44 protein-coding genes (2 of these 44 only partly in view) are annotated in these 57,671 nt (G+C 67.1%); 23 read left to right on the forward strand and 21 right to left on the reverse strand.

The features are described 5' to 3' along the window. Both ACM0M4_RS24145 and ACM0M4_RS24150 read left to right on the forward strand, forming a co-directional pair. On the forward strand, positions 1-926 hold the 3' portion of the coding sequence (locus ACM0M4_RS24145) for an exonuclease SbcCD subunit D C-terminal domain-containing protein (RefSeq protein ID WP_115288985.1). Its footprint begins 304 nt before the window's first position; only the last 926 of its 1,230 coding nucleotides appear in the window; the start codon falls outside the window, past its left edge; its stop codon occupies positions 924-926. Positions 927-934: 8 nt separating this feature from the next. Continuing rightward, entirely contained in the window at positions 935-4,570 is a 3,636-nt protein-coding gene (locus ACM0M4_RS24150; protein WP_115288859.1) for an AAA family ATPase, read from the forward strand. Positions 4,571-4,591: 21 nt separating this feature from the next. Here the strand turns inward: ACM0M4_RS24150 and recD are convergent, their stop codons facing one another. The 5 genes from recD to ACM0M4_RS24175 form a co-directional block, all read right to left on the reverse strand. Then, positions 4,592-6,757, reverse strand: a complete 2,166-nt coding sequence (recD, locus tag ACM0M4_RS24155; protein WP_033945560.1) for an exodeoxyribonuclease V subunit alpha — start codon at positions 6,755-6,757, stop codon at positions 4,592-4,594. Further along, positions 6,754-10,491, reverse strand: a complete 3,738-nt coding sequence (gene recB, locus ACM0M4_RS24160) for an exodeoxyribonuclease V subunit beta (RefSeq protein ID WP_115288860.1) — start codon at positions 10,489-10,491, stop codon at positions 6,754-6,756. The genes recD and recB overlap by 4 nt, the downstream gene beginning before the upstream one ends. Continuing rightward, positions 10,488-14,003, reverse strand: coding sequence for an exodeoxyribonuclease V subunit gamma (recC, locus tag ACM0M4_RS24165; protein WP_023122714.1), 3,516 nt, complete (start codon positions 14,001-14,003; stop codon positions 10,488-10,490). The genes recB and recC overlap by 4 nt, the downstream gene beginning before the upstream one ends. A 40-nt stretch (positions 14,004-14,043) precedes the next feature. Further along, positions 14,044-14,727 carry a lipoate--protein ligase family protein gene (locus ACM0M4_RS24170; RefSeq protein ID WP_004348122.1) on the reverse strand — a complete coding sequence of 228 codons (684 nt, stop codon included), beginning with the start codon at positions 14,725-14,727 and terminating at the stop codon, positions 14,044-14,046. 112 nt (positions 14,728-14,839) lie between these two features. Beyond that, positions 14,840-15,730: a DMT family transporter gene (locus ACM0M4_RS24175; RefSeq protein ID WP_088407216.1), complete on the reverse strand. Its 891-nt coding sequence runs from the start codon at positions 15,728-15,730 to the stop codon at positions 14,840-14,842. Between the two features lie 100 nt (positions 15,731-15,830). Between ACM0M4_RS24175 and ACM0M4_RS24180 the strand changes: the two genes are divergently transcribed. Continuing rightward, the gene (locus ACM0M4_RS24180) at positions 15,831-16,634 is read left to right on the forward strand and encodes an AraC family transcriptional regulator (RefSeq protein WP_003103975.1); all 804 of its coding nucleotides are present in this window, start codon (positions 15,831-15,833) and stop codon (positions 16,632-16,634) included. Positions 16,635-16,688: 54 nt separating this feature from the next. Next, positions 16,689-17,894: a chromate efflux transporter gene (gene chrA / locus ACM0M4_RS24185; protein WP_019681644.1), complete on the forward strand. Its 1,206-nt coding sequence runs from the start codon at positions 16,689-16,691 to the stop codon at positions 17,892-17,894. Here chrA and ACM0M4_RS24190 read toward each other — a convergent pair. Beyond that, positions 17,891-19,507 (reverse strand): methyl-accepting chemotaxis protein, encoded by a 1,617-nt coding sequence (locus tag ACM0M4_RS24190; protein ID WP_003093807.1) that lies wholly within the window; start codon positions 19,505-19,507, stop codon positions 17,891-17,893. The genes chrA and ACM0M4_RS24190 overlap by 4 nt on opposite strands. A 433-nt stretch (positions 19,508-19,940) precedes the next feature. Between ACM0M4_RS24190 and ACM0M4_RS24195 the strand changes: the two genes are divergently transcribed. Both ACM0M4_RS24195 and ACM0M4_RS24200 read left to right on the forward strand, forming a co-directional pair. Next, positions 19,941-20,192: a hypothetical protein gene (locus tag ACM0M4_RS24195; protein ID WP_003117142.1), complete on the forward strand. Its 252-nt coding sequence runs from the start codon at positions 19,941-19,943 to the stop codon at positions 20,190-20,192. Between the two features lie 143 nt (positions 20,193-20,335). Continuing rightward, positions 20,336-21,805, forward strand: a complete 1,470-nt coding sequence (locus ACM0M4_RS24200; protein WP_003093821.1) for an inorganic phosphate transporter — start codon at positions 20,336-20,338, stop codon at positions 21,803-21,805. A gap of 67 nt (positions 21,806-21,872) precedes the next feature. Here the strand turns inward: ACM0M4_RS24200 and pprA are convergent, their stop codons facing one another. Together pprA and ACM0M4_RS24210 are read right to left on the reverse strand one after the other, a co-directional pair. Further along, on the reverse strand, positions 21,873-24,641 hold the full coding sequence (gene pprA / locus ACM0M4_RS24205) for a two-component system sensor histidine kinase PprA (protein ID WP_115288861.1): 2,769 nt from the start codon (positions 24,639-24,641) through the stop codon (positions 21,873-21,875). Positions 24,642-24,650: 9 nt separating this feature from the next. Next, complete coding sequence (locus tag ACM0M4_RS24210) at positions 24,651-25,157, reverse strand: TadE/TadG family type IV pilus assembly protein (RefSeq protein WP_003120840.1); 507 nt, start codon at positions 25,155-25,157, stop codon at positions 24,651-24,653. Between the two features lie 63 nt (positions 25,158-25,220). Here ACM0M4_RS24210 and fppA point away from each other — a divergent pair, with 63 nt between their 5' ends. Next, a complete protein-coding gene (gene fppA / locus ACM0M4_RS24215) occupies positions 25,221-25,703 on the forward strand; it encodes a type 4b pilus Flp prepilin peptidase (protein WP_003103961.1) in 483 nt (160 codons plus the stop codon). Positions 25,704-25,823: 120 nt separating this feature from the next. Next, positions 25,824-26,651, forward strand: coding sequence for a two-component response regulator PprB (gene pprB / locus ACM0M4_RS24220; protein ID WP_033948626.1), 828 nt, complete (start codon positions 25,824-25,826; stop codon positions 26,649-26,651). Positions 26,652-26,676: 25 nt separating this feature from the next. Here the strand turns inward: pprB and tadG are convergent, their stop codons facing one another. Genes tadG through rcpC form a run of 9 tightly spaced genes read right to left on the reverse strand, consistent with a single transcriptional unit; the run spans position 26,677 to position 35,846 of the window. Then, positions 26,677-28,347: a type 4b pilus Flp biogenesis protein TadG gene (gene tadG, locus ACM0M4_RS24225; RefSeq protein ID WP_003123262.1), complete on the reverse strand. Its 1,671-nt coding sequence runs from the start codon at positions 28,345-28,347 to the stop codon at positions 26,677-26,679. A gap of 24 nt (positions 28,348-28,371) precedes the next feature. Beyond that, positions 28,372-28,656: a DUF3613 domain-containing protein gene (locus ACM0M4_RS24230; RefSeq protein ID WP_003114983.1), complete on the reverse strand. Its 285-nt coding sequence runs from the start codon at positions 28,654-28,656 to the stop codon at positions 28,372-28,374. Positions 28,657-28,678: 22 nt separating this feature from the next. Then, on the reverse strand, positions 28,679-29,416 hold the full coding sequence (gene tadD / locus ACM0M4_RS24235) for a type 4b pilus Flp biogenesis protein TadD (protein WP_003114982.1): 738 nt from the start codon (positions 29,414-29,416) through the stop codon (positions 28,679-28,681). After that, positions 29,413-30,324, reverse strand: a complete 912-nt coding sequence (gene tadC / locus ACM0M4_RS24240) for a type 4b pilus Flp biogenesis protein TadC (RefSeq protein ID WP_003103955.1) — start codon at positions 30,322-30,324, stop codon at positions 29,413-29,415. The genes tadD and tadC overlap by 4 nt, the downstream gene beginning before the upstream one ends. A gap of 9 nt (positions 30,325-30,333) precedes the next feature. Beyond that, on the reverse strand, positions 30,334-31,218 hold the full coding sequence (gene tadB, locus ACM0M4_RS24245; protein ID WP_003114981.1) for a type 4b pilus Flp biogenesis protein TadB: 885 nt from the start codon (positions 31,216-31,218) through the stop codon (positions 30,334-30,336). Next, positions 31,215-32,480 carry a type 4b pilus Flp biogenesis ATPase TadA gene (gene tadA / locus ACM0M4_RS24250; RefSeq protein WP_003093851.1) on the reverse strand — a complete coding sequence of 422 codons (1,266 nt, stop codon included), beginning with the start codon at positions 32,478-32,480 and terminating at the stop codon, positions 31,215-31,217. The genes tadB and tadA overlap by 4 nt, the downstream gene beginning before the upstream one ends. Next, positions 32,477-33,661 carry a type 4b pilus Flp biogenesis protein TadZ gene (gene tadZ, locus ACM0M4_RS24255; protein ID WP_003093855.1) on the reverse strand — a complete coding sequence of 395 codons (1,185 nt, stop codon included), beginning with the start codon at positions 33,659-33,661 and terminating at the stop codon, positions 32,477-32,479. The genes tadA and tadZ overlap by 4 nt, the downstream gene beginning before the upstream one ends. A 9-nt stretch (positions 33,662-33,670) precedes the next feature. Beyond that, positions 33,671-34,921, reverse strand: a complete 1,251-nt coding sequence (gene rcpA / locus ACM0M4_RS24260) for a type 4b pilus Flp secretin RcpA (RefSeq protein WP_003107384.1) — start codon at positions 34,919-34,921, stop codon at positions 33,671-33,673. Between the two features lie 13 nt (positions 34,922-34,934). Further along, entirely contained in the window at positions 34,935-35,846 is a 912-nt protein-coding gene (gene rcpC, locus ACM0M4_RS24265) for a type 4b pilus Flp biogenesis protein RcpC (protein WP_003107382.1), read from the reverse strand. Between the two features lie 408 nt (positions 35,847-36,254). On the opposite strand from rcpC, the gene flp reads away from it, so the two are divergent. Both flp and pctC read left to right on the forward strand, forming a co-directional pair. After that, positions 36,255-36,473 (forward strand): type 4b pilus Flp major pilin, encoded by a 219-nt coding sequence (flp, locus tag ACM0M4_RS24270; protein ID WP_003107380.1) that lies wholly within the window; start codon positions 36,255-36,257, stop codon positions 36,471-36,473. A gap of 189 nt (positions 36,474-36,662) precedes the next feature. Then, the gene (gene pctC, locus ACM0M4_RS24275; protein WP_034007927.1) at positions 36,663-38,561 is read left to right on the forward strand and encodes a methyl-accepting chemotaxis protein PctC; all 1,899 of its coding nucleotides are present in this window, start codon (positions 36,663-36,665) and stop codon (positions 38,559-38,561) included. A gap of 103 nt (positions 38,562-38,664) precedes the next feature. Here pctC and ACM0M4_RS24280 read toward each other — a convergent pair whose 3' ends face one another. Next, complete coding sequence (locus ACM0M4_RS24280; RefSeq protein ID WP_115288862.1) at positions 38,665-40,155, reverse strand: helicase HerA-like C-terminal domain-containing protein; 1,491 nt, start codon at positions 40,153-40,155, stop codon at positions 38,665-38,667. 399 nt (positions 40,156-40,554) lie between these two features. On the opposite strand from ACM0M4_RS24280, the gene pctA reads away from it, so the two are divergent. From pctA to ACM0M4_RS24305, 5 genes are all read left to right on the forward strand, one after another. Beyond that, on the forward strand, positions 40,555-42,444 hold the full coding sequence (pctA, locus tag ACM0M4_RS24285) for a methyl-accepting chemotaxis protein PctA (RefSeq protein ID WP_003148125.1): 1,890 nt from the start codon (positions 40,555-40,557) through the stop codon (positions 42,442-42,444). 236 nt (positions 42,445-42,680) lie between these two features. Further along, positions 42,681-44,570, forward strand: a complete 1,890-nt coding sequence (gene pctB / locus ACM0M4_RS24290; RefSeq protein ID WP_003148126.1) for a methyl-accepting chemotaxis protein PctB — start codon at positions 42,681-42,683, stop codon at positions 44,568-44,570. Between the two features lie 317 nt (positions 44,571-44,887). Further along, entirely contained in the window at positions 44,888-46,003 is a 1,116-nt protein-coding gene (locus ACM0M4_RS24295) for a glycosyltransferase family 4 protein (RefSeq protein ID WP_003101181.1), read from the forward strand. Then, on the forward strand, positions 45,996-46,757 hold the full coding sequence (locus ACM0M4_RS24300; RefSeq protein ID WP_003101179.1) for a DUF2334 domain-containing protein: 762 nt from the start codon (positions 45,996-45,998) through the stop codon (positions 46,755-46,757). The genes ACM0M4_RS24295 and ACM0M4_RS24300 overlap by 8 nt, the downstream gene beginning before the upstream one ends. Then, the gene (locus ACM0M4_RS24305; RefSeq protein ID WP_221345441.1) at positions 46,754-47,755 is read left to right on the forward strand and encodes a lysylphosphatidylglycerol synthase transmembrane domain-containing protein; all 1,002 of its coding nucleotides are present in this window, start codon (positions 46,754-46,756) and stop codon (positions 47,753-47,755) included. Before ACM0M4_RS24300 ends, ACM0M4_RS24305 begins: the two co-directional genes overlap by 4 nt. Here ACM0M4_RS24305 and ACM0M4_RS24310 read toward each other — a convergent pair. Both ACM0M4_RS24310 and purU read right to left on the reverse strand, forming a co-directional pair. Then, positions 47,730-47,942, reverse strand: a complete 213-nt coding sequence (locus ACM0M4_RS24310; RefSeq protein WP_003101176.1) for a hypothetical protein — start codon at positions 47,940-47,942, stop codon at positions 47,730-47,732. The two genes, ACM0M4_RS24305 and ACM0M4_RS24310, sit on opposite strands and share 26 nt — an antisense overlap. Before the next feature lie 49 nt (positions 47,943-47,991). Next, positions 47,992-48,843, reverse strand: a complete 852-nt coding sequence (gene purU / locus ACM0M4_RS24315) for a formyltetrahydrofolate deformylase (RefSeq protein WP_003101174.1) — start codon at positions 48,841-48,843, stop codon at positions 47,992-47,994. Between the two features lie 259 nt (positions 48,844-49,102). On the opposite strand from purU, the gene mvaT reads away from it, so the two are divergent. Continuing rightward, on the forward strand, positions 49,103-49,477 hold the full coding sequence (gene mvaT, locus ACM0M4_RS24320; protein ID WP_003093888.1) for a histone-like nucleoid-structuring protein MvaT: 375 nt from the start codon (positions 49,103-49,105) through the stop codon (positions 49,475-49,477). 84 nt (positions 49,478-49,561) lie between these two features. Here mvaT and sbcB read toward each other — a convergent pair whose 3' ends face one another. Beyond that, complete coding sequence (sbcB, locus tag ACM0M4_RS24325) at positions 49,562-51,004, reverse strand: exodeoxyribonuclease I (protein ID WP_010793818.1); 1,443 nt, start codon at positions 51,002-51,004, stop codon at positions 49,562-49,564. Between the two features lie 224 nt (positions 51,005-51,228). Between sbcB and ACM0M4_RS24330 the strand changes: the two genes are divergently transcribed. The 7 genes in view from ACM0M4_RS24330 to ACM0M4_RS24360 are tightly spaced (at most 37 nt apart) and all read left to right on the forward strand, a layout consistent with a single transcriptional unit that may run on beyond the window. Continuing rightward, entirely contained in the window at positions 51,229-51,966 is a 738-nt protein-coding gene (locus ACM0M4_RS24330) for a hypothetical protein (protein ID WP_003101171.1), read from the forward strand. A 37-nt stretch (positions 51,967-52,003) separates the two neighbouring features. Beyond that, positions 52,004-52,801 (forward strand): RDD family protein, encoded by a 798-nt coding sequence (locus ACM0M4_RS24335; protein ID WP_003123273.1) that lies wholly within the window; start codon positions 52,004-52,006, stop codon positions 52,799-52,801. Next, on the forward strand, positions 52,798-53,778 hold the full coding sequence (locus ACM0M4_RS24340; protein ID WP_003093893.1) for a stage II sporulation protein M: 981 nt from the start codon (positions 52,798-52,800) through the stop codon (positions 53,776-53,778). Before ACM0M4_RS24335 ends, ACM0M4_RS24340 begins: the two co-directional genes overlap by 4 nt. Continuing rightward, positions 53,765-55,336, forward strand: a complete 1,572-nt coding sequence (locus tag ACM0M4_RS24345) for a DUF4129 domain-containing protein (RefSeq protein ID WP_003120854.1) — start codon at positions 53,765-53,767, stop codon at positions 55,334-55,336. Before ACM0M4_RS24340 ends, ACM0M4_RS24345 begins: the two co-directional genes overlap by 14 nt. Beyond that, positions 55,333-56,604, forward strand: coding sequence for a DUF4350 domain-containing protein (locus tag ACM0M4_RS24350; RefSeq protein ID WP_003101165.1), 1,272 nt, complete (start codon positions 55,333-55,335; stop codon positions 56,602-56,604). The genes ACM0M4_RS24345 and ACM0M4_RS24350 overlap by 4 nt, the downstream gene beginning before the upstream one ends. Then, complete coding sequence (locus ACM0M4_RS24355) at positions 56,601-57,608, forward strand: AAA family ATPase (protein ID WP_003093896.1); 1,008 nt, start codon at positions 56,601-56,603, stop codon at positions 57,606-57,608. Before ACM0M4_RS24350 ends, ACM0M4_RS24355 begins: the two co-directional genes overlap by 4 nt. Further along, positions 57,605-57,671, forward strand: partial view of a DUF58 domain-containing protein gene (locus tag ACM0M4_RS24360; protein WP_031755326.1) — the 5' portion only. It continues 1,265 nt past the right edge of the window; the window shows 67 of its 1,332 coding nt (coding positions 1-67); its start codon is at positions 57,605-57,607; the stop codon falls past the right edge of the window. Before ACM0M4_RS24355 ends, ACM0M4_RS24360 begins: the two co-directional genes overlap by 4 nt.

Genomic DNA, 57,671 nt, shown 5'->3' on the forward strand with positions numbered 1-57,671 from the left:
TGAACGCCCATGCCATCGGCCGAATCGGCTGGATAGACGAAAGCCTCGATAGCGATCGCCTGCTGCTGCCCCTGCACGACGCGGATGGCCAGGTCGCCGCCTGGTGCCTGGCCCTGCCCTTCCTGCGTCCCGCCGAAGTCACCGGAGGCGGGCTCGGCGACGATTACATGGCCGGTATCCGCCAGGTGCACGAACGCCTGGTTGCCGCCGCGCACGCCCGTCGCACGCCGGGACAGGCACTGGTCGCCGTCAGCCACGCACACATGGCCGGCGGCTCGGTTTCCGAAGACTCCGAGCGAAACCTGATCATCGGCAACGTCGAAGCGCTGCCCGCCAGCCTGTTTCCGGAGCAGATCGCCTACGTAGCCCTCGGTCATCTGCACAAGCCACAGAAAGTCGCCGGACAGGAGCGCATTCGCTATAGCGGGTCGCCGCTGCCGCTGTCCTTCGCCGAAGTGAACTATCGCCACCAGATCCTCCTCGTCACCCTGGAAGGTGAGCGCCTGAAGGATGTACAGAGTCTCCCGGTGCCACGCGCGGTGGAACTGTTGCGCATCGGCCCCGCGCCTCTTGGCGAGGTGCTCGATCGAATCGGCGAACTGGCCGAGGCCGACCTGCTGAACGAACAGCGGCCCTGGCTGGAGGTCCACGTCATGCTGGATCAGCCGCAACCGGACCTGCGCCAGCAGGTCGAGAGCGCCCTGCTGGGCAAGGCTTGCCGTCTGGTGCGCATCGCCAGCGAGTACCAGCGCCGCGACGAAGAGCAGGCGCCGCTGCTCGGGCTCGACCAACTCAACCCCCAGGAACTGTTCAGCCGCGCCTGGGAAAGCGCCTATGGCTCCGGCCCGGATGCGCAGGCGCTGGATGACTTCGCCAGCCTGCTGCAAAGCGTCGAACTGGCCACCGAAGAGCCCCCGGGGAAATAAGCCGTTCCATGAAGATTCTCGCCATCCGCCTGAAGAACCTCGCCTCCCTCGCTGGCGAGCAGGAAATCGACTTCACCCGCGAACCGCTGTCCAGCGCCGGCCTGTTCGCCATCACCGGTCCGACCGGCGCCGGCAAGAGCACCGTGCTGGACGCCCTGTGCCTGGCCCTGTTCGGCAGCACGCCGCGGCTGGAAAGCACTTCGGCCAGCAGCAAGGTTCCCGATGGCCGGAACGAGCTGTCCAGCAACGACGAACGCAACCTGCTGCGCCGCGGTTGCGCCAGCGGCTACGCCGAAGTGGATTTCGTCGGCATCGACGGCCACCGCTATCGCGCCCGCTGGGAAACCCGGCGCTCCCGGGACAAGGCGGACGGCGCCTTGCAAAAGAGCCAGCAGAGCCTCCAGGACCTGGAGACCCAGCAAATGCTGGCAGCGAACAAGAAAAGCGAGTTCCGCGAACAGCTGGAGCAGAAGCTCGGCCTCAATTTCGCCCAGTTCACTCGCGCCGTGCTGCTGGCCCAGAGCGAATTCAGCGCCTTCCTCAAGGCCAGCGACAACGACCGCGGCGCATTGCTGGAGAAACTCACCGACACCGGCCTGTACAGCCAATTGAGCAAAGCCGCCTATCAGCGCGCCAGCCAGGCCGACGAGCAGCGCAAGCAACTCGAGCAACGCCTGGAAGGCAGCCTGCCCCTGGCCGAGCAGGCCCGGGCCGGGCTCGAGGCGGCGCTGGAATCCCACGCCCAGGTGCGTCTCCAGGAGCAACAGGCACTGCAACGTCTGGAAGGCCAGCAACAATGGTTCACCGAGGAGCAGCGGCTGCTGCAATCCTGCGAGCACGCACAAGGCCAACTGGCCGAGGCCAGGCAGGCCTGGGACGCCCTGGCGACGGAGCGGGAAACCCTGCAATGGCTGGAGCGCCTGGCTCCGGTTCGCGGACTGATCGAACGCCTGAAGCAACTCGAGCAGGAACTCCGGCACTCCGAGCAGCAGCAGCGGCAGCGCACCGAGCAGCAAGCCGCGGGCGCCGAGCGCTTGCAAGGATTGCAGGCCCGCTTGCAGGAGGCGCGCGAGCGCCAGGCCCAGGCCGACAACCATCTGCGTCAGGCCCAGGCGCCGTTGCGCGAGGCTTTCCAGCTGGAGAGCGAGGTCAGGCGCCTGGAGCGAACGCTGGCCGAGCGACAGGAACTCCATCGGCAATCGAACCAGCGCCACGCCCAGCAAAGCGACGCCGCTCGGCAACTGGATATGGAGCAGCAGCGCCATGTCGCGGAACAGGCGCAACTGCAGGCGGCATTGCGCGACAGCCAGGCTCTCGCCGCGCTCGGCGACGCCTGGGCGACCCACCAGGGTCAGCTCGCCGCCTTCGTGCAACGTCGCCAGCGCGCGCTCGAAAGCCAGGCGCAGCTCCCCGAGCTGGAAAAATCCCTGGCCCACGCCGGGGAACCGCTCGAACGCTTGCAGGCGCAATGGACCGCCCTCCATGGCAGCGAGCCGGACGACCTGGCGGCACGCCTGGACGAATTGCGCCGGCAGACCGATAGCCTGGAACGACAACAAGCGCTCCACAAGGAATGGCAACAGGTCCTCGACCAACGCGCCGGTCTGGCTCGACGCCTGGGCGAACTCGACCAGCGTATGGTCGAGCAGGAGCAGGCATTGCTCGACCTGAAACGACAAGGCAGCCAATGCGCCGAGGAGGTGAAGGCGGCGGAGCAGGCCCTGCAGGTCACCCGCGAGTTGCTCCAGCGCCAACGTCTGGCCCGCAGCGCCAGCGTCGAGCAACTGCGCGCCGGCCTGGTGGACGGCGAGGCCTGCCCGGTCTGCGGCAGCCAGGAGCATCCCTATCACCATTCCGAGCAACTGCTCGCCGCCCTCGGTGAACACGACGACCAGGAACAGGTCCGCGCCGAGCAGTCCCTCGAGCGGCTGCGACAGACCCTGGTCGGTCTGCGCGAGGGCTATTCCAGCCAGCGGGAAAGACTCAACCAGAGTCGCCAGGAGCAGCAGGAACTGACTGGCCAACTGGCCGCGCTCGATCGGCAACTGGACCAATGGACGCTGCCGGAAGAACTGCGACTCCTGCAGCCGTCCGCGCAGTTGGAGTGGCTGGCACAACGCCTGGACGACCTGGCAGGTCAGCGCCAGCAGTGCCAACGAGACTTCGACCGGCTGATCGCCCGCCAGCGCCAGACCCAGCAATTGCAGCAGGAACTGCGGGCCGCCGAGACGATCCTGCAACAGCGCCAGCAGGCGCTGACGGAACAACGGCAGCGCTACGAACATTTGCAGCAGCAGGTCGAGGAGGACAGCCAGCAATTGCGTCCATTGCTCTCCGACGAGCACTGGCAGCGCTGGCAGACAGATCCGCTGCGGACTTTCCAGGCCCTCGGCGAGTCCATCGAGCAACGCCGGCAGCAACAGGCGCGGCTTCAGCAGGTCGAACAGCGTCTGCAGGAGCTCAAGCAGCGCTGCGATGAAACGAGCTGGCAACTGAAGCAAAGCGACGAGCAACGCAACGAAGCCCGCCAGGCAGAGGAAAGGGCCCAGGCGGAACTCGCCGAGCTGAACGGACGCCTCGGCGCTCACCTGGGCCAGCACGCCTGCGCCCAGGACTGGCAGCTATCGCTGGAGCACGCCGCGCAAGCGGCGCAGAGTGCCGTCGAGACGCTCCAGGCGCCCCTGGATTCGCTGCGCGAGGAACAACTGCGACTCGCCGAAGCCCTGGAACACCTGCAGCAGCAACGGCAGCGTCAACAGAATGAGTTCCAGCGCCTTCAGGCCGACTGGCAGGCCTGGCGCGAACGCCAGGACAACCTCGACGACAGCCGCCTCGACGCCCTGCTCGGCCTTTCCGAGGAACAGGCGACGCAATGGCGGGAGCAATTGCAGCGACTGCAAGAGGAGATCACCCGCCAGCAGACGCTGGAAGCGGAGCGCCAGGCGCAACTGCTCCAGCATCGCCGGCAGCGGCCGGAAACCGACCGCGAGGCGCTGGAAGACAACCTGCGGCAACAGCGCGAACGCCTGGCCGCCAGCGAACAGGCCTACCTGGATACCTACAGCCAGTTGCAGGCCGACAACCAGCGCCGCGAGCAGAGCCAGGCGCTGCTTGCCGAACTGGAGCGAGCCCGCGCCGAGTTCCGCAGATGGGGCCGCCTGAACGAACTGATCGGTTCGTCCAGCGGCGACAAGTTCCGCCGCATCGCCCAGGGCTACAACCTCGACCTGCTGGTGCAGCACAGCAACGTGCAGTTGCGCCAGTTGGCGCGGCGCTACCGCCTGCAGCGCGGCGGCAGCGAACTGGGCCTGCTGGTGGTGGACACCGAGATGGGCGACGAACTGCGCTCGGTGTATTCGCTCTCCGGCGGCGAGACCTTCCTGATTTCCCTGGCCCTGGCGCTCGGCCTGGCCTCGATGGCATCGAGCAAGCTGCGCATCGAGTCGCTGTTCATCGACGAAGGCTTCGGCAGCCTCGACCCGGAATCCCTGCAACTGGCGATGGATGCCCTGGACAACCTGCAGGCCCAGGGACGCAAGGTGGCGGTGATTTCCCACGTCCAGGAAATGCACGAACGGATCCCGGTCCAGGTGCGGGTCCAGCGCGAGGGCAACGGCATGAGCAGCCTGAAGGTGGTCGGCTGAGCCGACCGCCCAGGCGGCACGTCAGAACGGCAGCTCGGTCTGTTCACCCGGAGCATGCGGCGGCTGCTCTTCCCTTTCCGGCCGCAGATGCAGCATCAGCCCGCTGAGCCGGCGCACCTTGCGCCGCACTGCTTCCTCGAACACCCCGGGCAGGCTTTCCACCAGGCTGAACCAGTCGCGGGCGCGGGTGATACCGGTGTACACCAGCTCCTTGGTCAGCACCGGGTTCAGCGCGTCCGGCAGGACCAGCGCGGTATGGGCGAACTCCGAACCCTGCGACTTGTGCACGGTCATGGCGAACACGGTGTCCACCTCGACCAGGCGGCTCGGCAGGACGAAGCGCACGCCGCCGCTACCGTCGTTGCGCGGGAAGGCCACGCGCAGCGCGAAGCGCAGGCTGCCGTCGTCGTTGCGCTCGGGCAGGCGCAGGGCGATGCCGATATCGCCGTTCATCAGCCCCAGGCTGTAGTCGTTGCGCGTCACCAGTACCGGCCGCCCCTCGTACCAGCCGTGATCGGCCTCGATCAGGCCAAGGCGCAGCAGTTCTGCCGCTACCCGCTGGTTCAGTCCTTCCACGCCCCATGGGCCGCGGCGCAGCGCGCAGAGCAGGCGGAAGGCGTCGAAAGCCGTCAGTACCGACTGCGCCCAGCGCTCCCAGGCGCCATCCTCCAGCGCCAGTCCGGCGGCCGGGCGGCCCTCGGCCAGGCGTTGCAGGTAGTGCCGGTAGCCGTACGGCGTGCCCGGCGCCTGCGGATGACCGTCGACGAACAGCCGGGCGAAGGCTGCATCGCGCTCCCCGCGCAGGCGCAGGTCGAAGAGGTCGGCGGGCGGACTGTCCAGCAGCGCGCGCGCGTCGCCGGCCTGTTGCCGGTTGACCAACCGCGCCAGGCGCCCGATCCCGCTGCTCGCGCCGAAGCGCCGGGAATGCCGCAGCATGACGGTCTGTTGCGCCAGCGGATGCGCCTGCGCCGAACCTTCGCGCAAGCCCTGCCAGGTTTCGCCGCTGACCCGCTGTAACCAGGCGCGGGTCTCGGTGCTGTACCAGCCCTCCTCGGCATCCCGGCAGAGATCGCCGAGCACCGCGCCGGCCTCTACCGAGGCCAACTGGTCCTTGTCGCCGAGCAGGATCAGGCGCGCCTGCGGCGGTAGCGCATCGAGCAGGCTGGCCATCATTTCCAGGTCGATCATCGAGGCCTCGTCCACCACCAGCACGTCCAGCGCCAAAGGGTTGTCCCGGTGGTGGCGGAAGTGCCGGGTATCCGGACGGCTGCCAAGCAGACGGTGCAGGGTAGTGACCTCGGCGGGGATCGCCTGCAACACGTCTTCCGCCAGCGGCAGGGCCCGGACCTGCTGGCCGATGGATTCGGAGAGACGCGCCGCGGCCTTGCCGGTGGGCGCCGCGAGGCGGATGCGCAGCGGCTGGCCGGCGGCTACCGCCGGTGCCTGGAGCAGACCGAGCAGGCGCACCACGGTGGTGGTCTTGCCGGTACCGGGACCGCCGGTGATCAGGCTGAAATAGCCGCGGGCCGCCAGGGCGCAGGCCAGCTTCTGCCAGTCGGTGACGCGCTGGCCGTCTTCCGTCGGCGCCTGCGCGAACAGCGCGGCCAGGCGCGGCGCCAGGTCGGCGGCCAGGGGCGCCTGCCGACCCAGGCGCTCGCGCAGGGCCAGGGCGATCTCCAGTTCGTGCCGCCAATAACGACGCAGGTAGAGACGCTGGGCGCAAAGCACCAGCGGCGAGGTCGCCGTCTCGCTCGGCTCGGGATCGCCTGGGCGCTCGTCGACCACCTCCACCAACGGTGACGCCGCCAGGGCCTCGCGCCAGGCGTCGAGGCGCACGCCGTGCAGCAGTTGCGACGGCAACAGCACATCGCGGCCTTCGTCGCCTTCCGGCGGCAGCGACAGTGCCGCGTCGGGCGCGCCGAGGGTCGCCTCCAGGTCCAGGCAGACGTGACCGTGGCCCAGTTGGTGGCTGGTCAGCGCCGCCGCCAGCAGCACCCGGGGATCGGCCTGCGGCTGCAACTCGACGAGGAAGGCGACGAACGCCCGGTCCAGCGCCCGTAGCCAGCCGCGCGCCACCCACAGGTCGAGCTGGCGCAGCAGGTCGTGGCGTGCCGCCAGCGGTTGCGCTACCTGGTCGTCGCGGCCATCGCGGACTTCGCCGGCCAGTTGCTTGAGGGTCGGATTCATCGCTCGGCTCCCGGCTGGCCGCTGAACAGCGCGTCCAGGCGTTCGATCAGTTCCCGCAGCGGGCGCTCGAAGTGCAGGCCCTGGGTCGCCGCGCGGGCGCCGCGGAGGAACAGGTACACGGCGCCGCCCATGTGGCGGTCGTAGTCGTAGTCGGGCAGGCGCGCCTTCAACTGCCGGTGCAGGGCCAGCAGGTACAACACGTACTGCAGGTCATAACGGTTCTCCAGCACCGCGGCGGTCATCGCTTCCGGGCTGTAGGCGCCATCGTCGGCGCCCAGCCAGTTGGACTTGTAGTCGGCCACGTAGAAACGCCCCTGGTGCTCGAAGACCAGGTCGACGAAGCCCTTGAACATGCCGTTCAGCAGGGTCGGCGCCAGCGCCGGACGCGCCGCGCCGCCGAGGGTATGGCGCCGGACCAGGGCGTCGATCGCCTCGGCCTGGACCTGGTGGGTGGCGAACCAGAACTCCATTTCCACCTGGTAGGCGACGAGCCCGGCCAGGCTGGTTTCGCCACCGGGCCAGCGCAGCGGTTCGGCGAGATACTGTTCCAGCCACAGGTCGAGCGGTTCGGCCCAGTCCTTCCAGCCACGCAGATCGCAGCGTCGCGCGACCAGTTCGCGGCGCCGCTGGGCATCGGCGCGCGCCACATCGAAGCCTTCGCGGCCGGCCCATTCGAGCAGCCCGTGGAGGAAGGTGCCGGGAGCCGGTCCGCGCGGGAAGCGATGCAGGTCGTCGCGCATCTCGCTGGCGTGCGCGACCGGCGGCTGTTCGGCGGAACGGCCTTCTTCGTGGAAGGTGGCTTCCTCGGCGCTGATCGGCTCCTGCGATTCGTCGCTCTCCAACGCCTCGTCATCGTCCAGCCCGGCGGAGGCCTGCAATTGCAGGCCGGAATAGCTGGCGACCCACCACTTCTCGCGGCTGCTGCGGCGGGTTTCGCGGGCCTGCCCAAGGCCCTGGCCGCGCCCTGCGACATAGCGTTCGGCGTCCGCCTCGGGGGCCGGCTCGACGACAATCTCCCGGCACTCGCCGCGCAACGCGGCGAGGCATTGTCCGAGGCCATCGCTGCCGATGGTTGCGCCGCCGGCAAGCAGGTAGCCCAGGGCCCCCTTGTGCAACTCCGGCGACTTGCTGTTGCTCGCCACCAGCGGCGCGATGCCCAGCCACACCGAATGGCGGGCGCGGGTCAGGGCCACGTAGAGCAGGCGCATGTCTTCGCCGAGGCGCTCGTCGTTGGCCTGCTCGTAGGCCCGCGCAGCCTGCTCCTTGCGCCGCGCCAGCTCGATGACCCGCCCTGCAGCGCCATCCTCGTGGAAACTCGCCGGCGCGCCGCTGTTGCCGTCCAGCTCCCTCCAGCTGCAGATGAAGGGCAGCAGCACCAAGGGGTATTCCAGCCCCTTGGACTTGTGGATGGTCACCACCTTGATCAGGTCGGCGTCGCTTTCCAGGCGGAGGATCTCTTCGCTCCCCGGACTCTGCACCTGCTCGGCCAGATGGCGGATCAGCGCGTGCTCACCGTCCAGCTCCACCGCCGCGCGCTGCAGCCACTCGGCCAGGTGCAGCAGGTTGGTCAGGCTGCGCTCGCCATCGGCATGCCGCAGCAGGCGCGCCGGCAGTTCGAAGTCGGCGAGCAGGCGCCGCAGCATCGGCAATACGCCCTGGGCCTGCCAGGACCGGCGATAGTCGCGGAAGCGCAGGACCATCCGTTCCCAGAACAGTTCGTCCTGGTTCAATCGTTCCAGGGTCGCCCAGTCCAGGTGCAGGCTGCGGGTAGCCAGGGCGACCCGCAGCAGCGCATCGGCGCCGGGGTCGGCGCAGGCACGCAGCCAATGCAGCAGGTCGGCGGCTTCCTGGCTGTCGAACACCGAGTCGCGGTCGGACAGGTAGACGCTGGCCAGTCGTCGCGCCGCCAACGCGCTGCGGATCGCCTCGGCCTCGGCGCGACCGCGGACGAGGATGGCAATATCCGCCGGGCGCAACGCCCGCCAGCCGCCCTGCTCGTCGGCGAAGCCGGCGCGGCCCAGGTCGGCCAGGCTCAGCCAGCGGCGGATGGCGCTGGCGCTGCGCTCGGCCATTTCCTGGCGATACGCCGCGGAGCCGAGCACGCCGGCTTCGACATCAAGGTTCCAGAACGTCATCGCTGGCGCCTCGGCACCGTCGATCAACAAACGTTCGGCGCGCCCCTGGGCGTCCACCGCATGGAACGGCACCGGGTTTTCCAGCCCCTCGCGGGCGAAACGGAAGGCGCCGCGCGGATGCTCTTCGGCGAAGGCGAAGCAGCGGTTGGCGGCCGCCACCATGGCGGCGGTCGAGCGGAAGTTCTTGCCAAGGGTGTAATGCCGCCCGCGAGTGGCCTCGCGGGCGCGCAGGTAGGTATGGATGTCGGCACCGCGGAAGGCGTAGATCGCCTGCTTGGGGTCGCCGATCATGAACAGGCCGGTTTCCCGCGCCTGGGGCTCGTCGGGATCGGCGGCGATCCGGTAGATGCGCTCGAAGATCCGGTACTGCACCGGGTCGGTATCCTGGAACTCGTCGATCAGCGCCACCGGGAACTGCTCGCGGATCAATTGCGCCAGGCGCTCGCCACCAGGCCCCTGCAAGGCGCGGTCGAGGCGGCTGAGCAGGTCGTCGAAGCCGATCTCGGCACGCCGCTGCTTCTCGATCTCCAGTTCGTGCCCGACTTCGCCCAACGCGTGCAACAACAGGTGGGGAGCGAGATCGGGACGCTCTTCCTGATGCGCGGCCCAGGCGTCGATGGCCCTTAGCGCGGCATGCTCGGGCGCCACGCGCTTGGCGGTGAGCTTGATCCGGGTCTGGCCGAACTTGCCCAGGTTGGCCGGCTGCTCGCCGCCCTCGCTCCAGTCCGCCAACGCTTGCAGCCAGGCGTCGAAGGTCTCGTCGCTGTCCTTGCCGCGATAGCTGTTGCCGTTCAGGTAGGGACGCAGGTCGCGCAGCAGCGCTTCCAGTTCGACGCGCGTTGCGCGCCAGGCGGCGCGGGCCTGCGCGTCCAGTTGGTCGAGCTGGCGATACCAGTCGCCGCCCTGCTCCAGCAAGGCTGTCAGTGACTCGGGCGCACTCAGCGCCTGGTCGGCGTAGCGGAAGTCGGCGTCCTGCCGCGCCAGCAGCGGCTGCAAGGCCTTGCCCAGCGTCTCCGGCCCGCTGTAGCAACTGGCCACGGCTTGCGCCGCCGGAGCCGTCAGGCCGTAGAAGTTACGCCGCCAGTAGTCCCGTACCACTTCGGCGAGCAATTCGCTCTGGTCGGTTTCCAGGTTCTGGGTGAACAGGCTGCCGCTGTCGAAGGCGTGCTCGCGCAGCATCCGGTAGCACCAACTGTGGATGGTCGATACCGCGGCCTCGTCCATCCACTCCGCGGCCAGGCGCAGCAGGCGCGCGCAGCCCGGCCAGCGCTCGGCGGGATACTGCTGGCGCAACGCGACCAGCAGGCCGTCGTGGCGCTCCTGCGGCTCGGCGAAACAACGCGCCGCTTCGCCCAGGCGGCTGCGGATACGCTCGCGGAGTTCCTGGGTCGCCGCATCGGTGAAGGTCACCACGAGGATTTCCGGCGGGCTCAGCGGCCGGCCGAAAGCGTTCTCGCCGCCATGGTCGAGGACCAGGCGTACGTATAGCAGGGCGATGGTGAACGTCTTGCCGGTACCGGCGCTGGCCTCGATCAGGCGGCTGCCGTGCAACGGGAAGTCCAGCGGATCGAGGGCCACGGGCATCTGCTGCTGGCTCATGCCTGCTCCTCCGCGCCACGTCCCAGGGCAGCCAGCAGCGGCGCGTAGAGCTGCTCGGCCCAGTGCGCGAACTCACCGCTGGCGAGCAGCCGGTCGAAGTCCGGATAGACCCGAGCCAGCGCCGGCGAGGCGTCCACCTCGCCCCCCATGCCGAACCCTCCCTCGTAGCGCTTGCGCGCCTCGCGCATGGCTTTCTCGGGCTCTGCGGCGCCACCACTGGCGAGCCAGGCGAAAGCGGTCCGGCAGGCCACCGGCAACGGCTGGCGCATGCCCTGGCGCCAGGCGTCGATCAACTGGTCGAGGTACTCGCTGGCACGCTCGCTCGGCAACGGCGGAATCTCCAGGGTGCCGGTCTGGCTCACCAGCACGCTGCTCACCGGCTGGCCTAGACGTTGCAGGGCGAGGTGCTGCAACCAGTGGCGTACCAGGCTGTGCCACTTGAAGCTGCGCCCCTCATGGAGCTTGCCGCTGAGCAATTGCAGGCGCGCCAGGCGCCCGGAAGCGTCGCGACGCAAGCCGCCGAGCCAGTCCTCCAGCTCCAGCCCGGACGGATGGCGATGGCGCAACTCCTGCTGCTGCTCGACCGCCTCCGGCCAGCGCTCGATTTCCTGGCGGTAGCGCCAGAGCAGGTCGGGCAGCGGTTGCAGCAAATGGCGCGCGGAGAACTCGCCGAACGCCGCCAGCGGCAGGCGACCCTGTCGCCGCAGTCGCTCGACCTGGGCCTGCAACTGCACCGGCAGGCCCTCGGCATCCCAGTCCCGCTCGACCCAGCGCTTCATGCGTTCGGTCAGCTCGAATTGCAGCTTCCAGTTGTCCAGCGCGTCCAGCTCGAAAGGCTCTTCGTCGTTGCCGGTCAATTGCTCGTCGTCGAAACGCACCTTGAGCCGCTGCTGGAAGAACGCATTCACCGGGTTGGCGAGGAACTCCGCCAGCGCTCGCAGCCCCAGCGCGCCCTCCAGCTCCAGCGGCGGCAGGGGCGCTTCGGCGTCGGGAACGCCGATCTCGTCCTCGCGATGGACCTCGCGCCACTCGCGGGCGTAAGTGAACAGGCCATCGACGCCCTGCTCCGGCGCATCGTGAAAATACCGGCGGCTGAACGGCTGCAGCGGATGCTCCTGGGTCAGGGCACGCAGCAGCGCCTCGCCGTCGCCGTCCGGATCCAGGCGCCAGCCGGCCGCCAGGTGATCGCGCAACTGGCCGATCAGCACCGAGGGCGGCCGCTCGCCATTGTCGCGGATACTCCGCCCCACCCAGCTCACGTAGAGTTGCTCGCGCGCCGAGAGCAGCGCCTCGAGCAGCAGGTAGCGGTCGTCCTCGCGCCGCGAGCGGTCGCCGGGGCGGTAGTCGTTGCGCATCAAGTCGAAATCCAGCGGCGACTGCTGGCGGGGGTAGTCGCCATCGTTCATGCCAAGCAGGCAGACCAGCCGGAACGGGATCGCGCGCATCGGCATCAACGTGCAGAAACTCACCGCGCCAGCCAGGAAGCGCTGGTTCAGGCCGCCCTGGTCCAGGCCGCCGAGCCAGGCCTCGCGTATCACGCTGATCGGTAGCGGCTCGGCGAAGGCCGCACAAGCGCAGTGTTCCTGCCAGCGCTCGAGCAATTGCAGGAGCTGGGTGAGAAGCAGTTCGTCGCGCTCGTCGTGAGCCTCGAAGAACACCGTGAGCAGGGCTTGCAGGCGCTCGCCCCACTGCGCCGGGGTGGCCGGTTCGGCCAGCTCGGCGTAGGCCACCTCGAGGCGCTCCAGCAGCACAGCCAGCGGGCCTGCCAGGGCGGCGTCCAGACCACCGACCTCATCGTAGGGCTGGATGCCTTGCAGGGCCGCGCCTTCGCCGACCGCGTAGCCGAGCAGCATGCGCCGCAGACCGAAGCGCCAACTGTTGCCCTCCAGTCCCGCTGGCAGGCCGAGACGCTCGCGCTGCGCGGCATCCAGCCCCCAGCGCACGCCGGCGCCTTCGATCCAGCGGTGCAGGGTCGCCAGGTCGGCCTCGTCGACGCCGAAACGCCGGCGCAATGCCGGGACGTCCAGCAGGTCGAGGATCTCGCTCACGGCGAAACGGCTGTCGGGCAGTTTCAGCAGGTGCTCCAGGGCGATCAGCAGCGGCTCGCGACCGCGCTGTCCCTGGTCGGCCAGGGTATAGGGAATGAAGCGCTGGTCGTCGCGCGGCACCTGGCCGAACACCGCCTCGATGTGCGGCGCGTAGGCGTTGATGTCGGGGACCATGACGATCACGTCGCGCGGCTTCAGGCTCGGATCGGCGTTGAAGCGGGCGAGCAACTGGTCGTGGAGGATCTCCACTTCGCGCTGCGCGCTGTGGGCCACATGGAAGCGGATCGAGGCGTCGCTCCGCGGCGCCACCGGCGGCCAGTGCTCGCGGGTTTCCGCCAACGGGCGCAGTTCGAGGATATCGTCCTGCAACTGGCCGAGCAGCCCGTGCGGGGCCTCCTCGCTGAACAGGTCGATGCGCCCGCCGTTGACCTCGCCGAACAGGTTCCGATAGCTGTCCGGGTCGTCGTAGCTGTCGAGCAGGTTGATGTAGTCGCGGCCCTGCTTGCCCCAGGCCGCCAGCAACGGCTGGGCATGCTGGTGCTGGCGGTCCTCGTCGAGGTCGGCGGGGACGCCGGCGCGGCGCTGCTGGCGGCGGTACTCGTGGCGCAACAGGTCCTTGTCGGCGACGATGTCGGCCCAGTGGTGGCGACAGGGGTTGTGCACGCAGAGCAGCACCTGGCTGAACCTGGCCAGGGCGGCCAGCGCCTCGAGGGTCTGCGCCGGCATCGAGGAAATCCCGAACACCACCACTCGTCGCGGCAACGCGCGCGGCGCCGCGCTGGCGGAGCGCAGCGCCTCGATGAAGCGCCGGTGCACGCCGGAGCGGCTGCGGGCCAGGCTATCGGCACCGACGTCGGCGAGCAGCGCGCGCCACAATTCGGCCTGCCAGCGCTCGTCGGCACCGAGCGGGCGCGCCTGCCCGTTCGCCGTGCGCAACTGGTCGCGGCCCTGGCTCCAGTCGTCGAGCCAGTCGCCGCGATAGACCTGGTACTGGTCGAACAGGTCGGCCAGGCGCTCGGCCAGTTGATGACGCTTGCGCAGGTCGGCATCGTCGGCGAGGAAACGTTGCAGGGTGCGGAACTCGGGACGCTCCAGCAATCCGGGAAGCAGACGCATCAGGCGCCAGGTCAGCGGCGCCTTGTCCAGTTCGGAAACCTCGGGAATGCTTTCGCGGCCCAGCACCGCGCGATAGGCCTGCCAGAGGAACTGCGCCGGCAACTGCACCTCCAGCGCCGCGGCGATGCCGCCACCGCCGCCGCCGTCCTCGCGGGGATCTTCGGCCAATGCCAGCTTCAACCATTGGGCGATGCCGTTGCTGTGCACCAGGACCCGCTCGCTTTCCAGCGGCGCCAGCGGATAGCGGCGCATCCAGGAAACGGCGAGGTCGCGCAGGTCGTCCAGGCGATTGCCGTGGACGATCATGAATCCGGGCGTGAGGGCGGTGGTTCCCAAGGGTTCTGGCATCGGTACGGCTATTCCTGGCGCAAGGCTCTGGCGAAAGAGGTCAGGATCGGGCGGCGACGAAGCGTCGTTCCAGTTCGAGGCTGTCGGCCATGCGGAAATCGCTCCAGCGCTCGCTCAGGCCGAGATGGCTGTCCGCCTGGCAATCCGGGGCACTGGCGCAACGGCGGGTGAAGGTGTTGACCACCTCGACCATCTCCTCGCGCTCGGCGCCGACCAGCAGCGCCGCGTGCGCCAGCACCACCGGCCGGCCGGCGCCGTTGCGCCGCCAGCGTTGCGCGGTCCCGGCGAGCTTGCGCCCATCCAGGGTGACATTGTAGCGGCCGTCGCAGAAGGAACCGGCCACGGCGCCCACGCCGGCGTCCAGGCCGCGCTCGCGGAGCCAGTCGCAGATCGGCTGGCACAGCCGCAGGTAGGCGGTTTCGATACGGGTCTGCTCGTTGTCGCCGGGCCCCAGCGCATAGGACAGGGCGATGTTCAGCACGCCCGGCGATTGCGGCACCGGCTCGCCGCCGGTATCGCGCAGCAGCACCGGCCAGCCGCGTTCGGCGACCGCTGCGCTGGCCGGCGCGAATCCTTCCAGGCGCTCCATCCGGCGCGGCATGACCAGCGCCCGATCGCAGGGCAGCCAGAGCAACAGGCCATGCTCGCGGGCACCGCCACACACCTCGTCGAGCAGGGCGCGCTCGGCGTCCAGCCCATCCTGCACGGAAAACACTTCGACCACGATTCTTCCTCTTCCAGGCTGGCACGGCTCGGCTCCCACGCGGGGAGCGCTGCCTATGATAGCCAGTGGCGGCGCCTCCGTGCGCCGTAATCGCGAGGAAGTTGCCGGGAAATCAGCAGGTTGCCGAGCGCAGACGGGCCGGGCGGCGCTGCCAGAACTCGGCCAGCAGGACCCCGGCCAGGGTCAGCGCGCCGCCGACCAGGTGATGGACGGTCAGGCGCTCGCCGAGCACCAGGGTGGCGATGCAGGCGGTGATGATCGGCAGCAGGTTGAAGAACAGGGCCATCCGGCTCGGCCCGAGACGGGCGACACCGTGCATCCAGGCCAGCGCGGCGACGATCGAGGCGAACAGCGCGGCGTACAGCACCAGCGGCAGGTTGGCGGCGTTCAGGCCGGTGCGCGGCGACAGCAGGTACAGCGGCAGCAGGGCGAGGATCGCCACCAGCACCTGCAGGTAGAGCAGTTGCATGGCCGGCAGCTTCAGGCTCCATTTCTTCAGCAGCACGCTGTACACCGCATAGGCCAGGGTGGCGACGATCATCATCGCGTCGCCGAGATTCACTCCATGCTCCAGCAAAGCGCCGAGATGGCCCTGAGAAATCACCAGCACCACGCCGGCCAGCGACACCAGCGCGCCGAGCAGCGCCCCGGCGTTCAGCCGGTGGGCCAGGATGCTGCTGGCCAGGCCCAGCGACATCAGGGGCATCAGCGACAGGATGATGCCCATGTTGGTGGCGCTGGTCAGCGCCGCCGCGTAGTAGGCCAGGCTCTGGTAGACGGCCATGCCGAGCAGGCCGAGGACCACGAACTTGCCGAGGTTGGCGAGGATGTAGCGGCGGTTGCGCAGCACCGGGCCGAGCATGAAGGGCGTCAGCGCCAGGCCGACCAGCAGCCAGCGGAAGAAACCGATCTCGGCGGGCTGGATGATCCCCACGGCGAGCTTGTTGACGACGGTGTTGCCGGCCCAGATGAACACGGCCAGCAGGGGAAACAGGTATCGCATGGGAGGTTCCGCACTATGAAAAAGGAATACGCGGCCATTCTGAGCCAGTCCGAATACAGACGTATAATGAATTCCAGACAAACCACCCGTAGGTTCGGACATGTCGACCACCACCTTGCTGCGCCTTCCCGATCTCCAGGGGCAGTCTTTCGACGTCTATTTCCGCTATGACGAGTTCGGCGCCGACACCCATTCGCCGCCCCACACCCACGCCTGGGGCCAGCTCAACTATGCAGCCCATGGCGTGATGCAGCTGGAGATCGACGGCCAGCGCTTCCTCTCACCTCCGCAATACGCGGTATGGATACCACCGGAGCGGGTGCACAGCTGCTACAACAGCCAGGCCATCGTCTACCGCTCGCTGTACCTTTCCGCCGAGCTGTCACGACGCCTGCCGGCGACACCCTGCACCCTGGCGATCAGCGCGATCCTCAAGGCGATCCTCTCGGACTTCGCCGAGCGCGGGGTCAACCTGCCGACCTCGGCGCAGGACCTGCGCCTGGCCCGGGTCGTCATGGACCAGCTGGAATGCGCCCAGCCCCACGACGACTACCTGCCATACGGCCGTACCCCGGCGCTGCGCGAGGTGCTCGACGCACTGCAGGCCGAGCCGGGCGACAACCGCTCGCTGGCGCAATGGGCGCAGCAGGTGCACAGCACCGAGCGAACCCTGGCCCGGCACTGCCAGCGCGAACTGGGCATGACCTTTGGCGAATGGCGCCAACGCCTGCGCTTCCTCGCGGCCATCGAGGCGCTGGAAGCCGGCAGGGGGATCCAGCAGATCGCCTTCGACCTCGGCTACAGCAGCCCCTCGGCGTTCATCTCGATGTTCCGCCGGCTGGCCGGCACCACACCGGAACAATACCGCCTGGCCAGCCGCGCCCAGGACATGCCGATGCTGTAACCCGCCGTGCATGCGTTGCGGCTATGCTCGCAGCAGCCACCATCCGGAGTTCGCATGCCAACCGCCAGCCGCCATCCCGACACCGCCCTCGCGGTGTTCCTCGCCTTCCTCAAGCTGGGCTGCAGCGCCTTCGGCGGGCCCATCGCCCACCTCGGCTATTTCCGCGACGAGTTCGTCCGCCGCCGCGGCTGGCTGAGCGAAAGCAGCTACGCCGACCTGGTCGCCCTCTGCCAGTTCCTTCCCGGCCCCGCCAGCAGCCAGGTCGGCATGGCCCTCGGCCTGGCCCGCGCCGGCTATCCCGGCGCCCTCGCCGCCTGGCTCGGTTTCACCCTGCCCTCGGCGTTGCTGCTGGTGCTCTTCGCTCTCGGCCTGGGACGCTGGGGCGCGCTGTTGCCCGAGGGCGTGCTGCATGGCCTGAAGATCGCCGCGGTGGCGGTGGTGGCCCAGGCGGTCTGGGGCATGGGTCGCAGCCTGTGCCCGGATCGCCCGCGCCTGACGCTGATGGCGCTGTCCTGCGCGAGCGTGCTGGCCTGGCCCACTGCCTGGACCCAGGTCGCGGTGATCGCCGGTGCCGGCCTGGCCGGCCGCGCCCTGTTGAAAACGGAAGCAGTGGAAGGCCACGAGCGACTGCCGATCGCCATTGGCTACCGCGGCGCGCTGCTGTTCCTCACCTTGTTCGCCGTGCTGCTGGTCTGCCTGCCGCTGGCCGCGCGCCTCTGGCCGGAACACTGGCTGCGCCTGCTCGACGCGTTCTACCGGGCTGGCTCGCTGGTATTCGGCGGTGGCCATGTGGTGCTGCCGCTGCTGCAGGCGGAAGTGGTACCCAAGGGCTGGGTCGACGGCGATACCTTCCTCGCCGGCTACGCGGCCGCCCAGGCGGTACCGGGCCCGCTCTTCACCTTCGCCGCGTTCCTCGGCGCAGCCTCGGGCCCGGCGCCGAACGGCTGGAGCGGCGCGCTGCTGTGCCTGCTGGCGATCTTCCTGCCGTCGTTCCTGCTGGTCGCCGGTGCCTTGCCATTCTGGGAACGCCTGCGCCACGAACGCCGGGTACGGGCAACGCTGGCCGGGGTCAACGCGGCGGTGGTCGGCCTGCTGCTGGCGGCGCTGTACCAGCCGCTCTGGACCGAAGGCATCCTGCGCCCGGCCGACTTCGCCCTGCTGCTCTTCGCCCTGCTGGCCCTGCTCGCCTGGAAGACGCCGCCCTGGCAAGTGGTGCTCGCCTGCGCCGTGGCCGGCGGCCTGATCGCCACAGCCGGCTAGCCGTTCAAGGCCAGGCTCAGCCCCTGCGCCGCCGGCGCGGCCGCCTTGCCCGGCTCCGCGCCCTCCGGCCGGTAGCCGAGGCGCAGGCCGCCCCAGTGCTTGCCGTGGATGAAGATCGGCACCGAAAGATCGTGCATCAGCTCGCCGGTGTCACGGGTGTAGGTCTGTAGCAACAGCGGCTGCTGGTGGCTGCCGCAGCGAATCCCGGTGCGGTCGTTGAACAGGCGCTTGCTGCGGCTGCGCAACGCGTCCGTCTGCGGGTCGCCGCTGGGCGGATGGGCGAAGGCGCGATTGTGGGTGGGCACGTAGCCTTCGGGGGTACAGGCGATGGCGAATACCAGGTTGCGGTTGCGCTCCAGCAACTGCTCCTGGATGCCCGGCAGGACCTGGTCGGTGTAGCTGTCGAAGCGGGTCCGGTACTTGGTCGGCTGGGTATTGGGCAACGGCTGGTAGCTGCGGTCGAACAGGTCGTCGAGGTCGATGCGCCCGCTGCGCACGTCCTCCTCGAAGCGAGCGGCGATAGCCGCCGCGCCCTCCCGGGCGAGGTCGTAGACCGACTGGTGGTAGGCGTCCAGGCTGACCTCGGCGAGGCGCTCGCTGATCACCTCGGCCTGGTTCTCCAACTGGCTGGCAGCTTCGCCGAGGCGCAGGGTCTGTTCCTCGCTGGCGCTGAGGTCGCCGCGCACCTGCTCGACCGCGGCGAACAGGCTGGCGAGTTGGCTGCGGTTGATCTCGGCGCCCTGGGCGATCTCGGTAATCTGGCTTTCCACCCCGGCCGCCAGTTCGGCAATGCCTTCCAGTTGCCGACCGGTCAGCTCGACCTGGCCGACCCCTTCCCCCAACTCTTCGGAAAGCTGGCGGATCTGCTCGACCACCTCGCTGGTCTGGCGCTGGATCTCGGCGACCATCTGGCCGACTTCCTCGGTGGCCTCGGCGGTACGTCCGGCCAGGCCACGCACCTCTTCGGCAACCACCGCGAAGCCGCGCCCATGCTCGCCGGCGCGGGCCGCCTCGATGGCCGCGTTGAGGGCCAGCAGGTTGGTCTGGCTGGCGATGCCCTGGATCACCAGGGTGACCCGCTGGATGTCCTCGCTGCGCTGGTTCAGCGCCTCGATCGCCTCGCGGCTGGCGCCCATCCGCTCGCTGAGCCGATGCATGCGCTCGATGGTCGAGGCCAGCAGCACCTGGCCTTCGTCGCTGCCGGCGCGCGCCCGGGTGGCGGCGTCCATGGCCTGGCGCGCCAGATTGGAGGTGGCGCGCTCGGTGTGGATCATCACTTCGGCGCTGCCGACGATCTGTTCGGCGGCGTCGAGCTGGGATTGCAGCTTCTCCGCCAGGCGCTTCACCGAGAACGCCACGCCGGCGGCCGACAAGGCGTTCTGGCTGGTGTTATGGGACAGGTCGCGAGCCAGCCGGGCGATGTCGGGCTCGCCGACGGTAGCCACCGCCGTGCGGTTGCCGGGAAGCAGCCAGGGCAACCAGAGCAGCGCCACGCCGAGCGGCAGGGCCAGGTACAGCGGCAGCCAGCCATGCCGGGCGCCGACCAGCAGGAGAACCAGGGCCAGGCTCTGCAACAGGCAGACGAAGAGGATGCGGGAACGAGCGGGCTGCATGAGTAAATCTCCGGCCTCCGGGGCGTTGCGTCATGACCCTGGGGTCGGACGGGCGACGGCGGGGCTTCTTTATTTGACTTGTAGTCCGGTTTGTAGCCCGCCCCCGGAAGCGCCGCCATCGTTCCTTAGTGGTATGGCCAATGGCTGGTATTCGACTAGCGCAGGCCGCGACGAAAGGCGGAGAACACCCCGGACGCGTCGGCCAGGCCTTGATCCATGGGGGCTTCGCCGCATTTCCAGGGGTCGCTCGAAGAATTTCCGTCCTGCCGTCCGTCGGCCGACACCGTATGACAAGCCCGGAGCCCACGTTATAATTCCGCGCCCATTTACAGCCGGTAGCGGTCGACTAGACTCCCAACCGGCGCTGGCCGGACCCCGCTTCCGCCCAGCCTGGTCGCTATCGGGCCCGCTCTTTTTGGACTCAGGACCACCCGTGACGAAAGACGAATTGCGTGCCGCGCTGGCGCGCGAGGAACAGCGTTACAAGGACGTGTACGGCGGCGAAGTGACGCTTTATGCCGCCCAGCCGGAACCCGACCGCAAGCCCTGGCGCAAACGCCCAACCGTTCAGGAGCAGGCGTTCGACAGAGAACTGCAGAAGATCGAAGAAGAGCGTCTCAAGGCCGGGCAGGAAGCAGCGAACCCCATTCCATTTACCTCCAACCGACAGGAGAGCGACGGATAACGAAGCGTTTCAATCTGTTTCGTTTTTCCCGCAAAGCCCGATGCGACGGGGCGTTGCCCGCGACAATGGCAACCTTCCGGAGTTCCAGACGGATAAAAACGCATCTGGCATAATCGCCGCCCCGTCTCTGACCGGTTTCTCACATGTTCGATCTTTTCAGCGGGCTCGATGCCTGGGTGGGTATCAGCCTGGTGCTGGCCCTGGCCTTCGTCCTCACCTTCGAGTTCATCAACGGCTTCCACGACACTGCCAACGCGGTGGCCACCGTCATCTACACCAAAGCGATGTCCCCCTACCGGGCGGTGATGCTCTCCGGTGTGTTCAACTTCCTCGGCGTGCTGCTCGGCGGTGTCGGCGTGGCCTACGCCATCGTTCACCTGCTGCCGGTGGAGCTGCTGATCAACGTGAACACCGGCCATGGCCTGGCGATGGTCTTCTCCCTGCTCGCCGCCGCCATCGCCTGGAACCTCGGCACCTGGTACTTCGGCATCCCGGCCTCCAGCTCGCACACCCTGATCGGCTCGATCCTCGGTGTCGGCCTGGCCAATGCGCTGATCACCGACGTGCCGCTGGCCGAAGGGATCAACTGGCAGAAGGCGATCGACATCGGCCTGTCGCTGATCTTCTCGCCGCTGGCCGGCTTCATGGTCGCCGCGCTGGTCCTGCTCGGACTGAAGTGGTGGCGTCCGCTGTCGAAGATGCACAAGACCCCGGAAACCCGTCGCGAACTCGACGAGAAGAAGCACCCGCCGTTCTGGAACCGCCTGGTGCTGGTGCTTTCCGCCATGGCGGTGAGCTTCGTCCATGGCTCCAACGACGGCCAGAAGGGTATCGGCCTGATCATGCTGGTACTGATCGGCATCGTCCCGGCCAAGTTCGTCCTCGACCTGAACAGCACCACCTACCAGATCGAGCGCACCCGCGACGCCGCCCTGCACCTCAGCCAGTTCTACCAGCGCCACACCGATACCCTCGGCGACATGCTGGCCCTGGGCAAGAGCAATGGCAGCGAGATGCCGCAGTTCTACCGCTGCGATCCGAAACAGACCGAGCCGACCATCAACGCGCTGCTCCGCGACCTGCGCGGCGTGCCCAGCTACAACGACCTGGACGCCGACGAGCGCGTGCAGGTGCGTCGCTACCTGCTGTGCCTGGACGACACCGCGAAGAAGGTCGGCAAGCTGTCCGACCTGCCGGCGCGGGAGAAGGCCGACCTGGAGAAGCTACGCAAGGACCTGACCGCGACCACCGAATACGCGCCGTTCTGGGTCATCATCGCGGTGGCCCTGGCTCTCGGCATCGGCACCATGGTCGGCTGGAAGCGCGTAGTGCTCACCGTCGGCGAGAAGATCGGCAAGCAGGGCATGACCTACGCCCAGGGCATGAGCGCGCAGATCACCGCCGCCGCCGCCATCGGCATGGCCAACATCTACAGCCTGCCGGTGTCCACCACCCACGTGCTGTCCTCCGGCGTGGCCGGGACCATGGTGGCGAACAAGAGCGGCCTGCACGGCGGCACCGTGCGCAACATCCTGATGGCCTGGGTACTCACCCTGCCGACTTCGATGGCGCTGTCCGCCGGCCTGTTCTGGCTGGCCTCGCAATTCATCTGAGCCGCCTCGCCGGTTGAAAAAACGCCTGCTTGTCCGCAGGCGTTTTTTTGCCGCGCTCCCACCGACGTCATCCGCCCGCCTCGGCGGGCGCCGCCAGCGGCAAGCGAACCACGAACAACGCACCCTCCCCCTGGTTGGCCGCCGTCAGGCTACCGCCCATGTTGCGCACCAGATCGTGGCTGACCGAGAGACCCAGGCCGGTACCCTTGCCCTCCGCCTTGGTGGTGAAGAAGGGTTCGAATATCCGCTCCAGCAGGAGCGGTTCGATCCCACCGCCGTTGTCGTGCACGTGCAATTCGACCCAGCCCGGTTCGCGGCAAGCCACCTGCTCCAGGCGAACGCGCCGGCTGGCCAGGCCGGGATTGCCAAGCAGGGCATCGCGGGCGTTGGCGAGCAGGTTGATGATCACCTGTTCCAACTGGTCCGCCTGCCCTCGCACCACCATCCGCTGCGTCGGCGCCGGGCACTCCACCTCGATGGCGTGCTGACGCAGCCCCTCGCCGAGCAGGCCCAGGGCGCCTTCGAAGGCGGCATAGGGGTCGAACGGCAGCGCCTCCAGCGCCGACTTGCGGCTGAACACGCCGAGGTGACTGACCAGGCGGTCGACGCGCAGGACCTGGGCATCCATGCGCTCCAGTTTCTCGCCCAGGTAGTCGCCGTCGAGGCCGACGCTGTTCATCCGCTGGCGCATGTTGAAGAGGGTCATGCGCAGCACGTGCAGCGGCTGCTTCACCTCGTGGGCGAGGCCGCTGACCATCTCCCCCAGGCTGGCCATCTTGGCGCCTTGCGCCAGTTGCTGCTGGGCCCGGCGCACCGGCGTGTTGTCACGCCCCACCGCCTGTACCTCGCACAATTCGCCACGGGCGTCGAACAACGGCCGCTCGGCCCACACCAGCCAGAGAAAACGTTGCCCCGGCAGGTTGAAGCGCAGCTCCGGCACCTCGCTGGCGCCCTCCCGCGGCGAGCCCAGCAGACGCGCGCGCAAGGCGCTGGCGTCTTCCGCCGCCAGCCACTCGTCGAGCCGGCGACCGACCAGGCGCTCCGGGCTGGTCGCGAGGCTATCGGCGAAGGTCCGGTTCACGTAGGTCAGCACCAGGTCGGCGGTATAGCGACAGATCAGCGCCGGCGAATCCTCCACCAGGACCCGGTAGCGTTCCTCGCTCTCGGCGATACGCTGTGCCGCCAGGTGCTGCTCGGTCACGTCCAGCCACAGGCCCACCGCCTCGCTGGGCAGGCCCTGGGCATCGCGCAGCAGCTTGGCTTCGTCGTAGAGCCAGTGCCAGTTGCCCTGGCCATCGGCGAGGCGATAGCGGGTCTTCACCCGGCCCTCGCGAAGCAACTCGCGGCCACGGGCGAAAAAGGCCTCCAGGTCGTCCGGATGCACCCGTTCGGCGAGCGCCTGCCAACTCTGTCCCTGCAAGTCGAGGCCGAGCAGGTTGCTCGCGCTTTCGCTGTAGAACTCCGGCACCAGGTGCCCCTGCTCGACCCGCTGGACGTAGATCACCACCGGCGCGCTGTCGATCAGGCTGCGCAGCCGCGCGTGGGCCGCCTGTACCCGTTCCTCCTGGCGCCGGCCTTCGCTGATGTCGAGCAGCACGCCGGACAACCCCAGGGCGCTGCCGCGTCCCAGCGGCCGGCCCTCGATGCGCAGCCAGCGGCGCTCGCCGCGGCTATCCGGCTGACGCAGGCAAAGGTCCTGGGCCAACGCCTGGCCGCTGCGCAGGCTGGCACGCAGGCGCAGGCCGAGTTCGTCGGCGTCCGCCGGTTGCAGCAGGCCCTGCAGGTGTTCCAGCGGCACCCGACGATACTCGCCGGTCAACCCCAGGCTGTCGTGCAAGGCCGGCGCCAGTTCGAAGAGTTCCTGCTCCGCCCAGTAACGCCACCAGCCGCCGCCGATCATCTCCTGCAACAGCCCCAGCTTGCGCGAACTGTCGTGCTGCTCGTGGAGTTCGCAGCGGTCCGCCACCTGGTTCGCCAGCAGTTCCGCGAGGTATTGCCAGTCCTGCGGCGCGGGCCCCTGGGCGAGCTGCTCCAGCGACATCGGCCGCACCAGCAACGCCCCCAGGCGGCCACCGCGCATCGCCGCCGGCACCAGGTAGAGCGCGTCCTCGCCGATCTGCCGGAGCAGCGTCGAGGCGCCTTCGCCACGGCGTAGCAAGCGCGCGCCCGCCCCTTCACGCAGATCGTCGTCGGCGAGTTGCAGGGGCGGTCGCAGCAAACTGTCGCTGCCAGGCCGCACATGACTGGCGAAGACCGTGCAGAAACCCTTGCCGTCGCCCAGCAGCAGGGCGATAGCTTGCATCTGGAACGCGCCGGAGAGCGATTCGAGAATCTCCTGGACCGCCTCCGCCAGGTGCCCGTGGGAGACATGGCGCAGACGCGAAAGGATCAGCTTGCCCAGGCTCAGGCTCTGCAACTGGTGCTGCTGGCTGTCGGACTGCCAGTTGAGGTCGGAGATGTCCATGCCCAGCAGCAGCGAGCGTCCCAGGCCGTCGAGCGGCTGCATCGGCTGGAAACGACAGGTCAATGGCGCGGCGGCATCGCTGCGCAGCGTCAGGTCGAGACGCTCGCCCCGGCGCAGGCCGGCCAGCGTCGGCGCACCGGGGGCGCGCCGCTCCAGATACTCGGCGAAAGGCCGCGGCTGTTCGCCAAGCCCATGGGCGCACTGCAGACGATACGCCTGCCGCCCGCCGACCCGGATCACGCGGTCCTGTTCGTCCATCTCGAAGCACAGGTCCCAACTCCTCAGCGAAGCGCTCCAGAGGGCGGGGCCTTCCTGCGAAAAGGGTTCCGGCCTCTCGGCCTCGGCGGACGACGAGCGGGAAAATTCGAACATGCGACCACCTCACAGCAACAGGTTGGCACTCGCCTTCAGCGTCTGCGGCAGGTTGGGAATCGCGCCGATGCCGGGGAAGCTCAGCACGGGGATGATCGCCTTGCCCGGATCGCCGTACGGGTACTGCACGCAGACCTCGATCCGCGACGTGGCGCTGACGTAGTCGGCGTACTGGCCATTACCGGCACAAGGCTGGAGGTTCGCTCGCCAAGCCGCCGGCATCCAGTCCAGGCGTGCGAGCAACTCGTCCCTGGCACGGGCTTCGGCGAGGCTCTCGTAGCCCGCATCGGAGGGATCGACAGCGATCGCCGCACGGGCCCCCACGGCAGCGGCATCGTTGAACGACTGCAACATGAGCAAAGGAATGCTGTAGCTGATCAGGCCGTAGACCAGCGCGAAAAACAGCAGGAAGATCGCTGTGAATTCGATGGCGACGGCGCCGTGCTGGCGTCGCCGGGAAGCTTTTCCGAGCATGAGCTGACATCCCCGATCCGCATCCTTAATACTAGTCGTCATTCGCTCCGCCAACGTTACTGAAAAGGTATTAATCCAGATGTCGAAAAAAGGCTGAAGAACAGGATGGAGCAATTAGCACTGGCCTTGTGGGCAAGCGTTTGCGGATATCAGGACATCAAACGTTTGCGCGTCTCCAACTGGCTTATCCTGGGCGGTTTTCTTATTTCCTTTGTTTATTTATATGTGAAAGAGTCAAGCCTGACCGGCGCTACGGTTAATATGGCAATGACCGCACTTTTTATAGGCGTCTGCCTCAGCCTTCCCGGCTACCTTCTCGGCAGGCTCGGCGCCGCCGACGTCAAGTACCTGGCCGCACTGGGGCTGGCCAGCGACCCGCTTACGGTGCTCTATAGCCTGGCCTTCGGCTGCCTGCTGTGCATCGCGCTATTCATCCTCGTAAAGTTATTCAAACGTTCGGTAGAAAAGTCCGCAATGAATGAAGAAGTTCGCCTTCGAAGGGCACCGTCAAAAAACAAGTCATTCCCTTTTATATTCGCCATGGGCGCCGGCCTTTTGGCACATCTGATTATCAGTAAAATTATCTGAGTAAACTTGCGGAAGACCTCACTTAGCGACTATATGCTTATGGCTAATACCATTCGGTATGGCTGCATTCCAATGCACGTCCCCTGTTAAAAACAAAATAAGCAAATGGAGCGTATGACCATGGACAAACCGGCCTCGCGGCATTTCAGCGTCTTGATCATCGATGATGAACCCCAGGTGACCTCGGAACTCCGCGAACTGCTGGAAAACAGTGGCTACCGTTGCGTAACCAGCACCCACCGGGAGTCGGCGATCGCCAGCTTCCAGGCCGACCCGAACATCGGCCTGGTCATCTGCGACCTCTACCTGGGGCAGGACAACGGTATCCGCCTGATCGAGAGCCTCAAGGAAGTCGCCGGCAACGGCAGGTTCTTCGAATCGATCATCCTCACCGGTCACGATGGCCGCCAGGAAGTGATCGAGGCCATGCGGGTCGGCGCCGCCGACTACTACCAGAAACCGGTGGCGCCGCAGGAACTGCTGCATGGCCTCGAACGCCTGGAGAGCCGCCTGCACGAGCGCGTCCGCAGCCAGTTGAGCCTGAGCCACGTCAACCAGCGCCTGGAATACCTCGCCGAATCGCTGAACTCGATCTACCGCGACATCCACAAGATCAAGTACGAGGTACACGGCAACAGCCAGCCGAGCGCCCTCAGGAGCGAAGACAGCCAGCCGTCCGCGCCGCCGACGCCGGTCGCGGAAAGCCAGGTGTCCCCGAGCAATCCGCTGTTCGGCAAGCTGTCGCCCCGCCAGCAGGCGGTGGCGCGGCTGGTGAGCAAGGGCCTGACCAACTACCAGATAGCCTACGAGCTGGGCATCACCGAGAACACGGTGAAGCTGTACGTCTCCCAGGTGCTGCGCCTGATGCATATGCACAACCGCACCCAGTTGGCGCTGGCCCTGTCGCCTGCGGCGATGCAGCAGGGCAGCGGAGCGGTGGTGCACTGACAGGCGCGATGGCCCGGCGGGCCTGCTAGATCAGCAGTTCCGCCCTGCCGACATCGACCTTCAGAATCTCCGCGTCGATGTATCCAAGTTGTACCCCCAGCAAGGGCAGGACCAGATTCAGGATCGGCGTCAGCAGCCCATCGACCAGAGGTGCCACCACGGAATTCACGATGAGGTCGGTGAGCGCCGTCGAGCCGCACAGCAAAGGCAAGCACAGTCCGAGCACCACGGGATTGACGTTGATGCTGGTTTTCAGGGTACTGGCGAGAAAGCCGCTTTCCGGCAACCTGCGGCTCTGGACGAGATCGGAACCGTCGGCTTTCACGTTGAATCGCGTATCGCCCGAGCTGCCGGCGATCGAGGTATCGAGCTTGAGATCCAATCGCACCAAGCCGCCAAGCACCAGAATCGAGCCGACCTGATCGATGTTGGCCGGACTGCCGATCTTTATCGTCGCTCCACTGCTTCTCCAACCGAAGTCCAACGCGGTATCCGGGCGGGTACAGGCCATGCTTTTCAGCCAGACGGCTCCCGACGCGCCTTCGATGGCCAGTTGCAGTTTCGTGGTGGCGAGAATGGACAGGAACCCGGAATCGATGTCCGCCGTAAGTCGTACCTGGGACTGGCGCACCTCCGTGCGCCAGGCACCGCTCTCATCCTGCCCTGGCGGCCCGGAGACGATCCTCTTCGGCTCTACGACCGTGAGCCGTGCATTGGCCAATCCAGGGATACCCAGGTTCACGGCGACCGCGGAATTCTTGTTGGCGACCTGGGCAACCGCCATGATGAGATCCAGCGCATTGATCGCCGTATCCAGCTGCGACATGCTGTTCACCTCGCCGGCGCTCAGCCCCAGCAAGTCTCCCAGTTTCAACGTGGCCGACTTTACCCCCACCAATTGCGCTCTCAGGGCCTCGACCGAGGCTACGCCGTTCTTCGCCAGGACGTTCACGCTGGCGGCGAGTACCTGCTGCAAGCCGACGTTGGTATTCAACAACTGTTCGATGGTCCCCAGGCTGGTATCGACCCCGATCAAGCCCATTCCATCCGCGCCGAGAATGTCCAGCACACTGAGCTTCGCGTCGGCGATACCGTTGTAGGCCGCCGCCGAGAGATCGATGTGGGTGCCCAGCAATCCGCTCAGGATGGGGTTGAGCAACGCCGATTGGCCACTGTTCACGCTCGCCAGCCCCGTGCCTGCGGAAATCGTGGCGTTCGGCAGGCGTCGCGCCACAGCCTCTGCGCGGAGATCGACGTTGGCATTGCCGCCGCCGAACAGTCCCCCGAGGTTGGCGACCAGGCTGCCGGGAACGCTCTTGGTCACCTCGACATGCACCGCCTCGTTGGCGGCAGCCGCGTTCGACGCGCTGGCTATGAAACTGCGCAGGCCGCCGGCACTCAGCACGCCGCCGACCTCCGCCGACAGGCTGGAGCCGGCGGCGTCCGCATCGAACCCGTTGAGCATCGCGCTGGCCTTGGCGAAAGACGTCGCCTGGGCAGAACTCTGGTCGCCGCACAAGGCTCCCTGGGAGGCACTCTCCAGCGCCGCCACGTCCGCCACTCGCTGCAGGTTGCGCTGCTCCAGGTAGAGCCGCCCGGTATCCACCACCAGCAACAGGCAGATCAAGGCCAGCAGCAGGGTGGTCGCCGCCAGGATGCCGATCGCCCCGCGCTGTCTTGCAGGCCATCCGTTCATGCCCTGCCCCTCCGCCAGGAACCGTCAGTTCTTGCTCTCGCCGAAGCCGCGATCTTCCAGCAGGTACTCGGGAATCTCGTGCTCATAGCTTTTCAGGTAGCGCTGGTAGGCACGCTGGCGCTCGGCGGCGGTCGCGCTTTGCCGAACCGGGCTGGCGGCCCGGCCGCTCGCCTGGATGGCCAGCCAGGCGCGGGTGGCGGTCTGCGGTTCGGCCGTCGCTGGCGCGGCAGGACGGACCGCCGGCGTGTCCGCGGCCCAGGCCGTGCCGGACAGGAGCAGCAAGACGCCGAACAGGATTCGCTCGTGCATGGTTCACCTCTCCGGCGCCGGCTCAGGGCGCCTCGTTGGCCATCGCGGTATGCATATTCGCCTCCGCCGGCAGTTCCGCCAGCGGGTCGTCGCTTGCCGGCGCCGCGCCGGGTGTCGGTACGGCACCCCAGCTGCGCGCCCGCGCCTCGGCCGCGCGGATGTCCCGGGCATCCAGCTGCAAACGCTCGATGAGGCGCTGCGCATCTTCCCGGTCGCCTTGCAGGTACAGCAGGCCGAGCAGGTTGGTCGCCGGCAGCTTGCCACCCTGCTGCAACTCCAGCGCAGTGATGAATTCGAAGCGCGCGCCGACACGGTCGCCGCGCTTGAGCAGGGCGACCCCCAGGTCGTTGCGGAAGCGGCTCTCGGTCGGCCGCAGGCGCGCCGCCTCGCGCAGCTCGAGGACCGCCCGGGCGCTGTCGCCATTGCGCAGGGCGAGCAGGCCGAGGCCGTGGTGCGCCTCGGGTGCCTTGCAGGTTTCCAGCAGGGCCTGGTACTCGGCCCTGGCCCGCGGGTCGCCGATCCGGCGCAGGATCAGCGCCCTTTCCTCGCGCACGTCGAGCAACCCCGGCGGCATGCTTTCCAGGTTGGCCAGGGCCGCATGCAGGCGGCCCTCGCGGATCATGTCGCGGACCATGTTCATCTGCAGTTCCTGCTCCTGGCCGAGCTGCTGCGAACACTCCCGTGGGCCGTCCCGCCCCGGCAGCGCGGCGCAACCGCCGAGCAGGGCGGCGCACAGGCCGATGCCGATCAGTGCTTTCATCCCAGTCCTCCCAAGGCCTTGGTGATGGCAATGACGCCCGGACCGGCGAGGACGATCAGCAGCGCCGGGAACAGCAGCACCATCATCACCAGGCTCATCTTCGCCGACAGCTTGCCGATGCGTTCCTGCAAGGTGGTCAGGCGCCGGTCTTCGAACAGTTGCTTGAGCGTCAGCAGGGTGCTGCGCGCACTGCCGCCCTGGCGCAACATCTGCCGTAGCACGCCGCAGCAGTCGTTCAGCGGGTCCACCTGCAGGCGCCGGGCAAGCGCCTCCAGCTCTTCCGCCAGGTCGATGCCGTTGTCGGCACGGGTCAGCGCCAGGTCCAGCTCGCGGGCCAGTTGCGGGGTGATCCCGCGGCCTTCCAGGCAGACCACGCGCAGCGTCTGCTCCACGGTCAGGCCGGCGTCGAAGAGGATGCGGATCAGTTGCACGAACAGGATCATCTCGTCGGCGATCAGCGCCCGGCGCGCCTTGGCGAAGTGCTTGAGCACCTGCTTGGGCAGGAGGAAACCGATGCCGGCGGCGAACAGCAGCGGCACCGCGTAGGACGCCTCGCTCTCGGCGCGCAGCAGCTTGACCAGCAAGACCAGGAGAACGAACAGCAGCGGCGTGAGGAACACCGAGATCAGGTACAGGGTCCGGTAGCGACTCTCGTGCCAGCCGGCCTGTTGCAGCAACTGGCGGGCCTCGCTGTCCATCAGTTGCAGGCGCCGCACCCAGAAGCTGTCGTCCATCCGCTCGGTCATGCCGGCCAGCCACCTGGTCGAGCCGCCAGGGTTGGCCAGCGCTCCCAGGCGCCTCTCGATCAGGCGCTGCTCGCGGCTGCCGTTGCGCGCCTGGAGCAACAGCAACAAGGCACCGCCGACCGCCATCAGGAGCGCCGCGAAAATCAGCCACTGTGCCTGCATGGCCACCTCCTAGACGCTCTTGAGCATGCGCCACAGCGCATAGCAGCCGAGCAGTTGCAGCCCGAGCGAGGCCAGCAGCAGGAAACGCCCGGTGCCGTCGGCCCACATGTTCAGCAGATAGCCCGGGTTGCTCGCCAGGATGTAGCCGCCCAGGGCGCTCGGCACGCCGGCCAGGACATAGGCGCTGATCCGTGTCTCGCCGGTCATCGCGTGCAACTGCCGGCTGAGCTTCTCGCGCTCGTGGATGAGCTTGACGATGCTGTCCAGCAGGTCGCTGGTATTGCCGCCATAACGGTGGTTGACCGAGACGCCCAGGGCGAGGATGCGCAGCTCCTCAACCTCGTAGAGTTCGGCGACTTCCTGCAACGCCTCCGGCAGGTGGATGCCGAGAAGCACGTGGTTGCGCGCCAGGGTGAAGATGTCGCGCAGCGGCTCCTCGGCATTCTCCACTGCCTGCATCAGCGCGTCGCCCAGCGTGCGCCCGGCGTGCAGGCTGCGCACCACCTGGTCGAGGAAACGCGGCATCTGCCGGATCATTCGCTTCAGGCGGCGCTGGTAGAGCATGCCCAGGGCGACGCGGCAGGACAACGCCGCCAGTAGCAGGCCGCCTAGCGCGCCGATGGTGCCGAACAGGCCCAATCCGCTCCAGACCAGCAGCAGCGCGAGCACTGCCGCCCCGAACAACCACGGGCGCGGGCGCTGGATACCGGCGCGACGCATCTGGCGAGCCAGCCAGTGACTGCTGCGCGGCCGCACCGCGACCGCCTCCTGGCGTCCCAGCAGCCGTTCAACCACCAGTTCGTTGCGCCCGGCGCGCCAGCCCATGAACGCCAGGGCCAGCGCGGCGAAAGCCAGCACGCCGCTGAACAGCACCAGCAGTTGCGCGCCGTTCACAGCAGCGCCTGGCGGAATTTCTGCCCGACCGGCGCGGCCTGGCGGACGAACTGCCCGCTACCGCGCCGGTCGAGACTGAACAGGGTATTGGTGACGTACACGCCGTCGCGCACCTCCAGCACCTCCAGCACTTCGCTGATGCAACGCCGACCGCTGGCCAGGCGGGTGATCTGCACCACCACGTCCAGCGCGGCGCAGATCATCAGGCGCAAGGTCTGCTCCGGCAGCCTGTTGCCGGTCAGGCCGACCAGCATCTCCATGCGCAGCAGCGAATCCATCGCCGAGTTGGCATGCACCGTGCTCATCGAGCCGTCGTGGCCGGTGTTCATCGCCTGCAGCACGTCGAGTACCTCGACGCCGCGGATCTCGCCGAGGATGATCCGGTCCGGGCGCATCCGCAGGGCGTTGCGGATCAGGTCGCGGGCGGTCACCTCGCCGTAGCCCTCGGCGTTCGGCGGACGGGTCTCCAGGCGCACCACGTGGTCGTGGCCGAGTTGCAGCTCGGCGGTGTCCTCGATGGTGACGATCCGCTCGCGTTCGTCGATGAAGCCGCTGATGACGTTGAGCAAGGTGGTCTTGCCGGTGCCGGTGCCGCCGCTGATGAGGATGTTGCAGCGGCGCGAGACCGCCTGGCGGAGGAACTCGAGCAAGGCTTCGTCGACGCTCTGGTAGGCCAGCAGGTCGGCACTGCGCAGCAGCTCCTGGCTGAACTTGCGGATCGAGATGCACGGCCCGTCCAGCGCCACTGGGGGAATGATCGCGTTGACCCGGCTGCCGTCCGGCAGGCGCGCGTCGACCATCGGGCTGGACTCGTCCAGGCGTCGGCCGAGGGGCGCGAGGATACGCTGGATCACCCGCAGCACATGGTGGTCGTCGATGAAGCGCAGGTCGCTCTGGTAGAGCCGCCCTTCCCGCTCGACGAACACCCGGCCCGGCCCGTTGACGAGGATTTCCGAGACGCCGGGATCGCGCAGGAGGATCTCCAGCGGGCCGAAGCCGGTGAGTTCGTCGACCACCTCTTCGGCCAGGCGGTCCAGTTCGTAGCGGGAGATCGCCAGTTGATGGCGCGAGCCGTATTCGCAGACCTTTTCCGAGACGTACTGGACCACGGCGGAGCGCGCGCCCTCCAGCAGGTTCATGCCGTCTTCGTCGATCTCGTCGATGATGTAGCGGTGCAGGCGCAGCTTCAGCGCCTGGATGTCCTGCTCCTGGCGGTAGTGGAAGGCACCGCCGTCAGGACGCGCGCCGAATCCCGTGCTCATAGCAGCGCCGCCTTGGCCCGGCCGAGCCAGGACAGCAGCGAACGGCGCTCGCCGCGTGTCACGCACAGGCTGTCCGCCAGTTGCCGCAGCTTGGCCGCCAATGGGTCGCGCGGCGCCACCTCGAACAGGCTCTTGCCGAGGTTCTTCGCGCGCAGGCGCGATTCCGGGGACAACGGCAGGACACCGAACAGATCGAGGTCGAACATCCGGCTCAGGGCCTGCTGGTCCGGCGCCACATTGGGCAGGTAGCGCTCGATCAGCAACTCGATGGAGGGCAACGGCAGGTTGCGCTCGCGCAGGCGGCGCAGGCGCTCCAGGCCCTTCTTGCAGGACGGTACGCTCTGGTCGACCATCCACAGCACGCGGTTGGCCTGCACCAGCAACTGGTTGCTCAGCTCGCCCTCGGGCAGCCCGGTGAGGTTGACCACCACATGGCTGAACGCCCCGCGCAGGTTGCCCAGCAACAGATAGAGTTCGGCGGTGGTGACTCGCTCCAGCACGCCGGGCTCGTCGGTCAGGCTGAGTATCCGCAGGCCGCTGTCGAGGCGGGTGAAGGCGCTGTCGATCAGGGTCTGGTCGAGGCGCCGCAGGTTGCGCAAGGCATCGCTGAAGGTGAAGGCCGAGTCCAGGCCGAGGATCGCCAGCGCCTCGCCGGTGGGCTGGCCGACGTCCAGCAGCAGGACCTGGTTCGGCGTCTGCTCCTGCAACGCCTTGGCCAGGTGCAAGGCGACGAAGGCGCCGTCGGCGTCCGGTCGGGCGCTGACCAGGGTCAGCAGCTCGCCCTGGCGCGCCGCGCTCACCGGCACGCTGGGCAGGCGTCCGCCGAGGCGCCGGATCAGCCCGGTCAGCTCGCTGGCGCGGGCGCCGTAGGTGATGAAGTCGCGCGCGCCGGCGCGCATCGCCGCCAGCACCAACTGGTTGTCCAGGCCGTCGCCGATGGCCACCACCGAGAGCATCGGCCGCGCCGATACCAATCCCTCGACCAGCGCACCCTGGGACACCAGGTTGCTTTTGCCGAGGCTGATGAACAGCACCCCGGCGGCGGTGACGTCGAGCAGCGCCAGCAGCTCCTCCAGGCTGGCGCTGCCTGCCGGAACCACCTGGCCGGCGGACGCCAGGCTGTTCTGCAACCAGTCGAGTTCGCCGGGATGCTGGGTCAGCGCCACGAAGTTCTGGTTCATGCGCGCCTCCTAATCCGACAGACCGGTGTCGTTCTGCTGGCCGTCGTACTCGCCGCGCTCGAGGAAGTACAGGCGCGAGAACCCCGGATCGTAGTGCCGCAGGCCCTCGCCGGGCAGGTCCGGCAACTGTGCGTCGGCGGCCAGCGGCTGGACCAGGTGCGGGGTGACGATCATCAGCAGCTCGCGGTCGTCCTTGTCCAGCTTGGTCGAGCGGAAGAACGCACCGAGGATCGGGATGTCGCCCAGCCAGGGAAACTTGTCGACGTTGCTCACCGAGTTGCTGCTGGTCAGCCCGCTGATCACGAAACTCTCGCCGTCGGCCAGCATCACGCTGGTGTCGGTGCGCCGGACGCGCAGCGCCGGCACCGCCACCCCGCCGCTCTGGATGCCGGCGCTGTAGTCCAGTTCGCTGACCTCCGGCGCCACCTTGAGAGCAATGCGGCGGTTGTTCATCACCGTCGGGGTGAGGGTCAGGCGGATGCCGAACTCCTTGTATTCGATGGTGACGTTGTCGTTGGTGCCGTTCGGCACCGGGATCGGAAACTCGCCGCCGGCGAGGAACGACGCGCTCTGCCCGCTCATCGCCACCAGGCTCGGGCGCGCCAGGGTATAGGCGAAGCCGCTGCCCTCCAGGGCATTCATGAAGCTCAACCACTTGCCGCCGCCGAAGATCAGGTTGAATCCCGAGCTGCCGGTGCCGAAGGTGCCGCCCAGGCCGCTGCCGTCGGCATTGACCTTGATGTCGCCGAGGCTGCCCGGCGCACCGAGCACCCAGAGGTTGCCGCCGCGGCGGACGAACGAGGTGCTGGCCTGCTTCAGCTTGCTGCGGCTGACCTCGACGAAGCGGATATCGGTCTGCACCTGGTTCGGCAGCTCCTCTGCGGCGCCGACGGTGAACGCTGGAGCACCGCGGGTATCGACGCTACCGCGTCCCTCGACCTCCACCAGGCTGCGCAACGGCTCGGGACTGCAGCCGGTCCAGATCAGCAGGCTGGTGGAGCCCTGTTCCTTACCGGTGACCAGGAAGCCGCGACGATCCAGCAACTGTACGTCGGCGATCTTCGGATCGCCGATGGCCAGCCGTTCGATCGGCACCGCCAGGCGCAGGTCACGCTGTTGTCCCTGGACGACGTCGACCCGCGGCGCCTGCGCCAGCAACTCGATGCAGCCCTGCGGCAAAGCCAGTGCCGGCAGCGCCAACGCCACCCCCAGCAGCCCTCCCAGCCAGCGCGACACGCCTATCCCGGTGCTCCGATGCATATGCCGGCTCCCCTCAAGGCACTTCATGGGTCATGGCGCTGCCACGGTAGACCGTGACCCCGTTGGCCACCGGCACGCGCGGAGCCGCGCTGCGCACGCTCGGCGCCGTCGGTTTGCGGCGCTCCAGCAGTTGGTCGAGACTCAGCGCCGCGCTCGGCGCGCCCAGCGACGCTTGCAGCAGCGCGCCTTCCTGCTCCCTGCGGTAGAGTTCTTCGTCCTTGCTGCGGATGGCCAGGCGCAGCGAACCGGCCTGGCTCGCCAGCATCAGCCGCGCCACGCCGTCCTCCGGTACCGCCAGCACCGCGGTACGCGGCGGACGCGGGTCCTTTTCCTGGTTCGAGCGGTCCTGTCCATCGCTGCCCACGGCGATCCGCTCGCCGTAGGTCAGTACCCGGACGCCGGGCAACACCAGTTGCGCCAGCGGGGTCGATTCGCCGTCCCGCTCGTCACGCACGAAGAGCATCACGTCGACATAGTCGCCGGGCAGGACGAAGCCGCCGCCGCCGACCACTTCGTCCACAGCGATCGCCATCGCCCGCTCGTCCGGACGGATGGTCCGGGCCAGCGGACCGCCGGGTTCGAGGGTCGCGGCGGAAAGAATGCTGCCGGCCGGCACCGCGACCCAGACCCGCTTGCCGAGCAACGCCTCGGGCCTGTCGTAGCTACCGACCGGTGCGGTCCGCAACAGCTCGACGCTCAGGTCGTCCTTGCCGATCACCGCCAGCGCCGGGAGATCGCGACTGGCCACCAGCACCGGCTTGCGTTCGAGCTTTTCCAGCGAAGCGTCCACCGTCGCCGAAGCCGGCGCCACGGATGGAGCGTGCGCGTTCGATGGCGCGCGGCCGATGGATACGCCGAGGTATCCGAGCAACACCGCACCGAGCAGCAGCAGGCCGGCCAGGGCCATCAGCACCTTGCTATTCATGGGCAGACCCCTGCTATGCGTCCGGACAGGTCGATGAACGGAAAATCACCGGCGATCGCCGATGAACGAAAAAGAAAAAGTGGCGTCTTGCTGTCCGTGTCATGGCCATACTCCGGGACTGGCTTTCCATGGCAGGTACATTGGGTTATCGACTGGAGACAGTCGTTATTCAAGAACCAAAGTTCATAACTTCGACCATGCGGCGATAGGCCTGAATCTAGACTTGGGATAATCAATGTCAATTTGTCATTAGATGTAGTCCAAGCCTTGTAACTCGCCATATAACCTTGCGACTAATCCACTCCTACTAATGCCATTTAGTTGTTGCAAAACGCCATCATCGGCCTAGCCTCAGCGTGGAGGCAGGGCTCTGTCTCGGTGATTGCCGCGTTCGAGGAGCAAACAAGAATGAAGAACCTGACTCTGCTCGTGTATTGCAAACTTCGCGCATTCCTGGCGGACGAAGAAGGGGCAAATGCCATCGAATACGCGGTTATCGCAGGTTTGATCGCGGTGGCTCTGATTGCCGTATTGAGTCCCACGGACAGTGGTATCGTCGGCGGGCTGAAAGCCTTCTTCGACGGAGTCGGCGAAAAAGTCGGCGGGCTGGCTCCGACAGCGAACTGACGCGAGCGCTTTCCCGGTCGCTTCCCATAGTGGCGCCATTTTCATGGCGCCACTATTTTGCCTTTGTAATGGCACTGTGCTACAAAGCCTGCCGTTCAGGCGCTGGATCATGGCTTTCCCCCGCAAGCTCCCTACCTGGTGGCCTGGGCTCCCCGCCCTTCTTGAGGCTTTTGCCAGGACGCATCGCTCATGCTTCGCTCGCTGTCGTTTGCCAAGAAAATCCTTCTCGCCGCCGCGCTGGTGGTAGTTTTCGCCTTCAGCTGCTTCATCCTCTACAACGATTACCGACAGCGCGAGGCCGTGCGCACGGACACGGAAAACTACCTCGGGGAAATCGGCACCCTGACCGCCAGCAACATCCAGAGCTGGCTGGAAGGCCGCATGCACCTGGTGGAAGGCCTGGCCTCGCAACTGGCGCTGCTCGACCAGCCCGACGAGGCGAATATCGCAAGGCAACTGGAACAGCCCGTCTTCAGCCGCAATTTCGCGTCGGTCTATCTTGGCGAGGCGGCCAGCGGCACCTTCACCATGCGCCCCTACGACGCCATGCCGGAAGGTTACGACCCACGTACCCGCGCCTGGTACAAGGACGCGCTGGCGGCCGACCGGCTGATCGTCACCGAACCTTTCGTCGATGCCGGCACCGGCGAGCAGATCCTCGCCATGTCGCTGCCGGTGCGGCACGCCGGTCAACTGCTGGGCGTCGCCGCCGGCGACATGAAGCTGGAGACCCTGACCGCGATCCTCAATTCCCTGAAGTTCGACGGTGCCGGCTACGCCTTCCTGGTCAGCGACGCCGGCAAGATCCTCCTCCACCCCGACTCCGGGCTGGTCCTGAAGACCCTCGCCGAAGTCTATCCCAAAGGCGCACCGAACATCGTCCCCGGGGTCCACGAGGTGGAACTCGACGGTCGCAGCCAGTTCGTTTCCTTCACCCCGGTGAAGGGACTGCCCGGCGTGACCTGGTACGTCGCCCTGGTCCTCGACCGCGACACCGCCTATTCGATGCTCAGCGAATTCCGCACTTCGGCGATCGTCGCCACGCTAATCGCGGTGGTCGGCATCATGCTTCTCCTCGGCATGCTGATCCGCGTACTGATGCAACCGCTCACCGACATGGGCCGCGCCATGCAGGACATCGCCCAGGGCGAAGGCGACCTGACCAAGCGCCTGAAGGTCACCAGCAACGATGAATTCGGTACGTTGGCCAATGCCTTCAACCGCTTCGTCGAGCGTATCCACGAATCGATCCGCGAGGTCGCCGGCACCGCTCGCCAACTGCACGATGTGGCGCAACTGGTGGTGAACGCCTCGAACTCCTCGATGGCCAACTCCGACGAGCAGTCCAACCGCACCAACAGCGTCGCAGCAGCGATCAACGAACTCGGCGCCGCCGCCCAGGAAATCGCCCGCAACGCCGCCGATGCCTCGCACCACGCCTCCGACGCCAACCACCAGGCCGAAGACGGCAAGCAGGTGGTCGAGCAGACCATCCGCGCGATGAACGAGCTTTCCGAGAAGATCAGCGCCTCCTGTGCCAACATCGAGGCCCTCAACAGCCGCACGGTGAACATCGGCCAGATCCTCGAAGTGATCAAGGGCATCTCCGAGCAGACCAACCTGCTCGCCCTCAACGCCGCCATCGAAGCCGCGCGCGCCGGCGAGGCCGGACGCGGCTTCGCGGTGGTCGCCGACGAGGTGCGCAACCTGGCCCACCGTGCCCAGGAGTCGGCCCAGCAGATCCAGAAGATGATCGAGGAACTTCAGATCGGCGCCCGCGAGGCGGTGGCCACCATGACCGAAAGCCAGCGTTACAGCCTGGAGAGCGTGGAGATCGCCAACCGTGCCGGCGAACGCCTGGGTAGCGTGACCAGCCGGATCGGCGAGATCGACAGCATGAACCAGTCGGTGGCCACTGCCACCGAGGAACAGACCGCGGTGGTCGACTCGCTGAACATGGACATCACCGAGATCAACACCCTCAACCAGGAAGGCGTGGAGAACCTCCAGGCCACCCTGCGCGCCTGCGGCGAGCTGGAAACCCAGGCCGGGCGCCTGCGGCACCTGGTGGACAGCTTCAAGATCTGAGCCCGTCCGTCCCACAGGCCGGCTAACCGCGAAGCGGTTAGCCGGCGATCATCCAGCCCCCATGAAAAAGGCGCCCGCGGGCGCCTTTTTCATGGCCTGGCGCTCAGCGCCGCTTCTTCCCGCCCATCAACGAGCCGAGCAGGCCACGCACCAGCTCCCGGCTCAACTGGTTGGCCGCCTGGCGCATGGCGCTCTTCACCGTCGAATTAGACAGCAGGCTGCCGAGAATCTGCCCGGCCATGCCGCCGACGCCGGACGAGCTTTCCTGCTGAGCAGTCGCCTGGCCCTGGACCTCGGGCTTGGCGCCCGCCTTGTTCGCCAGCACCTCGTAGGCCGACTCGCGATCGATCGGCTGGTCGTAGCGACCCTTCAACGGCGACCGCTGGACCAGTTCAGCGCGCTCGCTGTCGCTCAGCGGGCCGATCCGCGAATAGGGCGGCGCCACCGCGACGCGCTGGACCATGGCCGGCGTGCCCTTTTCCTCCAGGGTGCCGACCAACGCCTCGCCGATACCCAGTTCGGTCAGCACCCCCAGGGTGTCGAACACCGGGTTCGGGCGGAAACCGTCGGCCACCGCGCGCAGCGATTTCTGCTCCTTGGCGGTGAAGGCGCGCAGGCCATGCTGGATACGCAGGCCGAGCTGGGCCAGGACATCGTCCGGTAGGTCGCCCGGCGACTGGGTGACGAAGTACACCCCGACGCCTTTCGAGCGGATCAGCCGGACCACCTGTTCCAGGCGGTCGCGCAAGGCTTTCGGCGTGCCGTTGAACAGCAGGTGGGCCTCGTCGAAGAACAGTGCCAGCACCGGCTTGTCGGCATCGCCGCGCTCCGGCAGTTGCTCGAACAGCTCGGCCAACAGCCAGAGCAGGAAAGTCGCGTAGACCTTCGGCGCCTCGTGCACCAGGCGGCTGGCGTCGAGCAGGTGGATGCGCCCGCGCCCGTCCGGCTCGGGGCGGAGGATGTCTTCCAGTTGCAGGGCAGGCTCGCCGAAGAAGGCCTCGGCGCCCTGCTGCTCCAGAGTGGCCAGGCGGCGCAGCAGCGCCTGCCCGGAAGCGCCAGTGAACAGCGCCCGGTCCTCGCCAAGGATTTCCGGATTGTCCTTCAGATGGTTGAGCAGCGCCTTCAGGTCCTTCAGGTCGAGCAGCAGCAGGCCTTCCCGGTCGGCCACCTGGAAGGCGGCGAACAGCGCGGCCTGCTGGCTATCGGTCAACTCCAGGAGGTTGGCCAGCAGCAGCGGGCCCATCTCGCTGATGGTGGTGCGCAACGGGTGGCCGGTCTTCCCGGCGATGTCCCAGAGCGTGGTCGGGTAGGCCTTCGGCTGGTAGTTCAGCCACGGCATGCTGGCGATACGTTCGGCGACCTTGCCCTGCGGGTTGCCCGGCGCGGCGATGCCGCACAGGTCGCCCTTGATGTCGGCGGCGAACACCGCGACACCGGCATCGCTGAAGGATTCGGCGAGGTGCTGCAAGGTCACCGTCTTGCCGGTACCGGTGGCGCCGGCGATCAATCCATGACGGTTGGCCAGGCGCCAGGCCTGTCCTACCGGCTGGCCATCGGGGCCAGCGCCGATCAACAACTCATTCGCTTGCGACATCCATTCATCCTCGGGACTAAAGCTCCGGCACGCTGTGCCGACAGTAAGGGAAAGCCCTTGTGCAACGGGGCTTCCAGCGGAACCCGCGTACCAATATGCGCGGGTTCCCGCGAAGGGCGTCGGGCCAGCGCATCGACCCGATCTGGCCGTCCAGCTTCAGCGAAGACCTTCGGGCCTTGCTGAGACAGGAAAAATCGCCATCGTATCCGTATCACGCATTCTTCGGAGCCACCCAGGGAACCGTGGCTTCGTGGCACAAGGCCGTGCCTGGGTCGACGGACTACCCACCCGCGCGACCCGCCCGACGCTGCAAGGCGTACGGAAAGCCCCTGCGCCCGCGGAACGGTCGCAGGGGTCTGGTCAAAGACTGGCGCTACATACTCCTGGACGCAATACAACATGATCAAAAGTCTGAAGTTCAGCCACAAGATCCTCCTCGCGGCCTCCCTCGTGGTGTTCGCCGCTTTCGCACTGTTCACCCTCTACAACGATTACCTGCAGCGCAACGCGATCCGCGAGGACCTCGAAAGCTACCTGCGGGAAATGGGTGACGTGACTTCCAGCAACATTCAGAACTGGCTCGGCGGCCGTCTGCTGCTGGTCGAGCAGACCGCCCAGACCCTGGCCCGCGACCACAGCCCGGAAACCGTCAGCGCCCTGCTCGAACAGCCGGCCCTGACCTCGACCTTCAGCTTCACCTACCTCGGCCAGCAGGACGGCGTCTTCACCATGCGTCCGGACAGCCCGATGCCGGCCGGCTACGATCCGCGCAGCCGGCCCTGGTACAAGGACGCCGTGGCGGCCGGCGGCCTGACCCTGACCGAACCCTACGTCGACGCCGCCACCCAGGAATTGATCATCACCGCGGCGACACCGGTGAAGGCCGCTGGCAACACCCTCGGCGTGGTAGGCGGCGACCTCAGCCTGAAGACCCTGGTGCAGATCATCAATTCGCTGGACTTCAGCGGCATGGGCTACGCCTTCCTGGTCAGCGGCGACGGCAAGATCCTGGTGCACCCGGACAAAGAGCAGGTGATGAAGACCCTGAGCGAGGTCTACCCGCAGAACACGCCGAAGATCGCCACCGGTTTCAGCGAGGCCGAATTGCACGGGCATACCCGCATCCTCGCCTTTACCCCTATCAAGGGCCTGCCTTCGGTGACCTGGTACCTGGCGCTGTCCATCGACAAGGACAAGGCCTACGCCATGCTCAGCAAGTTCCGCGTCTCGGCCATCGCCGCCGCGCTGATCTCCATCGTCGCCATCCTGGTCCTGCTCGGCCTGCTGATCCGCCTGCTGATGCAGCCGCTGCACCTGATGGGCCGTGCCATGCAGGACATCGCCCAGGGCGAGGGCGACCTGACCAAGCGCCTCGCCGTGACCAGCCGCGATGAATTCGGAGTGCTCGGCGATGCCTTCAACCAGTTCGTCGAGCGTATCCATCGCTCGATCCGGGAAGTCGCCGGGACCGCGCACAAACTGCACGACGTCTCGCAACTGGTGGTGAACGCCTCGAACTCTTCGATGGCCAACTCCGACGAGCAGTCCAACCGCACCAACAGCGTCGCCGCGGCGATCAACGAACTCGGCGCCGCCGCCCAGGAAATCGCCCGCAACGCCGCCGATGCCTCGCACCATGCGTCCGACGCCAACCACCAGGCCGAGGACGGCAAACAGGTGGTCGAGCAGACCATCCGCGCGATGAACGAGCTTTCCGAGAAGATCAGCGCCTCCTGCGCCAACATCGAGGCCCTCAACAGCCGCACGGTGAACATCGGCCAGATCCTCGAAGTGATCAAGGGCATCTCCGAGCAGACCAACCTGCTCGCCCTCAACGCCGCCATCGAAGCCGCGCGCGCCGGCGAGGCCGGACGCGGCTTCGCAGTGGTCGCCGACGAGGTGCGCAACCTGGCCCATCGCGCCCAGGAGTCGGCCCAGCAGATCCAGAAGATGATCGAAGAGCTGCAAGTCGGCGCCCGCGAGGCGGTGGCCACCATGACCGAGAGCCAGCGCTACAGCCTGGAGAGCGTGGAGATCGCCAACCGTGCCGGCGAAAGCCTGAGCAGCGTGACCCGGCGGATCGGCGAGATCGACGGGATGAACCAGTCGGTGGCCACCGCCACCGAGGAGCAGACCGCGGTGGTCGACTCGCTGAACATGGACATCACCGAGATCAACACCCTCAACCAGGAAGGCGTGGAGAACCTCCAGGCCACCCTGCGCGCCTGTGGCGAGCTGGAAACCCAGGCCGGGCGCCTGCGCCAACTGGTGGACAGCTTCAAGATCTGAGACCGGCCGGTCTCGTCGCCGAACCGGCGGACAACCGCGATGCGGTTATCCGCCCTGCCGACGAAAAGCGCCCACGGGCGCTTTTTTTCGTTCTCCAGGTCGCATTCGGTGAAACCATTCATCCGTTGCGCTAAAGCTTCCGGACTTGCCGCCGACAGACACGGCAAGCCTTGCAGTTGCGATCCAACTGGGGCTGTTCACGACAGCGCGCCCGCGCCTCCCGGATGCAAGAAACCATGATCAAAAGTCTCAAGTTCAGCCACAAGATCCTGCTCGCCGCCGCGCTGGTGGTGATCGCGACCTTCTCCCTGTTCACCCTCTACAACGACTCCCTGCAGCGTGCCTCGATCCGCGAGGACCTGGAGGACTACCTGCACGAAATGGGCGAGATCACCGCCAGCAACGTGCAGAACTGGCTGAGCGGGCGCATCCTGCTGATCGAGAACCTGGCCCAGACCCTGGCCCGCGACCACAGCCCGGAGACCACCCAGGCCCTGCTGGAACAGCCGCTGCTGGGCTCGACCTTCCTCTTCACCTACCTGGGGCAGACCGACGGCACCTACACCGCGCGCCCCACCAGCGACCTGCCGGCCGACTACGACCCGCGCCGCCGCCCCTGGTACAACGCCGCCACCAGCGCCGGCCAGACCACCCTCACCGAACCCTACATGGAGCCGGCCATCCACGAGCTGGTACTGACCATCGCCAGCCCGGCGCGCCAGGGCGGCCAGCCATTCGGCGTGGTCGGCGGCGACCTCAGCCTGCAGACGGTGGTGAAGATCATCAACTCGCTGGACTTCGGCGGCATGGGCTACGCCTTCCTGGTCAGCGGCGACGGCAAGATCCTCGTCCATCCGGACAAGGACCAGGTCATGAAGAGCCTCAGCGACGTCTACCCACGCAACACGCCGAAGATCGGCAGCGGCTTCAGCGAGGCCGAGCTGCACGGCAACACCCGGATCCTCAGTTTCTCTCCGGTCAAGGGCCTGTCCGGCCTGGACTGGTACATCGGCATCTCGGTGGACAAGGACAAGGCCTATGCCATGCTCACCAAGCTGCGTACCTCGGCGATCGTCGCCGCGCTGATCGCGGTGGTCGCCATCGTCCTCCTCCTCGGCATGCTGATACGCGTACTGATGCAGCCGCTCACCGACATGGGCCGCGCCATGCAGGACATCGCCCAGGGCGAAGGCGACCTGACCAAGCGCCTGAAGGTCACCAGCAACGATGAGTTCGGGGCCCTGGCCATTTCCTTCAACCGCTTCGTCGAGCGTATCCACGAATCGATCCGCGAGGTCGCCGGCACCGCTCGCCAACTGCACGATGTGGCGCAACTGGTGGTGAACGCCTCGAACTCCTCGATGGCCAACTCCGACGAGCAGTCCAACCGCACCAACAGCGTCGCCGCGGCGATCAACGAACTCGGCGCCGCCGCCCAGGAAATCGCCCGCAACGCCGCCGATGCCTCGCACCACGCCTCCGACGCCAACCACCAGGCCGAAGACGGCAAGCAGGTGGTCGAGCAGACCATCCGCGCGATGAACGAGCTTTCCGAGAAGATCAGCGCCTCCTGTGCCAACATCGAGGCCCTCAACAGCCGCACGGTGAACATCGGCCAGATCCTCGAAGTGATCAAGGGCATCTCCGAGCAGACCAACCTGCTCGCCCTCAACGCCGCCATCGAAGCCGCGCGCGCCGGCGAAGCCGGACGCGGCTTCGCAGTGGTCGCCGACGAGGTGCGCAACCTGGCCCACCGCGCCCAGGAGTCGGCCCAGCAGATCCAGAAGATGATCGAGGAACTGCAGATCGGCGCCCAGGAAGCGGTCAGTACCATGACCGAGAGTCAGCGCTACAGCCTTGAAAGCGTGGAGATCGCCAACCGTGCCGGCGAACGCCTGAGCAGCGTCACCGGACGGATCGCCGAGATCGACGGGATGAACCAGTCGGTGGCCACCGCCACCGAGGAGCAGACCGCGGTGGTCGATTCGCTGAACATGGACATCACCGAGATCAACACCCTCAACCAGGAAGGCGTGGAGAACCTCCAGGCCACCCTGCGCGCCTGCGGCGAGCTGGAAACCCAGGCCGGGCGCCTGCGCCAGCTGGTGGACAGCTTCAAGATCTGAGCACTGCCCGAGCCGTAGCCGAACCGGCGGATAATCGCGCCGCGGCTATCCGCCCTGCCCCCGGCCATTCGTAGGGTGAACAACGCCAACGGCGTTGTTCACCCTTATCCTGCCAGGATGCCTCCCGAGGCATGCCTTCCTCTCCGCCCGCTCCCTCTGCGACCTATTCCCGCGCTGGCTGCCGCAAGCGCGCCGGCTCGCGCTTTCTTTCCTAGACTTGAAGCTACCCACGGCTCCCGCACACCGTTCGAACGACTGCCGGTGCCGGTGGTCCACTGAGTGGCAGAAGGAACAAGCTCAACGGAGGAAGGCCCATCGTGCACATCGCCGATATGACCATGTTCTACGCGCCTGCCAGCGGGGGGGTACGCACCTATCTCGAAGCCAAGCATCGCCATCTCTGGCACTATCCCGGCATTCGCCACAGCGTGCTGGTTCCCGGCGCCAGCTACCGCCAGGCGAACGGCATCCACGAGGTGCCGGCGCCGCCGCTGCCATTCGGCAATGGCTACCGCTTCCCTCTCCGTCGCGGCCCCTGGCGCAAGGTGCTGCGCAATCTGCAACCGGACCTGATCGAGGTCGGCGACCCGTACCTCACCGCCTGGGCGGCGCTCGACGCGCGACGTCGGCTGGACGTGCCGGTGATCGGCTTCTACCACTCCGACCTGCCGCTGCTGGTGAGCAATCGCATGGGCGCCTGGCTCGGCACCAACGCGGACAACTACGTCAGCAAGCTGTACGGCCACTTCGACCGGGTCCTGGCCCCCAGCCGGGTAATGGCGGAAAAGCTGATGCGCCTGGGCGTCGCCGACGTGCATGTACAACCGCTGGGCGTCGACCTGGTCACCTTCCATCCGAGCAACCGCGATCCGGGGCTGCGCCAGGAACTCGGCCTGGACGAGGAAACCCGCCTGCTGGTGTTCGCCGGGCGCGGTTCGCGGGAAAAGAACCTGCCGGTACTGCTCGACGCCATCCAGCGCCTCGGCGACGGCTATCACCTGTTGCTGGTGGGTTCCAACATGCCGACCCGGGTACCGCGCAACACCAGCGTGGTCGACCATTTCTGCGACAGCCGCGAAGTCGCCCGCCTGCTGGCGAGCAGCGACGCGCTGCTGCACGCCGGTGACCAGGAGACCTTCGGCCTGGTCGCACTCGAAGCGATGGCCAGCGGCATTCCGGTGGTGGCGGTGCGCGCCGGGGCACTGGCGGAAATAGTCCCGGAGCGTTGCGGCGTGCTCTGCGCACCGAACAACGGCGACGCCATGGCCTGCGCGGTGCGCGAACTGTTCAGCCACGACGTCGAGCTGCGCGGCCAGCGCGCCCGCCGTCACGTCGAGCGCCAGCATGCCTGGGACGCGGTGGTCGCCGGTCTGCTCCTGCACTACCACGCGGTACTCGGCGACAGCGAGGCGAGGTTCCCGCGCTATGGCTGAACGCAGCCTGCTGCTGGTGTTGCACGACGTGGCCCCGGAAACCTGGCCGGACTACCGGCCCTTCGTCGAGGCCGTGGACGCGCTCGGTGAGGTCCCCATGACCTGGCTGGTAGTGCCCGACTTCCACCATCGCAACCCGCTGGAAGCCGACGAAAAGTTCTGCAAACTGCTCTCGCGGCGGGTAACCCGGGGTGACGAACTGGCTCTCCACGGCTTCTATCACTACGATGACGCCCCACCACCGCGTACTCCAGGGCAATACTTCATGCGTCGCATCTACACCTGGGAGGGAGAGTTCTATGCCCTCGACCACGCCGAGGCCAAGACCCGCCTGGCCGCCGGCATCGAGCTGTTCCGCCGCCGCGGATGGCCGCTGCACGGTTTCGTCGCGCCGGCCTGGCTGATGAGCGCCGGCACCCGCCAGGCGCTCGGCGAGAGCGGGCTGCGCTACACCAGCGACCCGTCCAACCTGTATCTGCTTCCCCACCTGCAACCGATCGAGGCCCCCGGCCTGGTCTGGAGCGCGCGCAGTGCCTGGCGTCGCGGCCTCTCCTGGGCGCTCAGCGAGCAGCGCCGCCGGGCCTGGCGCGCAGCGCCGGTGATCCGTCTCGGACTCCATCCGGTCGACATGCGCCATCGCTTTTCCCGCGAATACTGGCTGCGTACCCTGCGCACCCTGCTATCCGAGGGGCGCCAGCCGTTGACCAAGATCGACTGGCTGGAGCGCCACCTCGCCCTGGACCGCGCGGCATGAGTCGAGGCTGGTTACTGCTGTTCGGTTTGATCGGTGCCTCGCTGATTCCGCTGGTGCTCGGCGGCAGCGACATGTTCCCGCGCTTGCGCGCCTTCCCGCTGGACAGCCTGCTGCTGATGTTCGGCATGATCGTGGTCTGCTGGTTCATCAACGGCCTGCGCCTGCGCCTGCTGCTCGCCGGGCGCGCCGGCAAGCTCGGGCAATTGCAGAGCGTCGGCATCATCATGGCCAGCGAATTCGCTTTCTGCGCCACTCCGGGCGGCAGCGGCGGGCCGTTGACCCTGATGGCGCTGCTGGCCCGGCGCGGCCTGCGCCCGGCACAGACCAGCGCGGTGTTCGCGGTCGACCAGTTGGCCGACCTGACGTTCTTCCTCTGCGCCCTCGGCGCGATCCTGATCTATGCCCTCAGCCATTCGCTGAGCCCGAACATGGAATCGAGCCTGATCTTCAGCGCGGTATTCCTGGTCGGCCTGTTCGTCGGCGCGGTAATGCTGATCCGCTACCTGCACCAGGTGATCCTCTTCAACGGGCGGGTTCTGGCGCGGCTCGGCGTGTCATCGCGCAAGCGCCTGCACTGGGGCCGCAAGATCCTGCATTTCCGCATTGCCCTGCACGACAGCCTGCGCCTGCCGAAACGACGCCTGCTGGCGGTCTTCCTTCTCAGCAGTACGCACTGGCTGCTGCGCTTCAGCGTGCTCGATCTGACCCTGCGCGGCCTGGGAGTGGATATCCAGTGGGCCTGGACCTTCCTGATCCAGATGGTCTCGCTCAGCGCCGGACAGCTCTCGCTGATCCCCGGCGGCGCCGGCGGCACCGAGCTGACCTCGGCGGCCCTGCTGGCCCCCATGATCGGCAAGTCGACGGCGGCGGCGGCCATCGTCATCTGGCGAGCGGTGACCTTCTATTTCTACCTCGTCGCCGGCGGCCCGGTGTTCGCAGTGCTCGCCGGACGCCCGCTGCTGAAGAAGCTGATCAGCAGTCGCGAGGCTTCTTCCTGAGCGTATCCTCGGCGTCAGCCTCGCCCGTCTCGCTGGCGCTCTCCTGGATACGCCGCCAGAGTTCGGCCGCGCCGGGAAACTCGGTTCCGTCCTCGTCGCCGAGGGCGTCGATGTCGTAACGGCTTGTGCAACCCTCGCCGAGGGTCGGTGGCGGGCTGGCGGTGCCCGCCGACCTGGGATCGCTCATGTTCGTTCCTCCGGGTGCCGGCCCTGGCCGGCATTCCAGGGAAGCCGACTCAGTCGAACACCACCGTCTTGTTGCCGTGTACCAGTACGCGGTCTTCCAGGTGATAGCGCAGTCCGCGCGCGAGCACCAGTTTTTCCACATCCTTGCCCAGCCGCACCATGTCTTCGACGTTGTCGCGGTGAGTGACCCGCACCACGTCCTGCTCGATGATCGGACCGGCATCCAGTTCCTCGGTCACGTAATGGCTGGTCGCGCCGATCAGCTTGACCCCGCGCTTCGACGCCTGGTGATACGGCTTGGCGCCGATGAAGGACGGCAGGAAGCTGTGGTGGATGTTGATCACCTGGTGGGCGTACTTGCGGCACAGGTCCGGCGGCAGGATCTGCATGTAGCGAGCCAGGACGATGCAGTCGGCGCCATGTTCGTCGATCAGCCGGGAAACTTCATCGAAGGCCGGCTGCTTGTCCTGCGGATCGACGGGAACGTGGAAATACGGGATGCCGTGCCACTCGACCATGCTGCGCAGGTCGTCGTGGTTGGCGATCACGCAGGGAATCTCGCAGTCCAGTTCGCCGCTGTGCCAGCGGTGCAGCAGATCGGCCAGGCAATGGGACTCCTTGCTGGCCATCAGCACCACGCGCTTCTTCACCTCGGAATCGGTGATTCGCCATTCCATGGAGAATTCGCGGGCGATCGGGGCGAAAGCCTGGCGGAAGCCATCCAGGTCGAACGGCAGAGAGTCGGCACGGATCTCGTGGCGCATGAAGAACCAGCCGTTATCGTTGTCGGAATGATGGCTGGCTTCGGTGATCCAGCCATTGTAGGTGGCCAGGAAGTTACTCACCTTGGCAACGATCCCGACCCCGTCGGGACAGGCGATCACCAGCCGAAAAGTGCGCATGGGTATACTCCAGAAACATCGCGAAAGGCCGCCATTCTAGCGGCATGGCGGGAAAAGTTCAGCCTCGGCGAAGGTCTTTCGACAGGCTGTTGCGCGAGAGAATAAACCCGCACAACAGGGCAATCCCGATGCGGAATTAATTACTTTGAATTTCATCGAGAAAAGTTTTCATCGCGGTTTACTTACAGTTTCGCCCTGACTATTATTGAATCTACTTACATGCCCGCCACCGCCACTCAGCACAGACAAGGTACCTGACATGTCCCTGATCAACGAATATCGCGCCACGGAAGAAGCCATCAAGGAACTTCAGGAGCGCCTGAAGTCCCTGGAACAAGACGACAAACTGAAAAAAGAACTGGAATTCGAAGAGAAGCTGCGCACGCTGATGGGCACTTACCAGAAGTCCCTGCGTGACGTGATTTCCCTGCTCGATCCGGACGCCAAGATCGGCAAGAGCACCCGCACCGCCAAGGCGCCTGCCGGCAAGCGCGCGCGCAAGGTCAAGCAGTACAAGAACCCGCACACCGGCGAAGTCATCGAGACCAAGGGCGGCAACCACAAGACTTTGAAAGAGTGGAAAGCCAAGTGGGGCCCCGAGGCCGTCGAGAGCTGGGCCACCCTGCTCGGCTAAACCAGTCAGTTCCACGAAGAACGCCAGCCCAGTGCTGGCGTTTTTCATTTCCGCCGGATTGTATCGGCTCCTCTGCCTGCGCCCTCAAGTCTCCAGCGAATAGCGTTGACGCAGTTCCGCGGCGTAATCGCGCCAGGCCGCAAGTACCGCCGGCAATGTGCCGCCCTGCTCTTGCCGACAAGCCTCCAGCGCCGCCTCGAAGGCCGGCAAAGTATTCGGTGCGCCGTATTCTTCATGGGACAAACGATTGCGGCAGAAGCTTTCCCATTGTTGGCGCTCGGCCACATTTAAAGTTTCCGGGAAATTTCGCGCACGATAGCGGAAGAACAACTCCTGCAAACGGGCATCGTCGAAGGGCCATTGTTCTTTGGCCAATTGCTCCGGTTCGGCAAGGCGCAGCTGTTCACAAAGGCGTCGATCCCGATCGCCAATAAATCCGTCATACAACTGTTGCTCGGGGTCGTCGCTGGCGGAGAAACTTTCTTCGCCATATAGCGCTGTCAGTTTGTCCGCCCAGACGGTTTGATGCTGGCGCAACAGCTCGGCTTTTTGCTGGCACTCATCGAGTTCGATGCCGGTTCGCTGGCGATCCTCGGCGCGCAATACCGACAGCGGCGCCACCACCGGGCAACGGTTGACCTGGATCTGCTTCAGCGGCACCGGCAACTCGCCCTCGGCCAGTTCGTCGCGACGGGTATACAGGCGCCTGCGCAAGTCCTCGGCCGACAACTCCAGCAGCGGCGCGGGATCGGCGCAGAGGTCGCAGACGATCAGAGCATTGCGGTTGCGCGGGTGCCAGGCCAGCGGCAGGGCCACCGAGAGGAAATGGCGCTCCGCGGAAAAGCGTCCGGAGACATGCACCAGCGGCTGCAGCAGGCGCACCTGGTCGAGCACCTTGTGCTTGCTGCGCAACTGGTAGAGGTAATCGTACAGGCGCGGCTGGCGCTGACGGATCAGGCGGGCCAGGGCAATGGTGGCGCGGACATCGGAAAGCGCGTCGTGGGCCTGCCCATGCTCCAGGCCGTTCGCCGCGGTGAGCATTTCCAGCTTCAGCGACAGCCGGCCGTCCAGCTGCGGCCACTGGATGCCCTCCGGGCGCAGGGCATAGGCGGTACGGACCATGTCGATCAGGTCCCAGCGGCTATTGCCGCCTTGCCACTCGCGGGCGTAGGGATCGAAGAAGTTGCGGTACAGGCTGTAGCGCGTCACTTCGTCGTCGAAGCGCAGGGAGTTGTAGCCGGCCACGCAGGTCGCCGGCTGCGCCAGCTGGGCGTGTACCCGGGTCATGAAGTCGGCCTCGGACAGCCCCCGCTCGGCCAGCCGCTGGGGAGTGATGCCGGTGATCAGGCAAGCCATAGGGTGGGGCAGGATATCGTCGCTGGGACGGCAATACAGGTTCATCGGCTCGCCGATCTCGTTCAGCGCCTCGTCCGTGCGGATCCCGGCGATCTGCAACGGCCGGTCGCGGCGAGGGTCGATGCCGGTGGTTTCGTAGTCGTACCAAAAAATACTCGCGTTCACGGTCATTCCCTTTCTGGCGGCACCGGGCAGTCTACCAGTGACTGCCGCGAAGCTCGCGACCCACTTCGGGGATTTCCAGGTTTTCCAACGAACTCACGGAAAGCGCCGTAGGCACGGCCCGCCAGGGCGCGTCAGTGCGCATATCTGCCATCCGAACCTTGCGTTGTCCCCTCCGCCCTCGCTAGCATTCCGCTCGCACGGATGCCCGTTTCACTGACAAGGACAGCACCATGAACGACACCAGCAATCCCTACGCCACCCCCGCCAGCGCCCTGCAACCGACCCAGGCGGTGCCGCCGGTCATCGGCGACTACGACTTCCGCATCGGCGACGTGATCAGCGAAGCCTGGGCCAAGATCAAGGGCGTCAAAGGCATCCTGATCGGCGCCTTCGTGGTCTACAGCGTGGTGATCCAGACCATCACCTTCATCCTCACCCTGCTCTTCGGCGGTATCGGCCTGATGAGCGAGGCCGATCCCATCGCCTTCGCGGTCGGCCAGATGATCGCCAGCCTGGTCGCCACGGCGGTGGGCTACCCGTTCTTCACCGGCCTGACCATGATCGGCATCCGCCGCGCCGCCGACCAGCCGGCGACCTTCAACGAAATGTTCAACTACTTCGGCATGCTGGTGCCGCTGCTGCTCACCGGCCTGCTGATGATGCTGATGGTCTACGTCGGCTTCTTCCTGCTGATCATCCCCGGTCTCTACCTGAGCGTCGCCTACATGCTCGCCCTGCCGCTGGTGGCCGAGCGCGGCCTGACGCCCTGGCAGGCCCTGGAAACCTCGCGCAAGGCCATCAGCCGCCACTGGTTCAAGGTGTTCGGCCTGCTGCTGGTGCTGAGCCTGCTGATGCTGGTGAGCATGATCCCGCTGTTCATCGGCCTGATCTGGACCGGCCCGCTGTTCGTCGTCTCCATGGGTATTCTCTACCGCACCATCTTCGGCGTTCGCCCACTGGGCAACTGAGGTGCAGACCGGGCCGTCGCGGCGGCCCGGTTGCCTGATGACGCCACGCTGGCTAGCATCTGACTTTCCCCGACACGGCCCCCCGATGCCACCGAACGCAGCCGCTCGCCTCGTCGCGCCCGCCTCCCGGCCAGGCGCCGAGGTCCTCGACACCCACTACCACGTGGAAACGCCGGAAGGCATCGACCTGCTCCTGCGTCCCGCCGGCGTCGTCCCCCGGGCCCTGGCCTATACCATCGACCTCTGCATCCGCGGCCTGATCATGCTGGTGCTGATGCTCGGCCTGGCGTTCCTCGGCAAGCTCGGCGCCGGCCTCGGCCTGCTGCTGACCTTCATCATGACCTGGTGGTACATGGTCCTCTTCGAGGTGCTCAACCAGGGCCGCTCGCCCGGCAAGCAGATGATGGGACTGCGCGTCGTCCACGACGACGGCACTCCGGTGGGCTGGGCCGCGTCGCTGCTGCGCAACCTGCTGCGCTTCGCCGACATCCTGCCCTTCGGCTACGCCCTCGGTCTGCTCTGTTGCCTGAACCATCCGGCCTTCAAGCGCCTGGGCGACATCGCCGCCGGCACCCTGGTGGTCTACCGCGAACCCGAACTGAGCCGGCCCAGCCTGCCTGACGTCGAGCCGCAACTGCCGCCCTTCCCCATGAGCCTGGAAGAACAGCGCGCCTTCCTCGGTTTCGCCGAACGCGGCGCGGCGCTTTCCTCGGCACGCCGCGAGGAACTGGCGGGCATTCTCGCCGAACCGCTGGGCGTCGAGCCGGTACGCGCCCAGGCCGAGATCAACGGCATCGCCCGCGGCTTTCTCGGCCTGCGTCAGGAGAGCGCATGAAACAGAGCCTCTTCGAACAGCGCCACCAGGCCGCCTGGCAACGCTTCGACAAACGCCTCGCCTTCCTCGAGAAAGGCAAGAAGCTGGAAGGCTCCAGCGACGACTTCGCCGCCGATTACCGGCGCCTCTGCCAGCAACTGGCGCTGGCCCAGGAGCGCGGCTACAGCAGTCACCTGATCGACCAGTTGCAGCAACTGGCGATGCGCGGCCACCAGCAGTTCTACCGGCACCGCAGCCACCTCGGCAGCCGCATCCTCGGCTTCCTGCTCGCCGGCCTGCCGCGCCTGGTCCGCGAGGAATGGCGCAGCATCGCCGTGGCCAGCCTGCTGTTCTACGGCAGCGCCCTGCTCATGGGGCTGCTGGTCTATCACTTTCCCGACCTGATCTACAGCGTGGTCAGCCCGGACAAGGTCAGCGAGATGGAGTCTATGTACGCCCCGGAAACCACCCGCCTGGGTCCGTTGGGGGCACGCGACACCAGCGACGACTGGGAAATGTTCGGCTTCTACATCATGAACAACATCGGCATCGCCTTTCAGACCTTCGCCAGCGGCGTGCTGCTGGGACTCGGCAGCCTGTTCTTCCTGCTGTTCAATGGCCTGATGATCGGTTCGGTGGCCGGCCACCTGACGCAGATCGGCTACGTGCAGACCTTCTGGCCGTTCGTCATCGGCCACGGCGCGTTCGAACTGACCGCCATCACCTTCGCCGGCGCCGCCGGCCTCAAGCTCGGCTGGGCGCTGCTCGCGCCAGGTCGCCTGACCCGCGGCGAAGCCCTGCGGCTGGCCGCCCGGCGCAGCGTGCAACTGATCGCCGGGGTGATCGTGCTGTTGCTGCTGGCGGCCTTCACCGAGGCCTATTGGTCTTCCATCAGTCATTTCGAGCCGCGGGTGAAGTACGCGGTCGGCGCGGTCCTCTGGCTGCTGGTCGGCAGCTACTTCCTGTTCGCCGGACGGAGCCGCCATGCGCCTGACTGACGCCAGCGTGGCGATCCGCCCGCGCAGCGCCTGGGAAGCGCTCGACCTCGGCATCCTCCTGGCGCATCGCCATGCGCGCCTGCTGATGGGCAGTTGGGCGTTGCTGACCCTGCCGCTGTTCGCCGTGCTCAGCCTCCTGCTGTGGCAGCATCCGACCCTGGCGATCCTGATCTTCTGGTGGCTCAAGCCGGCCTTCGAACGGCTGCCGCTGTACATTCTCTCGCACGCCCTGTTCGGCGATACGCCAACCCTGAGGCAGGCCCTGCGCGCCTATCCCGCCCTGCTGAGGAAGCAGTTGCCGGCCAGCCTGCTGTGGCGCCGCTTCAGTCCGACGCGCAGCTTCGACCTGCCGGTCCTGCAACTGGAAGGGCTCGCCGGGGAGCCCCGCAGCCAGCGCCTGATCGTATTGTCCCAGCGCAACGCCGGCGGCGCGACCTGGCTGACCGTGGTCGGCGTGCACCTGGAAATGGCGCTCTGGGCCGGCTTCGCCATGCTTCTCTACCTGCTGATCCCGGCGCAGAACGAGATCGACTGGAACTGGCAGAGCCTGCTCGACCCGGAAGCCGGCGAGTGGCTCTGGCTGGAGCACCTGTCGAACCTGCTCTACGTCCTGGTGCTGGTAGTCTGGGAGCCGATCTACGTGGCCTGCGGCTTCACCCTCTACCTGAACCGGCGCACCGAACTGGAGGCCTGGGACATCGAGCTGGTGTTCCGCCGCCTGCGCCAGCGTCTGGTCGGCAGCGCCTATGTCCTGCTGCTCGGCCTGACCGCTTCGCTGGCCTGGCTGCCCGCCCCTTCCGCCTACGCCGAGCCGGCGGCCGCCACCAGCGCCGGCGAAGCCGAGCTGCCGCCCGAGCAGGCCCGCCTGCTGCGGCAGAAACTCAACAGCGAACAGGCCGGCAAGCAGATCCGGGCGATCGTCGACGGCGCGCCGTTCAAGAACAGCGAGACCGTTACGGGCTGGCGCTTCGGCGACAAGACCGAGAAAAAGGACAGCCGCAAGGAGGACGAAGAGCGGCTCAAGGCATTCTTCGAGGCCCTGGCCAACTGGGTGCCGTTCCGTCACGCGGCGCAGGTCATCGAAGTGCTGCTCTGGGCGCTGCTGTTCAGCGCGGTGTTCCTGCTGGTCTGGCGCTACCGTGAATGGCTGCGCCTGTTCGTCGGCAACCTGGGCTTGCCGCAACGGGCCCGCCGCGAAGCGCCGACGGTGATGTTCGGCCTCGATCTCAGTCCGGAAAGCCTGCCCGACGACATCGCCGGCAACGCCGAACGGCTCTGGAACGAGAAACCACGGGAAGCCCTCGGCCTGCTCTACCGCGGGCTGCTCAGCCGACTGCTGCATGACTACCGCCTGCCGTTGAAGGGCTCCCATACCGAGGGCGAGGTCCTGCGTCTGGTCGAAGGACTGGAGCAACAACGGCCGCTGCTGCACTACAGCCAACTGCTGACCGCCCAATGGCAGGCGCTCGCCTACGGCCACCGGCTGCCGGCCGACGACGCTCGCCAGCGCCTCTGCGACGGCTGGCGCAGCCTTTTCGCCGCGGGAGCCAAGCCATGATGAGCCGGCGCGCGCGCTTCCTGCTGCTTGCCGTGCTCCTGCTGCTGGCCGGGCTGCTGGCGATCTTCCTGGCCAGCCGCCTGCAACCCTATACGGAGACGATCGACCTCGGCCCATCGCCGGAGGCCCGGCGCAATCCCTACCTGGCCGCCGAACTGTTCCTGCGCAAGCAGGGGGTCACGGTGAGCCGCGCCGACGGCCTTGAGGTCCTCAAGGAACTGCCGCCCTCCGGGCATACCCTGCTCCTGCTCGGCAGCCGCTCCGGCATGACTCCCGGCCAGGCTCGCCGCCTGCTGCAATGGAGCGAGCAGGGCGGGCATCTGGTGCTGATCGCCGAACGCCTGTGGGACGAGGACGAGAAGAAGAGCGGCGACCTGCTGCTCGACAGCCTGGATATCCGCCAGTACCTGACCGAGGACTTCGACGACAGCCAGGACCGGGCCAGCGAGGAAACCGCCGACGCCGACGCCGACGAAGGTAGCGTCGACGACCATGCGACCGAAGCGCCGCCGGAGGAAGCCGCCGGCGAGGAAGAAGAGCCCGCCGACAGCGTGCCGGACTATTCCGCACTGACCCGCCTGTACCTGGAAAACGAGCGCTCGCCGGCCTACATCGGCTTCGATCCCGACTACCACCTCTACGATCCGCAGAACCACGCCTACGCCTGGGCCAACAGCGGCGACGCCACCCACCTGTTGCAGATGCAGCACGGCAAGGGCCTGGTCACGGTGCTCACCGACGCCTGGATCTGGCAGAACCGCAACATCGAGCAGTACGACAACGCCTGGCTGCTCTGGTACCTGACCCAGGACAACCAGGTGACCCTGCTCTACCGCGCCGAACGCGACAGCCTCGCCACCCTGCTCGCCCGCCACTTCCCCGAGGCCCTGGCGGCAGCGCTGCTGTTGTTGCTCGCCGGCCTGTGGCGCGCAGGGCTGCGCCAGGGTCCCTTGCAGCCGGTGGCCAGCCGTTCGCGCCGGCAACTGGAGGAACACCTGCGCGCCGGCGCCGACTTCCTCCTCCGCCAGCGCGGCCACGTTGCCTTGCTGCACGGTCTGCAACGCGACATCCTGCGCAGGGCGCGGCGTCGCCACCCCGGTTTCGAACAGCTCGGCGTCGCCGAGCAATGGCAGATCCTCGGGCGCATGACCCGCCTGCCACCCAGCGCCATCAGCCAGGCCATGCGCCCATATCCGGCGCAGCGCCTTTCCGCTGCCGACTTCACCCGCCAGGTCGCCCACCTGCAAAGCCTCAGGAATGCCCTATGAGCGAACAGACGCCCGAACAACCGAGCACCGCGCCCAACCCGGCGCTCCAGCGCCAGCGCGCCAGCCAGCTGGCCCAGGCCCTGCGCAGCGAACTGCAGAAAGCCCTGATTGGCCAGGGCGCGGTGATCGACGATGTGCTCACCGCGTTGCTCGCCGGCGGCCACGTGTTGGTGGAAGGCGTGCCGGGGCTCGGCAAGACCCTGCTGGTACGCGCCCTGGCGCGCTGCTTCGACGGCGGCTTCGCGCGCATCCAGTTCACCCCCGACCTGATGCCCAGCGACGTCACCGGCCACGCCGTATACGACCTCGCCAGCGAGCAGTTCAAGCTGCGCAAGGGGCCGGTGTTCACCCACCTGCTGCTGGCGGACGAGATCAACCGCGCGCCGGCCAAGACCCAGGCCGCCCTGCTGGAAGTGATGCAGGAGCGCCAGGTCACCCTGGAAGGACGCGCCCTGCCGGTGCCGCAGCCGTTCATGGTGCTGGCGACGCAGAACCCGATCGAGCAGGAAGGCACCTATCCGCTGCCGGAAGCCGAACTCGACCGCTTCATGCTCAAGCTGCGCATCGATTACCCGGCCGAAGCCGAGGAACAGACCCTGGTGCGCCAGGTGACCCGCTCCGCGCGCAGCGACATGCTCGACGTGGCCAACCTGCGGCCGCTGCTGAAGGACAAAGACGTTCTCGCCCTGCAGCGGATCGCCAGCGACCTGCCGATCGACGACCAGGTCCTCGACTATGCCGTGCGCCTGGCCCGCACCACCCGCAACTGGCCGGGCCTGGCCCTCGGCGCCGGACCTCGCGCGTCGATCGCCCTGGTCCGTTGCGGCCGGGCGCGGGCGCTGTTGCGCGGCGGCGAGTTCGTGGTGCCGGACGACATCAAGGGCTGTGCCCTGGCGGTCCTGCGCCATCGGGTCCGGCTGTCTCCGGAGCTGGACATCGAGGGGCTGTCGGTGGACCAGGTCCTGCAACAGTTGCTCGACCAGGTACCGGCCCCCCGCGTATGAAGCCATCGCGCGCCCTGCTGGCGCTGTTCGCCGCGCTCCTGCTGCTGGCCATCGGCCTGGGCA

The sequence above is a fragment of the Pseudomonas sp. 18-147 genome (assembly GCF_051048045.1).
GTDB lineage: Bacteria > Pseudomonadota > Gammaproteobacteria > Pseudomonadales > Pseudomonadaceae > Pseudomonas > Pseudomonas aeruginosa.

Coding starts and splice junctions, on each gene's coding strand:
- ACM0M4_RS24150 (WP_115288859.1), top strand. CDS start 935: ATGAAGATTCTCGCCATCCGCCTGAAGAACCTCGCCTCCCTCGCTGGC.
- recD (WP_033945560.1), bottom strand. CDS start 6,757: ATGAATCCGACCCTCAAGCAACTGGCCGGCGAAGTCCGCGATGGCCGC.
- recB (WP_115288860.1), bottom strand. CDS start 10,491: ATGAGCCAGCAGCAGATGCCCGTGGCCCTCGATCCGCTGGACTTCCCG.
- recC (WP_023122714.1), bottom strand. CDS start 14,003: ATGCCAGAACCCTTGGGAACCACCGCCCTCACGCCCGGATTCATGATC.
- ACM0M4_RS24175 (WP_088407216.1), bottom strand. CDS start 15,730: ATGCGATACCTGTTTCCCCTGCTGGCCGTGTTCATCTGGGCCGGCAAC.
- ACM0M4_RS24180 (WP_003103975.1), top strand. CDS start 15,831: ATGTCGACCACCACCTTGCTGCGCCTTCCCGATCTCCAGGGGCAGTCT.
- chrA (WP_019681644.1), top strand. CDS start 16,689: ATGCCAACCGCCAGCCGCCATCCCGACACCGCCCTCGCGGTGTTCCTC.
- ACM0M4_RS24190 (WP_003093807.1), bottom strand. CDS start 19,507: ATGCAGCCCGCTCGTTCCCGCATCCTCTTCGTCTGCCTGTTGCAGAGC.
- ACM0M4_RS24200 (WP_003093821.1), top strand. CDS start 20,336: ATGTTCGATCTTTTCAGCGGGCTCGATGCCTGGGTGGGTATCAGCCTG.
- pprA (WP_115288861.1), bottom strand. CDS start 24,641: ATGTTCGAATTTTCCCGCTCGTCGTCCGCCGAGGCCGAGAGGCCGGAA.
- ACM0M4_RS24210 (WP_003120840.1), bottom strand. CDS start 25,157: ATGACGACTAGTATTAAGGATGCGGATCGGGGATGTCAGCTCATGCTC.
- fppA (WP_003103961.1), top strand. CDS start 25,221: ATGGAGCAATTAGCACTGGCCTTGTGGGCAAGCGTTTGCGGATATCAG.
- pprB (WP_033948626.1), top strand. CDS start 25,824: ATGGACAAACCGGCCTCGCGGCATTTCAGCGTCTTGATCATCGATGAT.
- tadG (WP_003123262.1), bottom strand. CDS start 28,347: ATGAACGGATGGCCTGCAAGACAGCGCGGGGCGATCGGCATCCTGGCG.
- ACM0M4_RS24230 (WP_003114983.1), bottom strand. CDS start 28,656: ATGCACGAGCGAATCCTGTTCGGCGTCTTGCTGCTCCTGTCCGGCACG.
- tadD (WP_003114982.1), bottom strand. CDS start 29,416: ATGAAAGCACTGATCGGCATCGGCCTGTGCGCCGCCCTGCTCGGCGGT.
- tadC (WP_003103955.1), bottom strand. CDS start 30,324: ATGCAGGCACAGTGGCTGATTTTCGCGGCGCTCCTGATGGCGGTCGGC.
- tadA (WP_003093851.1), bottom strand. CDS start 32,480: ATGAGCACGGGATTCGGCGCGCGTCCTGACGGCGGTGCCTTCCACTAC.
- tadZ (WP_003093855.1), bottom strand. CDS start 33,661: ATGAACCAGAACTTCGTGGCGCTGACCCAGCATCCCGGCGAACTCGAC.
- rcpA (WP_003107384.1), bottom strand. CDS start 34,921: ATGCATCGGAGCACCGGGATAGGCGTGTCGCGCTGGCTGGGAGGGCTG.
- rcpC (WP_003107382.1), bottom strand. CDS start 35,846: ATGAATAGCAAGGTGCTGATGGCCCTGGCCGGCCTGCTGCTGCTCGGT.
- flp (WP_003107380.1), top strand. CDS start 36,255: ATGAAGAACCTGACTCTGCTCGTGTATTGCAAACTTCGCGCATTCCTG.
- pctC (WP_034007927.1), top strand. CDS start 36,663: ATGCTTCGCTCGCTGTCGTTTGCCAAGAAAATCCTTCTCGCCGCCGCG.
- ACM0M4_RS24280 (WP_115288862.1), bottom strand. CDS start 40,155: ATGTCGCAAGCGAATGAGTTGTTGATCGGCGCTGGCCCCGATGGCCAG.
- pctA (WP_003148125.1), top strand. CDS start 40,555: ATGATCAAAAGTCTGAAGTTCAGCCACAAGATCCTCCTCGCGGCCTCC.
- pctB (WP_003148126.1), top strand. CDS start 42,681: ATGATCAAAAGTCTCAAGTTCAGCCACAAGATCCTGCTCGCCGCCGCG.
- ACM0M4_RS24300 (WP_003101179.1), top strand. CDS start 45,996: ATGGCTGAACGCAGCCTGCTGCTGGTGTTGCACGACGTGGCCCCGGAA.
- ACM0M4_RS24305 (WP_221345441.1), top strand. CDS start 46,754: ATGAGTCGAGGCTGGTTACTGCTGTTCGGTTTGATCGGTGCCTCGCTG.
- ACM0M4_RS24310 (WP_003101176.1), bottom strand. CDS start 47,942: ATGAGCGATCCCAGGTCGGCGGGCACCGCCAGCCCGCCACCGACCCTC.
- purU (WP_003101174.1), bottom strand. CDS start 48,843: ATGCGCACTTTTCGGCTGGTGATCGCCTGTCCCGACGGGGTCGGGATC.
- mvaT (WP_003093888.1), top strand. CDS start 49,103: ATGTCCCTGATCAACGAATATCGCGCCACGGAAGAAGCCATCAAGGAA.
- sbcB (WP_010793818.1), bottom strand. CDS start 51,004: ATGACCGTGAACGCGAGTATTTTTTGGTACGACTACGAAACCACCGGC.
- ACM0M4_RS24330 (WP_003101171.1), top strand. CDS start 51,229: ATGAACGACACCAGCAATCCCTACGCCACCCCCGCCAGCGCCCTGCAA.
- ACM0M4_RS24335 (WP_003123273.1), top strand. CDS start 52,004: ATGACGCCACGCTGGCTAGCATCTGACTTTCCCCGACACGGCCCCCCG.
- ACM0M4_RS24340 (WP_003093893.1), top strand. CDS start 52,798: ATGAAACAGAGCCTCTTCGAACAGCGCCACCAGGCCGCCTGGCAACGC.
- ACM0M4_RS24345 (WP_003120854.1), top strand. CDS start 53,765: ATGCGCCTGACTGACGCCAGCGTGGCGATCCGCCCGCGCAGCGCCTGG.
- ACM0M4_RS24350 (WP_003101165.1), top strand. CDS start 55,333: ATGATGAGCCGGCGCGCGCGCTTCCTGCTGCTTGCCGTGCTCCTGCTG.
- ACM0M4_RS24355 (WP_003093896.1), top strand. CDS start 56,601: ATGAGCGAACAGACGCCCGAACAACCGAGCACCGCGCCCAACCCGGCG.